This is a genomic window from Catellatospora aurea (genome assembly GCF_042663325.1).
Classification (GTDB): domain Bacteria; phylum Actinomycetota; class Actinomycetes; order Mycobacteriales; family Micromonosporaceae; genus Catellatospora; species Catellatospora aurea.
Window position 1 is genome coordinate 1 of record NZ_JBHTAC010000059.1, and the last position, 47,750, is coordinate 47,750.

The following is a 47,750-nucleotide window of genomic DNA, read 5'->3' on the forward strand; positions in this document are numbered from 1 at the left end:
GTTGCGGCGGGGGGTGGGGCGTCAGGTGAGGAGGACGCGGAGGAGGAGGGCGGCTTCGGGGTCGATGAGGGTGCGCATGTCGATGAGGGCCTGGTCGGCGCCGCCGGCGACGCCCATGAACTTGCGCAGGTGCTGCAGGCGGCCGCGGGCCTCCTGGGCGGCGTGGTCGTCACGGTCGGCCAGGCGCTGCAGGCCCGCTTCGACCCGGGCCACGCCGCGGACCACGACCAGGGCCGGGTGGTCGGGCAGGGTGACCCGGTCGAAGCTGACGCCGCGAAAGTCGACGTCGTCGAACGCGGTCACGCCGCGCATGTCGACGTCCTGCATCGGGTTGGGGCCAAGGTCGCGCTCGGGTTCCAGGACCCGGCCGTCGAAGACGACCTCGCGCAGCACCCCGGCGAACCGGCAGCGGACCAGGCTGGCCTGCCAGAAGTTGGTGCATTCGAGCTGGGCGTGGGCGAAGTCGACGTCGGTGAACGAGGCGACGCCGCAGCCGAGCCGGGACAGGTCGGCGTGCCGGAAGTCGACGTCGCGCAGCCGGTTGCCGCGCCCGGCGTACCAGCCGCCGACCGACGAGCGGGCCAGGTCCGCGGCGAGGAACGAGGTGTCGCTGACGTCGGTGGCCCACATCCGCAGCCCGACGCAGTGCGCGCCGTCGAACAGGCTGTTGTCGATGACGCAGCCGAACAGCCGCAGCCGCGGCAGGTGCGCGCCGCGCAGGTCGAGGTCGACCAGACGGGCTCGCTGGAACTCCAGCGTCGCCGCGACGTCGGAGAACTCGAAGGTGAACGACATCCCGCCGGACTGGCGGGTGGTGCTGTCCGGTTCGGCGGCGCGGTGCTCGGGCGCGCCGAGACCGCGCAGGTCCCAGCGGCCGTCGATGCGGTCCAGGGCCAGGCCGTCGAGGCGTTCGCCCGCCCGCAACCGGCGGATGACCTCGGCCTGCAACTCCGGCCCGCCGGGCCCGAGCCAGCGCTCGACGAGCGCCTCATCGTTGAGCATGCGGGACCCCTCGCATCGACAACGCCGCATGACGAGCCGCTCGGGGCGCAGCTCAACGGGTCGTTGGCGATCAAAAGTAGGACGCCGTGCCCGGTTACTCAACAGGTAGCCGCCCGATATGTCATATATGTCCGACCGTGTTACCGAACCTTGACCTGACGTGCGATCTTCACCGCAGCAGCGGCAGCTCGTCACCGACGGTGACGCCGTTGAGCAGCGACCAGCCGAGCGGGGTGACCGAGTGCAGCATCGACGCTCCGACGCGCTGCGAGGCGATCAGGTTCGCGGCGCGCAGCGCCGTGGCGTGCTGGCTCGCGCTCGGCGCGGACACGTTCACCCGCCGGGCGAGCGCGCCGGTGCTCACCGGGCCCGCCGCGACCACTTCGAGCACCGCGGCCCGGGTCCGGCCCAGCAGCGCCGCCAGCGAGGCGTGCGAGGGGCCCGCCGGCTCGCCCCAGATCCGCGCCGCCTGCCGCACGTCGCGCACCGCGGGATAGACCAGCACCCGGGTCCGCTGATCCAGCGACGTGTCGCCTCCACCCCGGCCAGCGTGATCAGATCGACCGGCAGTTCGCCGCACGGGAACAGCCAGGCCGCCGTGTGCACCGCCCGCGGGGTCAGCCGTGCCTTCGCGTCGGCCCGCCACCGCCCGTAGAGGTGACCGGCGTCGCGGGCCGCCAGCGCGGGCGCGGCCAGCTGCGCCAGTGCCAGCGGACTGAGCCGGACGACCCGGACCCGGGAGAGGTCCTGCGCGGTGAAATGAATCCGCAGCATGGTCGTCTCCTCCCGGCGCTCGGGTGGGCGCGGACCGCGGCCGGCGTCGCGGCTGCGGCGTGTCCCGGCGCGCGGGATTGGCCTCCCCCGTTGCGGCCAAGCCCGCGAGGGTCGGGCGCCGCGGCGGGACCCCGGTGGCGCCCGACCGTGCGCCGGTTCCCCGCAGGGATGATGCTCGCCCGCGACGCCGCGGTCGAGGCTATTCGGCCACCGCCGAAACACGCTGCATACGGACGTGGGGACGCCGGCCGCGGCCGACGCCCCCACGCGGGCGGTACGGGATCAGCGCGCCTGGAGCGCGTCCAGCGCCACCGCCATCGCCACGACCAGGCGGCGGTCGATGGCCGGGTCGTGGATCTGGACGGTGTACTTGTCGCGCACCAGCGCGAACTTCTTCATGACCGAGAACACCGGCTGGCCGTCACGCACGAAGTCGAAGTGGTACGGCCAGAAGGTCAGGTCGGCGAAGCGGCGCAGCAGCGCGATGGCCAGGCTGCGCTCCTGGCCGGTGAAAAGCGCGCCACCGTTGGGCTCCACATGCCAGGTCGAACGCAGCAGCGACTTGGCGAAGTCCTTCTTGAACAGGCCGATCGGAGCGCCGTTCTCGTCGGTGACGTCGTAGGTCGCGCCGAGGTCGATCACGCTGCGGGCCTTGAACGCGGCGAACACGCCGGTCTTGCTGTCGTCGCGGTACAGGGTGACCTGCTCCTTGAAGGCCATGCGCTTCTGCTCGACGAACGCCAGCTGCGCGCCGGGGGTGCCGTCGGGCTGCACCGAGGTGACCTCGTACCGGTTGATCATCATGGTGAAGCGCTGCTTGATGAACAGCGTCTGCTGCGCTTGCAGGGTGGCCAGATCCACGAGGGGGGTCCTTCGTCCGGGGGTGAACGCGAAACATGAACTGTCCGCGAGGCGACAGTGTGCCATGAGATCGCCAGGTCGGCTGACCAGCCGGGTACGCCGTCAGCCGTGCTCCACCGGCAGCTCCTTCCGGCCGTCCGGGGTGACCGCGACGATCTTCGTGATGTCCGCGAAGTCGTACGACTCCTGACCTGCCCCGGTCAGCAGATACCACTCCCCGTCGACCTGCGCCTCGCGCACCACCCCGCCCGGGAAGTGCACCTCGACCCGGGTCACGCCCACCGGCGCGCGCCCGAAGGTGTACGCCGCCGCAGGGTCGGACCCGTACGCCGACGAGGCGTTGCTCAGCCGGCCCGGCGGGAACGACGGCCGCATCGCCGTAGTCAGGTCGGACGCGCCGACCTGCACCGAGTGCTGCTCCTCGCCCAGCCAGCAGGCCATGCTGCCGCTGTCGTCGGCGTACACCAGCAGCCGCAGCCGTCCCGGCACCGGCTCCACCTCGAAACGCAGCGGCGGCAGCTCCGTCAGGCCCTCCTGGGCCAGCTCCGGCGCGGCGAAGTCCGCGCAGCGCCCCCGCGCCGTGGTCGCGCTGCTGCTGGGCCGGGGCGGCTTGCCCGTCGGCGCGGCCGACTCCGACGGCACCGCCGGCTGCACGGGCCGCGCCACGCCGCCGAGCAGCACCCAGGCCGCGCCGAGAACGGCCACGGTGACCAGGACAGCCACTGCACCCGTCGCCACCATCAGCAGCGGAAACACGCGCCGCGCCCGTACGCCGGTCACCCGGGCCAGCGGGACGGCCAGAAACGTGTCCCGGTGCGCCTCGCGGATCAGGTCGGCCAGCCGCTCGTCGTCGAGTTCCGTCATCACAACTCCTCCCGGACCAGCGAGCCGTCGCCCGTCGCGGCGGCGAGTCGGAAACGCAGGGTCGCCAGCGCACGATGCAGGTGGACGTGCACGGTGGCCGCGCCGATGCGCAACGTGCGGCCGGTCTCCTCGGCCGACAGATCGGCCAGCAGCCGCAGCGCCACCACCTCGCGCTGCCGGGTGGGCAGCGCCATGACCAGGGCACGCAGCCGCGCGTCGAGCCCGCCCGGAGCGCGGTCGGCGACCCCGCCGACGTCCGGCGGGTCGCCCGGCAGCTCCCGGCGCAGCCGCCGCCACCACGACCGCTGCTCGTTCAGCGCGGTGCGCAGCACCCACGCCGTCGGGTTCGGATGCGCCCGCACCACGTCCCAGCGGGCGTACGCCCTCGTGAACGCCTCCGCGACGGCGTCCTCGGCACCGGGCTGCCCGCGCGTGGCGACCAGGAGCGCCCGGTAGACGGCGTCCTTGCGCGCCGCGTAGAACTCGCCGAAATCGTCCATCGACACCACCTGTGGCCGGGGGTAAGGAACTCTCGCATGTACTACGCGCAGTGCCCTGCCCGGCCTTTACGGCCTCCTTGGACCTCGCCGCAGGGCAGCGCGAACCGGAACCGGATGCGACACTGGCCCGCTGAGATCAGCGCGAGGGGAGCCGGGTGCACGAGCAGATCCTGCGCGGAGTGGCGTTGAACGCCGGAGCGCCCGCCGACGTCCTGCTGCGTCTGCTGGCCGTCGAAGCGCAGTCCTGCTGGGAAGCCCTGTGCACCGAACGCGACCTGCCCGCTGAGCTGCTCGACGCCGTCCTGACCCACCCGGACCGCCAGGTGCGCCGGCACATCGGCCGCAATCCCCACCTCGACCCGGCACAGCGGGCGCGGCTGCTCGACCACCCCGACCCGAAGACCGCCATCGCGCTGATCCGCGAACCCCTGCGGTGGCCACCCGGGACGAGCCCGCGGCCACTGCCTGACGCCGTGCTCCGGCGGATGCTCGCCGCACCACCGGAGATCCTGTCGTCGGCCGAGCTGCTCGACGAGTTGGTCTTCACCCACTCCGCCAAGCGGGCGTGCGCGGTGGCGGCCGCCCATCCGCTGCCCGAGATCCGCGCCGCCGCCTGCGGCTACCGCCGTGCACTGTCCGACGAGCAGTGGCACGCCTTGGAGAACGATCCCGACCCGCAGGTGCGTGCGGCCATCACCAGGGTAACCGCGTACGACACGAAGGTGATCGAACCCGCCGACATGCCCCCGCACCGGGGGCACTACCACTCGCTGCTGCTGCAGACCCGGCGGCTGTCCCGGGCGGTGCTCGACCAGCTGACAGCCGGGAACGACCCGAGTGACCTGTCCTTCCTGTCGTTCAACCCGTATCTGCCGCCGGACGTGGTGGAGCTCCTGGTGTCCCATCCCGAGGAGAGCCTGCGGGGCGCGGCGGCCCGCCGGGACGACCTCACCGCCGACCAGCTGGCGCGGCTGGCCGCCGACCCGGTGCAGACGGTGCGCATCGCGGTGTCCACGCACCCGGGTCTCGGCGAGCCCGAACGGGCCGCGATCATCGTCGACTGCTGGCCACGCGATTCCTTCAACCGGATCAAACCCGGACCTCTGACGGAGCCCGCGGTCGCCATCGCGCACGCGTACTCGGTGAACCCGCTGCTGCGCCGCAGTGCCGCGCGCGAACCCGGGCTGCCGCAGGCGGTCGCGGCCCGGCTGGCCGAAGATCCCGATCAGGGGGTACGCGTGCGGCTGGCGCTCTGCCACCCGGCTCCGCCGCCTGCCCTGCTGCTGCGCTGCTACCTGGAGTACGACGGGCCGGACCGGTGGCACCTGACGACGCTGCCCGGCTTCCCGGTCGCCGGGCTGACCCGATTCGCCCGCGACCCGGACCCGGCCGTGCGGCTGCTGGCGCTGCTCGGCCCTGAGGTGCCCGAAGACCTGGTCGACGCTCTGCTGTCCGACCCGGACGACCAGGTCGCGACTGCCGCGATCGTCCACCCGCGACTACCCGCCCACCGCTTGCGCGAACTGCTCGGCACGGACCGGGCACCGCTTGCGGCCGCGAATCCCGCGCTCGACGCCGCGACCCTGCACGAGCTGCTCGACGGGGCGGGTGTGCCCCGTCGCTGAGCCGGCCCGCGCGCGGCCGTCGTGCCGCACGCGGGCCGGTGGCATCGGTCAGCCGCGACGCCACTTCTGGTTGGCGCAGCCGGTGCAGTCCCAGGTCTGCAGCGGGGTGCCGGTGCCGCCCCAGGCGGTGACGTCCACGCACTTGTTGGCCTGCGGGTTCACCAGGTCGCCCGCGCCGGTGAGCACGAACTGCTGGGCGGGGTTGCCACTGCACCCGACGATCTGGATCGCCGCGCCGGCCGCGGTCGAACCCCAGGCGACGTCCATGCACAGGCCGTTGACGGTGCGGATGGTGCCGTCACCGGGGAAGGTCCAGTTCTGCGCGTTGGTGCCGTTGCAGTCCCACAGCTGCAGGCGCTGGCCGTCGACGAAGTTCGAGTTCGGCACGTCGATGCACTTGTCCTGCCAGCCGATGATGCGGCTGGTCGAACCGCCGCCCCCGGTGGTGGTGAGGGTGAGCCCGTACGCGCCGAGGATCTCGTTGACGGGCTGGTAGAAGGTGGTGCCGCCGGTGGAGCAGTTGCCCGAGCCGCCGGAGGTGACGCCCTGGGCCTGGTTGCCGCTCAGCCACGCGCCGCCGGAGTCGCCGCCCTCGGCGCAGGCTGTGGTCTGGGTGAGGCCGTACACGGTCCGGCCGCCGGAGTAGTTGACGGTGACGTTCTTGGCCTGGATGACGCCGCAGCGCCAGCCGGTGGTGCGGCCGGAGCGGCAGATCGACGCGCCGATCGCGGCCTCCTGTGACCCGGCGACGGCGGCGTTGCCGCCCGCGTAGTTGTTGACCCAGGGCCGCGGGGTCCAGTTGGCGTTGGTGCGCACCCAGGCGTAGTCGTTGTTGGGGAACGACGACCCGGCGAAGGTGCCCTGGCTGACGTTGTTGTAGCCGAGCGTGGGGCTGCCCGCGCCGCCGCAGTGACCCGCGGTGACGAAGCCGCCGTTGTTGACCGAGAAGCCGATCGAGCACAGCGTGTTGCCGTTGATGACGTACTGGTCGCCGCCGCGGATGTCGTACAGCGGGCGCGGAGCCTGGCCGGTGACGATCCGCACGTCGGCGGCCGGTAGACCGCTCGCGGTGACGAAACGGCGCGCGGCGGCCTCGCTCGTCGCGCTGACGGTCACGGTGTTGGCGGCGACGTCGACGTACCAGCCGTGCACGTCGGAGCCGGCCGCACCGGCCTTGCGGTCCAATGCCGCCTTCGCGGTGTCGAGTTGCCGTTCGGTGCGTGCCACGCGTACGGGCAGCGCGCCCGCGGCGCGGGCCTGCTCGGCGGCGACCTCGTCGAGCACGCCGACCTTGAGCCGGCCGTCCTCGGGCGAGTACCACGCGCCGCCGAAGCGGCTGCCGAGCCTGGCGCGCACGGCGCGTTCGACGACGGGCGCGCCGGCTTCGTGCGCCTGGCGGATGCGGGCCTGGGCGGCGGTCAGGCCCAGGTCGCGTTGCAGTGCCTGCTCCATGCCGGGAGTGGGGTCGGTGGTCGGGGCGGCGGAGGCGGGTGCGGGGGCGATCAGCGCCACGGCGAGCACCGCCGCGCTGGTCAGCGCAGTGAGTCTCACGTCGAGTCCTTCGGGGGTGGGACGGTTCAGGGCGTGAGAGCGCTCTCAAGAAACAGACTTTACTGTGGACCCTTCCGAAGTCAATAGATGTCGATGAATTACTCTGCGTTCCGCACGCGCCACCCCGCGCGCAGAGATCGCCCGACTTGCCAGGCACACGGGCGAAAGCGCGGTCAAGATACGCACAGGTGCCCGGCAGGTCGGACGATCAAGCGAGCGGCCCGCGCGGCGGCGGGCGGCGGGCGGCGGGTCAGGGTTCGGGGAAGGATTCGCGGGCTAGGGCGAAAATCTCGTCGGGCGCGGCGGCGTCGTCGGCAGAGGTGACGGCGTCGGTGGCGGCCATCGCGATCGCCGCCAGGCGGCTCAGCTCCTCGGCGGGGACCTGCTCGCGCAGCGCGTCGAACTCTTCCTCCTCCTCCAGCTCACCGTGCTCGATCACGGCGTCGCGCAGGTTGGCCAGCTTGTCGGCGAAGTCGTCGTGCTCCAGGCCCAGCTCGTACAGCTCCGTCAGGTCCTGCTCGGCCTGGTCCTCCTCCTCGACCCGGGCGTCCACGACGGCGTCGCCATCGGCCAGCCGCGCCCGCGCCAGCGGGTGGACCAGCAACTGCTCGATGCTCTCGTGCACCGCGAGCAGGCGTACCAGCTCGGCGAACAGGTCCCGGCGGCGCGCGCCGCGCGCTCCCTCCAGCTCGTCGAACAGGTCGCCGAGCTGCTGATGCTGCACCAGCAGGATGTCGATCACGTCGCCGTGCTCGTCGGGCGGCATCGGCTCGGCCGCCGGGGGGACCCGCTTGGCCGGGCGCTGCGCCTTCGGCACCTTCGAGCCGGGCGCGCCGTCGTCGGGCGGCACCACGCTCTTCTTGCCCGTGGCGACCTTCGCCATGGGGCGGGCGCGCTGGTCGGAGTGCATAGTCTTGACCAGCTCGCGGACCAGCTCGTCCTTGTGCATGTGCGAGGTCCCGGGCACGCCCGCCTCGCGCAGCAGGGCGCGCAGCTCCTGCACCTTCATCCGGTACACGTCGCGCTCGGCGCGGCCGGGCCGCTCCTGCTGGGCGTCGCCGGGCGGCTGGTCGTCCGCCGGCTCGCGCTCGGACATCCCGCGTCACCTCACAAAGTCCGTTTCGTCACCATAGTGACCGACCTCAGGGACACCGCGGGCCGAAACGGCGGCATACCCGCCACGCGAGGTCCCGGGTGGCGACGGCCGCACCGCACCCGTGCCGCGCGGGTGGGCGGGGCTGCCGGAGTCCTCGCGATCCGCGAAGATGGGCGCATCCATCGACGGAGGTCGCCATGATCGATAGTGTCCGGCACGAAGGCTCGCCCGGGTTCCGTATCGCCATGGCCGCGATCGTGCTCGCGGCGGCCGGGGCGGCCGCAGCCGTCATGGCGGTGCCGGGGCGCGGCCTGTGGGCGGCCAACACCGGCACGCTGTACACGGCCCACCACAAGATCCTGGTGGGCCTGCTGGTGCTCTGCGGGCTACTTCTGACAGCCGGGCGGCAGCCGCGGTTCACCGGGGCGGTCGGAGTAGCGGGCGCGGTCACGGCGGCGCAGCTGTGCGCCATCGGGGTGTGGGCGGCCCGGCACTGGCGGCCGATGATCGGCATGAACGGCATCCCCGAGGCCAACCTCGGCCAGGTCCGCGCCCTGGCCCTGGTCATGGCCGCGAGCGCGGCTGCCGCGACGCTGGCCTGCCTGGCCGTCGTACGCCGCAGCGGCGTGTGGCGGCCCGCCGCCGTGGACGGTCCCTGGCGGCGCGGGCTGCTGCTCGCCGCGACGGTCGCCGTCGCCGTCCTGCCGGTGCTCGGCATCGTCGAGCGGGACTTCCTGACCATGAAGATCGCGACGCATGTCCTGCTGTACTCGCTGCCCTGGGCCCTCGCCGTGGCGGCCTGCGTCCGGCTGCACCGGCCCGCCGCCGCAGCCGCCGCGCTCGCCGTGGGCGTGAGCGCGCTCGCCCTCACCGGCGGGACCACCGTCCTCGCCGCCAAGTACGGCGAGATCTCCTACCTCCTGCCCGCGCTGGTCGCGTTCTCGGCCGTCGCCGCGGTCGCGGCCGGTGTCCTCGTGATCGCCCTCCGGGACGCCGACGAGCAGCTCCCGGCTGCGCTGCCCGAGCACGGCTAGCCGAGTCAGCCCGCGGCTAGCCGCCCAGGTCGCCGGTGCGGTGGTGGCGGCGGCAGAGCACCTGGTAGCGGACCTCGGCCTGGGCAGCGGCGGTGTCACCGATGACGACCTGCTCGCCCTCGCGGGCCACCGACCCGTCGACGACGCGGGCGTTGAGCAGGCCTTCCCGACCACACCAGCACAGCACCTCGACCTGCAGCCGGTTCACCTCGTCGGCCAGCTCGAACAGCCGCTGGGCCGCGGGGAACAGGTACGAGCGGAAGTCCGTCGCGAGACCGAAGGCGTACACGTCGACGTCGTAGGAGTCGACCAGGTCGGCCAGCTGCTCGATCTGTTCGACGGTGTAAAAGCACGCCTCGTCGCAGATCAGGTAGTCGATGCGGGCCCCGTCGCCCCACTCCTTGCACACCAGCGCGATGATGTCCAGGTCGTCGGTGACCTCGACGGCCGCATGGGCCAGCCCGATCCGCGTGGTCACCTGCGGACCCATGGACCGGTCGTTACGGGTCAGCACGAGGCCGCGGCGGCCCTGGCGGCCGTGGTTGTGGCCCATCTGCAGGGCCAGGGTCGACTTGCCGCAGTTCATCGGGCCCCAGAAGAACTTCAGGGCCGCGCCGTGGCGCAGTCGGCGGTCCCCGGCGTGCGGGAAGTACGCCGGGGCGATGGTGGGTTCGTCAACAGCGGTCACGGTGGGGCAGCCTAGTGGCTGCCCCACCGCAATCGGGAATCCATCTCTGCGATTCCGCTTGTCGCCGGCCGGGTCAGAGCTTCTCGGGGGGCGTGTTGCCGACCGCGGCGATGGCCCGCGCCATCGGCACCATCAGCAGCATGATGAACCCGGCGACGAAGAACACGATCAGCGAGATGATCGCGATCCGGTACGAGCCGGTCAGGTCGTACGCGAGGCCGAACAGCAGCGGCCCGAGCCAGCTGGTGCCCTTGTCGGAGATCTCGTAGAGGCCGAAGTACTCGCCCTCCTTGCCGCGCGGGATCAGCTGGCTGAACAGTGACCGGCTCAGCGCCTGGCTGCCGCCGAGCACGATGCCGATCGCGCCGCCGAGGATCACGAACGGGACCGCCTGGCCGTACGGCAGGAAGAACGCGGCGATGAGTATCGCCGTCCAGCCGACCAGGCTGCCGAGCACCGTCTTCCACGCGCCGTAGCGCTTGGCCAGCTTGCCGAGCAGCATCGCGCCCGCGAACGCCAGGAACTGCACCATCAGGATCGTCGGCATGAGCACGGTGTTGTCGAAGCCGAGCTGCTTGGAGCCGTACGTGCCCGCCATCGCGATGACGGTCTGGATGCCGTCGTTGTAGATGAGGAACGCGCCGAGGAAGAACAGCGTCAGCGGGAACGCCCGCATCTCCTTGAGCGTGTGCCCGAGCTGCTTGAAGCCGTCGATCAGCACCGAGCCGCGCGCGGTGCCCGCCGGGGACGGCCGGTCGCGCAGCCACAGCAGCGGCAGCGTGGTGAACGCCGCCCACCACACGCCCGCCGACACCAGCGACCAGCGGGCGATCTCGCCCTGGTTCTCCTCGCCGCCGATCAGCACCACGATCACGTTGAGCAGCAGCAGCAGGCCGCCGCCGAGGTAACCGAAGGCCCAGCCGCGGCTGGACACTCCGTCGCGCTCGTTCTCGTCCGAGATCTGCGGCAGGAACGAGTTGTAGACCACGATGCTGGCGCCGAAGGACAGGTTGGCGATGAAGAACAGCGCCGCGCCGAGCTGGTAGCGGTCGCCGGTCAGGAACACCAGGCCGCAGGTCGCGCCCGCGCCGATGTACGCGAAGACCGCGAGCCAGATCTTCTTGCGCGCCGCCCGGTCGGCGATCGCGCCGACCACCGGCAGCAGCAGCACCTGCAACAGCACCGACAGCGAGGTGGTGTACGCGAACAGCGAGCCCGCCTTGAACGACATGCCCAGCAGGTGCACGTCACCCGCGGCGTCGGCCCCGTTCTCGGCGATCGCGGTCAGGTAGGGCCCGAGGAACGCGGTGACGACCGTGGTGGAGAACGCCGAGTTCGCCCAGTCGTAGAAGTACCAGCCGACGCGCTCGCGTTTGGTGCTCTCGCCATAGCCCTCAGCAGGCGCGGGGGGTGCGCTGACATCAGCGGTCATGCGTGGTCCTTCCAAAGGCCCCGGTGCGTGAAAACTTCCCGTAACACGTCGATGCGATCGGTCATGATGCCATCCACACCGAGATCAAGTAACCCCTCCATCACGGCAGGATCGTCGACCGTCCACACGTGGACCTGGAGCCCCAGCGCGTGCGCGTGGTTCACGAACCGCCGGTCCACCAGGCGCACCGCGCCGAAGCGGATCGGCACCTGAGCAGCCACGACCGAGGGCGGCAGCGCGATGCGCCGGCCCAGCCGCGAGGACAGCCACAGCCGGGCCGTCTCCCGCTGCGCGAGCGAGGTGGCGTACGCCGGACCGGCCAGCGCCCGGGTCCGCTGCAGGCGGGCGTCGGAGAAGGAGGCCAGCAGCACCTGCTCGGGGGTGGCCCGGTCGTGCACCGCGGCGACCGTCGGCTCCACCGCCCCGTCGGACTTGATGTCGATGTTGAACCGGATCTCCGGCCAGGCGTCGAGGACTTCGTCGAGCCGCGGCACGGCGGCCGCCCCGGCGACGCGTACCGTCTGCAGGTCTTGCCAGGTCATCGAGGCGACCGCCTGCGGCTCGCCGGCGACGCGGCGCAGGTTCGCGTCGTGCAGCACCACGGCCACCCCGTCGCGGGTGGCGTGCACATCGGTCTCGACGTACCGGTAGCCGGCTTTCACCGCCCGGTCGAACGCGTCGGCGGTGTTCTCGTCGCCCTCCGCCGCGCCACCCCGATGGGCGAAGGCGAGCGGCGGCGCGGCGAGATACGGATGGGGGTGACCCTGCGGCGTCTCCATCTGGGAAAGCTTGCCACTGCCGGGTGCGGATGGATGGCCCGCGTACTGACCGCTCGCCAACAACGGGCGACATCGGTGAGAATGTCCGCACCACCGCGTCGAAACAAATCGATCTTTTCCAGGAACGCAGATGTTCTGAAGGGGTGCTCAGGTGGCCGACGACGACCCAGTGGACTGGCTGCGACAGCTGTCCCCGGTCCAGCGTGCGCTGCTGGACCGGCTGGCTGACGGCGCGACGATAGCCGCGGCCGCCGCCGCGGAGTACCTGTCGCTGCGCACGGCCAACCGCCGTATCGCCGACCTACGCCAGGAGCTGGGCCTGGCCACCACCCGCGAACTGGTGGCCGCCTACCGCTCACGCCGGGGTTGACGCCGCTCAGCGCGCGGTGCGCGGCCTCGCACGGCGGGTCTCGGTGGGGCGGGACGGGTCGGTGAAGCGGGGCGCGTCGGGCTCGTCGGCGCGCAGCGGGACCAGCTCGGCCGCGATCGCGTCGATGATGCGGTCGGCGATCCGCTGCGCCGCGCCCGGCCGCGCCTCGTCGATGCCGGACAGGTCGACCGGCGGGCCGACGTGGACCCGCACCCGCGGCCGGTGTCTCAGCGACTGCCAGATCATCGGCCACATGCCGGTGGGCGCGGCGTACGGGATGACCTCGTGGCTGCCCCAGATCGCGATCGGCACGACCGGTGCGCCGGTGGCCAGCACCAGGCGGCCGACGCCGGTGCGGCCGCGCTCGGGCCACATGCCGGGGTCCAGGCCGATCCGGCCCTCCGGGTAGATCATCAGCGGTGCGCCGCCGTTGAGCGCGGTGACGCTGTCGGTGACGGCGTTGCCGGCGGTAGGCTCGCCCCGGTCCACCTGGATGTGGCCCTGCCAGCGCATCAGCGGCCCGATCACCGGGGTGCGGAACAGCCCCGCGTTCGCCATGATCCGCGGGTGTACGCCCAGCCTGCGGAACGCCGCCGCGACCGCGACCGGGTCGAACGGGCTGATGTGGTTGGCCGCGAGGATCAGCGGGCGGCCGCGTAGTGCCGCGGGGATGTCCCCGGTGACCTCCATGCGGGTCAGCAGCCGCACCGCGCCCTCGGCGAGCAGCATCGCGAAGCGCAGCAGCGGAGGCGGGGACCAGTCGGTCGAGGGGCTCACGGTCCACGATCCTGCCATGCGCCGTCCACGGCCCGGGGAGTTGTTCGACGCAGGGTCCGCAAAGTCGGCTTCCCGGGCCACCACCTGTGCTTATCGTCAGCGGAAGGGATGATTTCGGAACGGGGATTCCACGCCATGGACGCGACGGACCTGGCTCGCTGGCAGTTCGGCATCACCACCGTGTACCACTTCCTCTTCGTCCCGATCACGATCGGCCTGTCGTTCCTCGTCGCGGGGCTGCAGACGGCCTGGTCGCGGACCGGGGACGAGAAGTGGCTGAAGCTGACGAAGTTCTACGGCAAGCTGCTGCTGATCAATTTCGCGATGGGCGTGGTGACGGGCATCGTGCAGGAGTTCCAGTTCGGCATGAACTGGAGCGTGTACTCCCGCTTCGTCGGCGACATCTTCGGCGCGCCCCTGGCGATGGAGGCGCTGCTGGCGTTCTTCCTGGAGTCGACGTTCCTCGGGCTGTGGATCTTCGGCTGGGAGCGGCTGCCCAAGAAGATCCATCTGGCCTGCATCTGGATCGTCGCGGTCGGCACGGTGCTCAGCGCCGCGTTCATCCTGGCGGCGAACTCGTGGATGCAGAACCCGGTCGGTTTCAAGCTCAACCCCGAGCGCGGGCGGGCGGAGCTGACCGACTTCGGCGCGGTGCTGACCAACAAGGTCGCCCTGATCACGATCCCGCACACGATCGCGGGCGCGTTCCTGACCGCGGGCGCGCTGGTCGCCGCCGTGGCCATGTGGCACCTGGTGCGCCGCCCGGGGCGGGACACGGCCGCGTTCCGCAGCGCGGTGAAGCTCGGCTCGTGGACCACGCTGGTGGCGATGGCGCTGCTGTTCATCACCGGCGACGTCCAGGGCAAGATCATGACCGAGGTGCAGCCGATGAAGATGGCCGCCGCCGAGGCCCTCTACAACACCGAGCAGCCCGCCCCGTTCTCCCTGTTCACCATCGGCACGCTGGACGGCAGCCGGCCGGTCTGGTCGCTGGACGTGCCGCGGGTGCTGTCGCTCCTGGCCACCGGCACCTTCGACGGCCGAGTCCAGGGCGTCAACGACCTGCAGGCCGAGTACACGGCACGGTTCGGGCCCGGTGACTACGCGCCCAACATCCCGGTCACCTACTGGTCGTTCCGCCTCATGATCGGCTTCGGGGTGCTGGCGGCGCTGTTCGCGCTGTGGGCGCTGTGGGCCATCCGCAAGGGCCGCTCGCCCGCGCCCGAACGGCGAAGCACCCGGTTCCTGATGTGGGGCATGATCGCGCTGCCGCTGATGCCGCTGGCCGCCAACTCCTTCGGCTGGATCTTCACCGAGATGGGCCGCCAGCCGTGGATCGTGTTCGGTCAGATGAAGACCGCGGTGGCGGCCTCGCCCGCCGCCTCGTCCGGCGACGTGATCACCTCGCTGGTCGTGTACACGCTGCTCTACGGCGCGCTCGCCGTCGTCGAGGTCGGCCTGCTGCTGCACTACGCCCGTGCCGGGCTGCCCGACGTCACCCCGCCGCCCCCGGCCGAGTCCGACGAGGACCGGCCGCTGGCGTTCGCGTACTAGGAGGACGCCGTGGAGCTGTCGACCGTCTGGTTCATGCTGATCGCGCTGCTGTTCATCGGCTACTTCGTGCTGGAGGGCTTCGACTTCGGCGTCGGCATGCTGCTGCCCGTGCTCGGCCGCGACGAGCGCGAGCGCCGCGTGATGATCAACACGATCGGGCCGGTCTGGGACGGCAACGAGGTCTGGCTGCTCACCGCGGGCGGCGCGATGTTCGCCGCGTTCCCCGAGTGGTACGCCTCGCTGTTCTCCGGTTTCTACCTGCCGCTGCTGCTGATCCTGCTGGCGCTGATCCTGCGCGGGGTGGCGTTCGAGTATCGCGGCAAGCGCCCCGCCGCCTCGTGGAAGCGGCGCTGGGACCGGTGCATCGTGTTCGGCTCGGCGGTGCCGGCGTTCCTGTGGGGCGTCGCGTTCGCCAACATCGTGCGCGGCGTGCCGCTCAACGCCGAGCACGACTACACCGGCAGCCTGTTCACCCTGCTCAACCTGTACGCCGTCCTCGGCGGCCTGACCACGCTCGCACTGTTCCTGACCCACGGCGCGGTGTTCATCGCGCTGAAGACGGTCGGCGGCATCCGGCATCGGGCCAACCTGCTGGCCGAGCGCCTGGGCGTGTTCGCCGTGATCGCCGCGGCGCTGTTCCTCGGCGTGACCCTGCTGCGCCGGGCCACCCCGGCGGCCGTGGTGCTGGCCGTGCTCGCCGCGCTGTGCCTGGTCGGCGGCCTGGTCGCGAACCGGATGCCGTCGCGCACCGATCCGGCGGGCCGCCGCGAGGGCTGGGCGTTCGCGGGCACCGCCGCGGCGATCGCGCTGGCCGTGGCGTCGCTGTTCGCCGACCTGTACCCGTTCGTGCTGCCGTCGACGGTCGACCCGCTGACCAACAGCCTGACCGTGGACAACGCGTCGTCCACGCCGTACACCCTGAAGATCATGACCTGGGTCGCGGTGGTGTTCACCCCGCTGGTGCTGCTCTACCAGGGCTGGACGTACTGGGTGTTCCGCAAGCGCATCGGCACGAGCCACATCCCCGAGGAGGCGGCCCCGGTGCTCGCCTCCGGCGGCCGAGGGCCCTCTTGATCGTCGGACTTGCCCGGCACGTGTGCGTATCTTGAACGCACTTTCGCCACTTGCCTGGCAAGTCCGACGATCAAGGGCGCAGTCCCGCACGCTATGGGCACGCACACAGAAGCGGGGTGGCCGTGATGGCCACCCCGCGTCGACGGAATCTCAGGCGCCCGCCGCGCCCAGCTCGGCTAACTTGGCCTCGAGCTCGGCCAGCTCGGCGCGCAGCTTCAGCGCGTGCGCCTCGGCCTCGGCCCGCTCGGCGGCCAGGATGTGCTCCACGGCCTCCTGCACCCCGGGCACGTCGAGCATCGACACCATCTTCAGCGCCTCCTGCGCCTTGATGATGTAGGGCTTGGCGAGCGCCTTGGTGCCCTGGACCGCGCCGACCGTCCACTCGCCCTCGGTGTAGGCCAGCGTCACGGTCAGCCCGGCCGGCGGCTTGACCTTGGGGCCCTTGCCGGCGGCGGGCTTGCGCGGGGCGGGCGCCACGGCGGGGGTCTCCGGTTCGGACACCTCGGGATTCACGGACACTGGTCGCTCCTGACGGACGGGCTTCTCACGGATGATCATGAACTCGGGCTCGGGCGGGGCGACGGGCTCCGGCACCGGCTCGGGCGTGGGCTTGCGGCCCGTGGCGCCCTTGGGCGGGATGCTGAGATCGCCGGGGGCGAACGGCAGCACGTCGCTGCCGAACTTCACCATGATCCACTCATCGTGGGTATCGGGGTCGTCGAGCTGCACGACCTGCCCCAGCTGGCCCGCGATCTGGCCGGCCGCCTCGGTGAACATGACCCGGGGCCGCTTGCCGGACGCAAGCGTCTCCTGGATCTGCGTCAACTCCTGAGTCGACAGTCCCGCCATAACCGCGCTCCCACACCCTCGCCGAACACATGTTTGATACGCATGTTCTATCAGAGCCCACCGACAACAGCGGAACTGACACCATGCGGAAAGTGGGGACATCTTCGCAGCACCGGCCCGCCCCGCGCACCGGGTGTGTCGGCGGTGACAGTGTCACGGTCTGTCACGGTCGCGCGACGGTTGTTCTAATGGACCGATGGGGATCATCATCGTGACCGGCGGCAGCCGCGGCATCGGCGCTGCCACCTGCGTGAAGCTCGCCGCGGCGGGACATGACGTCGTGGTCGGCTACCGCGGGAACGCCGACGCGGCGGCCGAGGTCGTGGCGAAGGTGGCCGCGGCGGGACGGCGCGCGATCGCGGTGCGCATCGACGTGTCCGACGGCACACAGGTGCGCGAGCTGTTCGACCGTACGCAGGCCGAGCTGGGCACGCCCACGGGCCTGGTCAACAACGCCGCGGTGAGCAGCGCCATCGGGCCGTTCACCGAGCTGTCCGAAGCCGACCTGCGCCGCGTGGTCGAGGTCAACGTCATCGGCGCGATCCTCTGCGCGCAGGAGGCGGCCCGCCGGATGGGCCCCGGCGGCGCGATCGTCAACGTCTCCTCGGTCGCCGCCACGCTGGGCAGCCCCGGCGAGTACGTGCACTACGCCGCCTCGAAGGCCGCGGTGGAGACGCTGACCGTGGGCCTGTCCAAGGAACTCGGCCCGGCCGGGATCAGGGTGAACACGGTCTCCCCCGGCGTGATCCACACCGGATTCCACGCCGGCAGCGGCGAGCCCGGCCGCGCGGACCGGCTCGGACCGGCCGCCCCGCTCGGCCGCTCCGGGCAGCCCGAGGAGGTCGCGAACGCCATCGTCTGGCTGCTGAGCGACGAGGCCTCGTACACCACCGGCGCGACCCTCAAGGTCTCCGGCGGCCGCTGACCCTCCACGACTCAGCCGACCCGACACGGCGGCGGCCCGACACGGCACGACACGGCGGCGGCCCGGCCCGGCTGGGCCAGCCGTGGCGCGGCGCGGCGCGGCGCCGCGCTTGATCCACCGACTTGCCAGGCACCTGGGCGAATGGCCTCTCAAGATACGCACAGGTGCCCGGCAAGTCGAACGGTCATGGTGCGGTCCGCGCCCACGCCGGCAACGTGAGCAAGAGCCACGCGAACAAGGGCCACGCGGCAAAGGCAGTTGACGGCATCACGCGCATGCTAGATAGTGATGCTCTCCATTATCCGCCACTCCCAGCGAGGCCCTCATGTCCCACGCCACCCTGCTCACCGCGGGCATCCTGCTCATCACCGTGTCGACCATCGTCTTCGGCGGGCTGTCGCTGCTGATGAGCATCGTCAAGCGAATCCCCGGCTACCTCGACAACCCGGTCCGGCGCGCACTGTGGACCGCCGGGCACGCCCACGCCGGCGTGCTGGTGATCTTCGCCCTGGTCGCCCTGCCCTACCTCGACCAGACCGGCTACAGCGCCGGCACGCAGACCCTGGTCCGCGCCCTGCTGGTGGCCCCGCCGATCGTGATGTCGCTGGGCTTCTTCCTGTCCGTCGTGCGCCCGAGCGACACCAAGCCGAACAAGCTCATCTGGCTCGTGCCCCTGGGCGGAGCATCCCTGGCGGCGGGCACGCTGACCCTCGGCCTCGGCCTCGTCTGACCCGACCCCGGGCAGAAGAACATGAGAGGACGGCTACCGTCCCCTCATGTTCTTCGACGGCATGCCCGGCTCCTGGGAACCGGTGCCCCTGGCCCAGGCGGCGCAGCGCTACGACCTCGGCGAGGCCAGCTACGACAGCGTCCACCTGGCGGACCTGTTCGGCGACGAGCCGGAGCACTTCTACGTCCATACCGGCAACCTCGTGGTCGACGGGCCGCTGGCCCTGGGCAACCTGCCCGGCGAGGACGACGACACCGTGTACGTCGTCGACGGCGACCTCACCGTGCACGGCCCGGTCGGCTTCCGCAACCTCGACGTCTACACGTCGCTGTACGTCACCGGCACCGTCACCGCGCAGGACCTGGTCTGCCTGTGGGACAGCTGTCTGTTCGTCGGCGGCTCGCTGCACGTCGGCGGCCTGCTGGCGACCTCGCTGACCGACGCCGGCCACCTCGTCGTGAAGGACCGGCTGACCTGCCCGGTCTGGCTCGACGGCCGCGGCCGCGGCGCGATCTACGTCGACCCGGAGCCGGGAACCCGCTTCCTCGGCGACGCCGACCACCCGCTGCGCCCCGCCGACACCCCCGCCGAGAACGTCGCCGCGGCGCTCCGCCCCGAGTTCCTGGAGAAGGGCCACGTCGACGTGGACGAGATCCACCGCGCCGTGCTGTCGGGCCGACCCGTGCTGCGCTGAGGTCGGCTGGTCAGGGGTGGTCGTGGGGGTCGGGCAGCCCCGGTGCCACGATCACGGGCTCGGCGAGCGGGTGCGCGGAGCGGGGCAGGATCACCCGTACCACCAGGCCGCCGCCGGGGCGGGGCACGGCGACCGCGTCGCCCCGGTGGGCCTGGGCGACCGCGCGCACGATGGACAGTCCGAGGCCGCTGCCGCGTGAGGAGCCGACCCGGTCGGTGAGCCGCCGGAACGGCTCGAACAGCGTCGGCACCTCGTACGCCGAGATGACCGCGCCGGTGTTGCTCACCACGATCTCGGCATGGCGGGGCCGGGCGATGGTCTGCACCCGCACCCAGCCGCCTTCGACGTTGTACCGCGTCGCGTTGTCGATCAGGTTGCGGATCAGCTGCTCCAGCAGGATCGGGTCGCCGGTCACCGGAGCCGGGGCCAGGTCGCGGCCGATCTGCACGGACAGCCGCCCGGCCAGGGCCTCGGTCGTGTCGGCGGCGATGCCGGCCAGCTCCGCGATGTCGACCAGGCGGCGCTCGGTCACCGCGTCCTCCGCGCGGGCGAGCGTCAGCAGGGCGTCGATGAGCCGCTCGTGGCGCTGGTTGACGGCGAGCAGGTTCTGGCCGAGCTGGTGCACCTGCGGCGGGCTGTCCGGGCGGCTCATCGCCACCTCGACCAGGGTGCGGTTCAGCGCGATCGGGGTCTTCAGCTCGTGCGCGGCATTGGCGATGAACCGGCCCTGGCCCGCGAAGGCCTCGTCGAGGCGGTCGAGCATGCTGTCGAAGGAGTCGGCGAGGCTCTTCACCTCGCCGGGTGGGGCGTCCAGGTCGATGCGCTTGTGCAGGGTGCGCCCGGCGATGCGGTGCGCGGTCGCGGTGATCATGCTGAGCGGGCGCAGCAGCCGCCCGGCCACGAACCAGCCCGCGGCCGTGGCCAGCACCCACATCGCCAGCAGCGTCAGGCCGCCCTTGAACAGCAGGTTGGCCTGCATCGAGTCCATGATCGTCTGCTTGGAGGCCTCGATGGAGCCGGGGTTGATCGTCCCGGCGCTGGTGTAGTCGAACGGAGCGCCGTCGCGGTACTTGTCGGCCAGCAGGATGCCCATGCTGTACTCCATGGCGTTGTCGACCAGGATCAGCACGCCGGCCAGCACCGAGCCCCCCGCCAGGGCGAACACGAGGCTGAACACGACGGTCAGGCGTACCCGCAGATTGCCCCGCCACTCGCCCATCAGCGGATCCGGTAGCCGACGGCGGTGACCGTCTCGATCGGCTGCGGCTCGCCGAGCTTGCGGCGCAGGCCGCTGATGGTGACCCGGACGATGGTGGTGAACGGGTCCATGTTCTCGTCCCAGACCTTCTCCAGCAGCGTCTCTGCCGACACCACCGCGCCCTCGGCCCGCAGCAGCTCCTCGAGCACCGCGAACTCCCGGCGGGACAGGCTCACGTAGCGGCCGTCGCGGTAGGTCTCGCGGTGGTGCGGGTCGAGCCGGATCCCGGCCCGCTCCAGCACCGGCGGCGTCGCCGGGCGGGCCCGGCGGCCCAGCGCCCGCACCCGGGCCACCAGCTCGGCGAACGCGAACGGCTTGGGCAGGTAGTCGTCGGCGCCGAGGCTCAGCCCGGCGACCCGCTCGGCGACCGTCACCGAGACGGTGAGCATCAACACCCGCACGTCCAGGCCCTGCGCCACGACCTGGCGGCACACCTCGTCGCCGTGCACGCGCGGCAGATCCCGGTCCAGGATCATCACGTCGTACGCGTTGACCGAGAGCTTCTCCAGCGCCGCCGCCCCGTCGTAGGCGACGTCCACGGCGATGGCCTCCTGCCGCAGCCCCTCGGCGACGGCCTCGGCCATCAGCTCCTCGTCCTCCACGACCAGGACCCGCACCCCGCCACCTCCTCGACGAACCGACCGCCAAGTATGCACGGCCGGTGTTAGCGCAGTGTTAGTGAAATCCCTCTCGGCACCCTCACACCCCCTGCTGTTGGCTACCCACCGTGACTGGAGAGCTGGCTGAGGCGGTCGTCGACCTCACGGCGATCGAGGGCAACGTCGGACGGATCGCCGGGGCCACGACCGCCGCGGTGATGGCCGTGGTGAAGGCGGACGGGTTCGGCCACGGCGCGGTGCCGGTGGCGCGGGCCGCGCTGGCCGGCGGCGCGACCTGGCTCGGGGTGACCAGCGCGGCCGAGGCCCTGGAGCTGCGCGGCGCGGGGCTGGCCGCGCCGGTGCTGAGCTGGCTGCACAGCCCTCGCACCGATTTCGCCGCGCTGGCCGCCGCCGACGTCGACGTGTCCGTGGCCGCCCCGGAGCTGCTCGACGCGGTCGCCGCCGCGGCCCGCGCCACCGGCCGCCCGGCCCAGGTCCACCTCAAGATCGACACGGGTATGTCACGGCACGGTGCGACCGCCGCGGGCTGGCCGGAACTGGTCGCCTGGGCGCGCAAGTACCAGCGTGAGGGCGTGCTCGCCGTGCGCGGCGTGTGGTCGCACCTGGCCACCGCCGACTCCTCGCCCTACGGCGTGACCGCGCAGACGGCCGCGTTCACCGAGGCGGTGGCGTACGCCCGCGACGCCGGGCTGGAGCCCGAACTGCTGCACCTGGCGAACTCGGCGGCCGTGTTCACCGCCCCGCACACCCACTTCGACCTGGTCCGCGCCGGCATCGCGGTGTACGGGGTCGAGCCCGTGCCCGGTCGCGCCTTCGGGCTGCGCCCGGCGCTCACCCTGCGTACCGAAGTGATCATGACCAAGCGGGTGCCGGCCGGCACCGGGGTCTCCTACCAGCACACCCACGTCACCGAGCGGCCCACCACGCTCGCGCTGATCCCGCTCGGCTTCGCCGACGGCATCCCGCGCGGCGTCGACGGCCGGGCACAGGTCCTGCTTGGGGGGCGGCGATTGCCGATCATCGGCCGCGTCGCCATGGACCAGTGCGTCATCGACGCGGGCGACTCCGACGTCCGCATCGGCGACCCGGTCACCGTGCTTGGCCCCGGCCACACCGGCGAACCCACCGCCGCCGACTGGGCTGCGTGGGCAACCACCAACCCGCACGAAATCCTCACCGGCATCGGCACCCGCGTGCCCCGCCGCCACGAAAGGAAGGGCACCTTCACATCGCACGTCCGTGTAGAAGGTGCCCTTCCTTTCCGCACCATGGAAGGAAGCGTTCGATGAGACTTGGCGTCATTTACGGGGGGCGTAGCGGGGAGCACGAGGTTTCGTGCAAGAGCGCGCGGAGCATCCTCGCGCACCTGGACCGGGGTCGGTACGACATCACCGAGGTGGTCATCGGTCGCGAAGGGGCCTGGCACGTCGACGGCATCCCGGTGAGCATGGGCGACGCGCTGCGCACACTGGGCCGGGTCGACGTGGTCTTCCCCGCGCTGCACGGCCCCTACGGCGAGGACGGCACGGTGCAGTCGCTGCTGGAGATGGTCGGCGTGCCGTACGTCGGCAGCGGCGTGCTGGCCAGCGCGACCGGCATGGACAAGGAGTTCACCAAGAAGATCCTCGCCGCCGACGGGCTGCGGGTGGCCGACGGTGTGGTGCTGCGGCCCGGCCAGGACGACGTGTCCCCGGCCGACCGCGAGCGTCTGGGGCTACCCGTCTTCGTCAAGCCGGCCCGGGCCGGGTCGAGCATCGGGGTCACCCGCGTCGACGACTGGGCGCAACTGCCCGCGGCGCTGGCCGCGGCCCGCGCGTGCGACGGCAAGGTGCTCGTCGAGGCGGGCGTCGCCGGGCGCGAGGTGGACGTGGCGGTGCTCGAACACCCGGACGGCACGCTGCAGGCCGGGCCGCCGCTGGAGATCAGGGTCGCCGACGGGCACGGCTTCTTCGACTACGACGCCAAGTACACCGCCGGTGAGGTGGTGTTCGACATCCCGGCCCGGCTCGACCCGTGGGTCGTCGCGCTGCTGCAGTGCCGGGCGCTGCAGGCCTTCGCCGCGCTGGAGTGCCGGGGGCTGCTGCGGGTGGACTTCTTCCTGCCCGAGGGCGGTGGCGAACCGGTCCTCAACGAGGTCAACACGTTCCCGGGGTTCACCTCCGCGTCGCAGTACCCGCGGATCTGGCAGGCCGCCGGAATCTCCTACCCGGAGCTGCTGGACACCCTGGTGAACACCGCGGCCGCGTCGGCGGCCCGCTCCCTGACCGCCCTGGCCGGGCGGCGCTGAGACGCCGCGGAGCCCGGTGACTGGGGTAGTGCCGGGTTCCGCGGACACCTCGCGCCGGCCTGGGGAACGCCGGCCGCCCGAACCTGGCGGCTTAGGCGGCACGGCCTCCCCGGGCCGGCGCACCACCGCTCAGGAGTGCAGCACCTCGGCGAGGAAGGCGTCGACCCGCGCCTCGACCTCGTCCCCGGGCACACACGCCAGGTCGGCGCACATGTAGGTGCCGACGCTGTCGCCCCGGCGTCCCGCGTCGCCCTTGCGGCGGGCGGTGAACAGGGTCACCTCGTCGGACGGGCGTACCGCCTGGCACAGCAGGCACATCGCGGCCCGCCGCCGCGACATCACCGAGTCGGCGGCCCGCAGCAGCAGCCCCACCGGCCGGCCGTCGCGCCAGCGCAGCAGGTAGCCGCGCTGCTCCAGCTTGCCGTCCCGCCAGCCGAGGAAGGTCCGCCCCGCCCAGTCGAGGTCCGCGAAGTCCTTCGGCAGGGTCATCGCCGACGCGTCGCCCCGCGAGCAGTTCGCCATGGCCCGCCTGATCTGCGGTTCTGTCATCGGTTCCACCCGGCGCACGGTACGCGCGGCCCGTCGGCGCGAGCCACCCGTTTTCCGCGGTGACCGGCGGCACCCGGGCCGCACCCGTGCGGGGTATCCACCCCCGCGCCCGATATCCTGGGCAGATGATCAAGGCAGTGGTGTTCGATGTGGGCGAGACGCTGATCGACGAGACCCGCATCTGGAGCCGCTGGGCCGACCGCCTCGGCGTGCCCCGCTTCGCCATGCTCGGGCTGCTCGGCGGCATGGCCGCCATGGACCGCCCGCACGGCGACGCGTTCGCGCTGCTGCGCCCCGGCCTCGACGTGGACGCCGAGATGGCCGCCTGGGCCGCCGACGACCCCGACGGGCTGCGGGAGAACTTCGACGAGGCCGACCTCTATCCCGACGTGCGCCCGGCCTTCGCCGAGCTGCGCCGCCGCGGCCTCGCCGTGATCATCGCCGGCAATCAGCCGCCGCAGGCCAAGGCCGCCCTGGAACGGATGGACCTGCCCGTCGACGCGATCTACACGTCGGCCGAGTGGGGCATCGAGAAGCCGCACCCGAGCTTCTTCGCCAAGGTCGCCGAAGTCGCCGAGCTGGCCCCGGCGGCGATCTGCTACGTCGGCGACCGGGTCGACAACGACGTGCTGCCCTCCACCCGCGCGGGCATGAAACCGGTCCTGGTGCGCCGCGGCCCGTGGGGCTACCTCGGCTCGGAGAAGCCCGAGGCGGCCCGCCACGCGACCATCGTCGACGGCCTGGAAACCCTGCCCGACCTGCTGCGACCCGCCTGATCGGGTGCTGATTCGCCAACCGCCTGCGCCTGCCGTCCACGCTCCTTAGCGTGGAGGTGATCCGTCGAGGAGGAGCGATGCCCAAGAACAACCAGTCCCGCCGGCACCCGCGCCAGGACAAGCCGCGTGTCGAGCAGGATCAGCCCGGAACGCCGCACGCCGAGCACGACCACATGCCCGGCGAGCACGCGGCCTGGGCGTCCGAGCACGCGCAGGAGCAGTCGCGCCAGCGCGCCATGGCGGCGCGGGAGAAGGCCACCCGGACGCAGATGTCGGTCGGCCAGTCCGGTGTGATGCGCCTGAAGAAGGGCAACCAGCCCCGCGGCGGCCGCTGACGGGTCCGGCAGACCCGGCCCCAGGGCCGTGACCTGCTGCTACCGTTGACCGAATGGAAGGCTGTGATACCAGGCCGGGCCGACGCCCGGCCTGCGCGTACCGGCTGTCACTCCAGGCGGGCCCCAGGTGATCGATGGTGGGCGACCACTGGATACAGCTGGTTCTGGTAGCCGTACTGATCGTGTTGAACGCGCTGTTCGCCGGCAGCGAGATGGCGCTGGTCTCCCTGCGTGAAGGCCAGCTGCGCCGGATGGAGCAGCAGGGTGGCGGCGCCGCGGCCGCCGCGGCACTGGCCCGGGACCCGAACCGGTTCCTCGCCACCATTCAGATCGGCATCACCCTGGCCGGGTTCCTGGCCTCGGCGACCGCCGCCATCGCCCTGGCCGAGGTGCTGCAACCCGCCCTGGGTTTCCTCGGGGCCGCCGCCCGGCCGGTCGCCGTCGTCGCCGTGACCCTGGTGCTGACGTTCCTCACCCTGGTCTTCGGCGAACTCGCGCCCAAACGCGTCGCCATGCAGCACGCCGAGCGGTGGGCACGCGTGGCGGGCCGCCCGCTGACCGTGCTCGCGTCCATCTCCCGGCCGTTCGTCTGGGTGCTGAGCAAAGCAACCGACCTGGGCGTACGCCTCATGGGCGGTGACCCGCACCGGCACCGCGGCGACGAGATCACGCCTGCGGAGGTGCGCGACATGGTCAGCGTGCACCGCGGCTTCACCGCCGAGCAGCGGCTGATCATCGCCGGGGCCGTGGAGATCACCGAGCGGGTGCTGCGCGAGGTGCTGGTCCCGCGCCGCAACGTGTTCACCCTCGACGCCGACATGCCCGTCGAGGTGGCACGCAAGGAGCTCGCCGGCTCGGGGTTCTCCCGCGCCCCGGTCGTCCGGCGGCGCAACCTCGACGACACGCTCGGCATCGTCCACCTGCGGGACCTGCTCGCCGACGACGCGGCCGGCCTGGCCGACATCGCCCGCCCGGCCCTGCTGCTGCCCGACTCCCTGCACGCCGCCGACGCGCTGCGCCGGTTCAAGCTCGAACACCAGCAGTTCGCGCTGGTCGTCGACGAGCACGGAGCGGTCGACGGCATCGTGACGTTGGAGGACCTGCTGGAGGAGGTCGTCGGCGAGATCTACGACGAGACCGACCGGGACGTGATGGCCGTGCAGCAGGGCGACGACGGCGACATGCTGCTGCCCGGCACGTTCCCGATCCACGACCTGCCCGACATCGGGGTCAACCTGGGCGAGCGGCCCGGCGGCGACTACATCACCATCGCGGGGCTGGTCATCGCGATGCTGGGGCACGTGCCGACCCGGACCGGCGAGATCGTGCACCTCGACGGGTGGACGGCGCAGGTGACCTCGGTGGACCGGCACGCCATCACGGAGATCCGGCTGCGCCCCTGCGGCGGCCCGGCGGGCGACGCGCTCTGCCCGCCGAAGCCGCGCACCGGGTGACCCCCGGACCGGCCCTGCGCGGCGGCGGCTCGGACTACGCGGGCGAGAGCAGGGTGTCGAACACGGTCGTGAAGAAGTTGTCGAAGGCCGCTGGCGAGCGGTCGGTGCGTGCCCTGATCAGCGTGCCCTCCCAGGCGTTGACCAGGAAGCCGGCGGTGGTGGCGGGGTCGAGGCCGGCACGGACCGCTCCAGTGCGCTGGGCTTCGGTCAGGGTCGCCGCGACCAGCGCCGTCCACGCGTCGAGGCTGCCGCCGACGGCGTCGCGCACGGCGTCGATGTGGTCGGCGATCTCGGCGCCGAAGTTGCCGTAGAGGCAGCCGCGCCCGTACCCGTGCCGGATTACGTCGTCGCGCAGGAACGTGAAGTGCGCCCGGAGCCGGTCGAGCGGCGGGACGCCGGTGTCGGCGAGGTCCTGCAGGCGACGGCTTTCGCCGTAGCGTTCGAGCACCACCACGGCGAGGTCTTCCTTGCTGCCGAAGTGGTTGTAGAACGAACCCTTGGGCACCCCGGCGGCGTCGGTGATGTCCTTGACCGCCGCGGCGTGGTAGCCGCGGCTGTGGAACTGGTCGAGCCCGGCCGCCACGATCTCCTCGCGCATGCTCTTCCTGCCCATCACGCAGCACCTCCGTCCTGAATATGACCGGTCGTCTCGCCATCGTCAAGCCCTCCCCGACGTGATCCAGCGCTCGTTGCCGCGACTTAAGACGACCGGTCATATTTAAGCCGCATCCGGGTCGACGACCGGCCCGACGATCCCCGCCACGGAGGCAGCGCAGTGAACGACCTGACCGACTTCGTCATCGAGGCCCACGGCGGCCTCGACCGCTACCGCCGGTTCACCTCGGCGACGGCCCACTTCCGCACCGGTGGGGCGCTGTGGCCGGTGAAAGGCCGGCCGGGGATCCTCGCCGAGACCGAAGTGCGCGTCGACCTGCGGGAGCAGCACGCCTCCCACCGCCCCTTCCCGGCGCCCGGCCTGCGCACCTCGTTCACCGCGCAGCGGGTGGCCATCGAGAGCGACACCGGCGAGGTGCAGGCCGAACGGCTCGACCCGCGCGCCGCCTTCGCCGGCCACACCCTGCACACCCCCTGGGACGACCTGCACGTCGCCTACTTCGCCGGTTACGCCATGTGGACCTACCTGACGGCCCCGTTCTCGTTCGCCTCGCCGGGCTTCCGGACCGAGCAGCTGTCCTCGGTGCAGGAGGGCGGGCAGACCTGGCAGCGCCTCAAGGTCACCTTCCCGGACCACGTCGCCACCCACTGCCGGGAGCAGACGTTCCACTTCGACGAGTCCGGGCTGCTGCGCCGGCACGACTACACGGCCGAGGTCATCAACGCCGGTCCGGCCGCCCACTACTGCTCCGATTACCGCGAGTTCGACGGGATCATGGTGCCGACCCGGCGACGCGTCCACCCGGTCGGCGCGGACGGCACGGTGGACCGCGATCTCGAACTCGTCACCATCGACATCGACGAGGTCTCGTTCACCTGATCCGCACGCCGGGTCCGGTCAGCACGGTGGGCGAGGACCGGCTCAGCCGAGGTATGGGGTGTCGCGGTCGGCGAGGTGGTGGCGCAGGCGCAGCCGGGTCGACTCGTGGATCGGCAGCGTGTCGAACTCGGCCGGATCGACGTAACGCAGCTCGGTGGACTCCTCGCTGCGCGACAGCGCGCCACCGACGACCCGGGCACGGAACACGAGGCTGAACTGCTGACGCACCTCGCCGTCGGCGTACGCGATGACGTGCCCTGGGTCGGTGTAGACCCCGACCAGACCGGTGATCGCGACGTCGAGCCCGGTCTCCTCGCGGACCTCGCGGATCACGCACTGTTCGAGGGTCTCGCCGATCTCCATGGTGCCGCCGGGCAGCGACCAGTTGCCCGAATCGGCCCGCCGCTGCAGCAGCACCCGCCCCCGCTCGTCGACGATGACGGCGACCCCGCCGGGCACGATGCGGGTGGCCGTGGGCGCGTCCGGGTCGTGGAAGTGGTCGCGGCGAGTGCTCATGTCGCAGGCCCTAGGCCGGCGAAGACGACGGCCAGGGTGCGAGCCTGCAACCGCTCGTCCCATCCGCCGGTCACCGCGCCCTGGCAGACCGCGCCGAGCAGCGCCATCACCTCGGGCAGGTGTACGTCGCGGCGGACCGTGCCCGCGTCCTGCGCCGAGGTCAGCAGCCCGTCCACGGAGCGTTCCAGCATGCCGACCGCGTCGGGGATGCTCAGCTCCGTGCCCGCCTCGGCGAGCAGGTCGAGCACGGTCTTCTGCCGTGCCGCCTGGGCGACCAGCGTGGTGAAGAAGGCGAACAGCGCCGTGCCCGGCGGGCGGTCGCGCCGCAGCATCTCCACATCGGAGACCAGCCGGGCCAGCAGGCCCTTCATGATCTCGCGGAGCAGGTCGGCCTTGGTCGGGAAGTGCCGGAACACGGTGCCGATGGCGACACCGGCCCGGTTGGCGACCTCCTCGGTGGACGCGGCCGGTCCGCGCTCGGAGAACACCTGCTCCGCGGCTTGCAGGATGCGGTTGCGGTTGCGCAGCGCGTCCGCACGCATCGGCTTGTCGTCAGGCGGCACGGCTCTCCCCTTGAAAAGATGAGTTGCCACTCACTATCGTACGAAGTCGAGTCATCGCTCATCTTAGCCGGAGGTGTCCCATGTCCACACCCCACGAAGCGTTCGATCGGTTGCGCCGGCAGTGGTTCGTGTCCGACGGGCCCATCCTGGACCCGGAGTTGTTCACCGAGGACGTCGTCCTCGAGATGCCGTTCGCGGCGCCCGGCCACCCTGACCGGATCGAGGGCCGGGCGGCGTTCGTCGCGTTCGCCGAGGCCGGACGAGCCGCGCTGCCGGTGCGCTTCGACCGCTGCCAGGTCACCGCAATGCACGAGACCGCCGACCCGGACGTCATCGTCGTGGAGTACGAACTCGGCGGCACCGTCACGACAACCGGCAGGCAAGCGTCCGCGCCGTTCGTCGGCGTGCTGCGCGCCCGCGACGGGCGCATCGCACACTGGCGGGAGTACCAGCACACGCTCGCCATCGCCGAGGCCCTCTCCGCAGCCTGAACAGCGCCCTACCCCGGCAGCTGGCCGGTCGCGCAGTAGCTGCCGAGCACGTCGATCGCGACATCCATGGAGATCGCCGCGCTCGGCGGATACACGGGTCGCCCGGCGTCGGAGAGGACAACCGGTGCCGTACGCGGCCCCTCCGGTCCGGTGATCACCACGTACGCCGGGGTGCCGTCGACCGGTGCCGTCACGAGCAGACTCTGCTCGCCACCGAGGCTGATCCGCACCGGCACACCGGACTGCGGCACGAATTCGGCGGACCGCGGCAGCACGACCGTGCTCAGGTGCAGGCGGCGCACCTGGGCACGAAGTTGCTCGGCGGTGCTCATCTCGCAGCTCCGGGCTCCCTCATCCCACGTCAGCAGCCCGAGAACGACCGGCACCGGGCCGGCCACCGGCGACCGCTCCGGCTTCCTCGCGGACGCCTGGATCGGACGCGGCCGCGCTCGCGAGTCGCCCTCGAACCAGCGGATGATGACCCAGAAGACCGCCGAGAACAGGACAGTCCACAGCGACAACAGCAGCAACACCCCGCTTCCACTGATCCGAGTGGTCGGGAGCACCTTGGCCATGACCACGAAGCCGAACGCGAACCCGGCGATCACCACCACGATCAGACCGAACGGCCAGAACTGCTGCCAGCGGCTACGCCACCGTTCCGCAGCGGAGCCGAACTGCAGCTTCGCCCTGGACGGCTTACCGTCGGCATCCGGCCAGTAAAAAACCCAAAGCCACGCGACGACGCTCACCCCGACGGTCGCGTCCTTGGCCACGGCCAGCCAGGGCACATCGAACCAGGCGGCCGGGGCGGCCAATGCCGATACCAGCAGAAGCAAGATGACAAGGAGCACCAGGAGCACCGGATCGGTCAGAACCAGTTTGGCCGCCTTGCCGAACGAAAACTCCGCACCGGGCCTCGGCTGTCCGGAACCCTCCGCGCCGCCGTAGACGGCCTCCCGTTCGACGTGAAGCCGCCCCGCCTCCCTCATGACGACGCGCAGCAGGTAGAACTGAACTGCCATGGACGCCGTGGTAACCGCGAAGGTAGGAACATTGCCGTCCTCCGGAACCAGCGCAATGCTGGCCAGTACCACCAGAACGTTCACCGAGATCGCCGCCAGCAACGGGTGCTGCCCGAACCATCTCCACAGCCGACTCATCACCGCACGCCCCCGCGTCTGTCGATCATCGGCCAGACCGTAGCGGATCCACGCCAGGCGGTGGGGTCAGCGCATTTCGTGCTGCGCACCCGCGAGCTCACTGGCGGGAGTGCCGGCACACCCTCGCCGTCGCCGAGGCGCTCGGCGCATCCTGAACAGGGCCTACCCCGCATCGCCGGCAGGCCGGACATCCGGTGCCACGTCATCCGTTGCGGTGACGGCACCCGGCAGCTCGCCGGTCGCGCAGTATCTGCGGAGGATCTCCATGGCAAGGTCGAAGGGCAGGTAGGCGTGGGACGGGTAGGTGTGAACCTGCGGGTCGGCGAAGGCCTTCGCCAGGCCTGACATCGTGACGACTCTCGACAGAGCCGGGTCGTCGGGGTCGGTCAGCAGGACGGTCCTCTCCTCGCCGAGACTGATCCGCACGGTCATGCCCGACTCGGGCGTGAAGTCGGCGGTCCTGGGCACGGTGACCGTGCTCAGATGCAGCCGCAGCAGTTCGGCGTGCAACTGCGCCGAACTGCGCACCACACGGTCTCTGCTGCCTTCATCCCACGTCAGGAGACCGCCGCCGCGATCTTCGTACACCGGCCGCGCGCCCCACAGCGGGACCGGCTCGAGCCGTGGCACCGGCAACGACGGGTGCTCGGGCTTCGCTCGCTTCGGAGCGGTGGGCGCGGCCGCCTGAGGCGGTGCCGGGTGCGGACCCGCGGCCTTCGGGCCGGTCGCCTCCCTCCACAGCCGGGCGATGACGTCGCTCTTCGGGTCGGTCGCGCTCGTCCGCAGCCGGGCGATGATGACGCGGAGAGCGACGTACCACACGACCAGCCAGAGTGCCCACCCGGTCACCAGCGCCGCCCGGTCCGTCCCGACGGAAGGCACCAGTTGCTCGATGAGCAGCAAGCCCAACGGCAGAGCAGCGAATGCGGCCGCCAACAGCGTGAACGGCCGAGTCCGCGCTCGGCGGTGACGACGTCGCTGCGCGGCAGATCCGGACTCCGGCTCCGCTTCGATCAGCAGCAGGAGGTGCGGGAGTCCCCCGATGAGGGCGATGTTCAGCAAGAAAGTCATCATCGAGTACAGGCCGCTGGTCACGGCGAGCCCAAGCCGGTCGAACCAGGCAGTCGGGACAGCGAGCGCGAACACCGCGAAGGCCAGGTGCAGCAGCAGAAGCACCGTGTACGGACCGAGCCTGAACTCCCTGAGCGCTGACTTGACGGCAGGAACCACATCCCACACCGGCGAACCGTCGCGGAGCGGGTCACCTTCTAGCGCGGCCTGCCGCTCTGCGCTGCGGGCAACCATCCGAGCACTGATCGCCTGGTAAACGGCGAGCGGCACCGTCAAGAACGCCATCGCGAAGACGCCTCGTGGCAGGTTGCCGTCCTCCGGCACCAGCCAGCCAATGGCGAAGGTGCCTCCCCCGTACAGCGCCACAAGCAACAGAATCGAGAAGTACGCGCTGAACGATGACCGGTTCCGGTTGATGGAACCGGCCCTCGACTTCCACAACCGACTCACGCCTTGACGCCCCCGTCATGTCGATGATCACGCAGACAGTAGCGGGACGCGCCAAGCGGTGGGCGTCGAAGAGCTGCTCGGTCGAGCCGGCGGCGAAGCAGCCCACCGTTCCTGTCAGGTGCTCGTCACAGCCATTCGATCCGCCAATGCGAAGTACTGAACAGGGTCCGCAGCTCCGCCATGTCCTTGGCCCAGTGGTCGCCGCCGGCGGAGGGATTCTCGATGTCGTCCACCAAGAACACGTAGTAGCCGCGCGTGTGCTCGGCGTCGAACTGGACGCACAGAAAGAATCCCTCGTCCTCACCGGCCACGATCCGGCCGTGCCGGTCGAGGTGGATGTCGGTCGTCGGCACGGTCAGAGCAGTTTCTGCTTCTTCAGGTAGCCGACCAGCTCGTCGTACGCGCCGCCCTCGTTGGCGAACATCGCCACGTTGCGGGCGGTGGTGAACCACGGCCCGGTGGACGGGCGCACCTCGCGCAGCGCCGCCTCGAAGTCGCGCTGCTCGATCATCCGCAGGTCGCCGCTGGTGATGGAGTCGTGCATGGCGAACTCGGTGGCGGTCTCGCACAGATGCGCCAGGTCCGCGCCGGAGAACTGCTCCGTGGACCCGGCCAGTTTCTTCAGGTCGATGCCTGCGATGGGCCGCTGCCGCAGGTGGTACTCGATGATCGAGCGCCGGGCGGCAGCGTCCGGCGGCGCGACCAGCACGGTGCGGTCCAGGCGGCCGGGGCGGCGCAGCGCCGGGTCGACGTCCCAGGGGGCGTTGGTCGCGGCGAGCACGAACACGCCCTCGTTGGCCCCCTCCATGCCGTCGAGTTCAGCCAGCAGCTGGTTGCCGAGGGTACGCATCGCCGAGGACTTCATCTGGCTGCGCTTGTGCCCGAGCGCGTCGACCTCGTCGAGGAAGATCACGCACGGGGCGTTGCGCCGGGCGGTCTCGAAGATCTCGTGCAGGTTGCGCTCGGACTCGCCGATCCACATGTTCAGCACGTCGACCAGCGAGATCGTGGTGAACTTGGCACCCATCTCCCCGGCGACCGCGCGGGCCAGGAACGTCTTGCCGCAGCCGGGCGGGCCGTAGAGCAGCAGGCCGCCGCGCAGGCTCTTACCGTACAGCTCGCGTAGCTTCTTGTTCTTCATCGGCGCGAGGAACGACAGCTCCAGGCGCTTCTTCACGTCGGTCATGCCGCCGACGTCGGCCAGGCGCACGTCGCTGCTCTCGACGTCGAAGACCCGGTCGCCGTCGCCCTTGACGGCCTCGGGCTCGTCGTCGGCGGAGGCGAAGCGCAGCGGCACCGAGTCGGCGAACTGCGCCTCCAACGCCAGCCAGTTCAGCTCGCCGCCCGGCGCGGCGGGCTGCGGGGCCTCGGCGGCCGGCTCGGCCTGCCCCGGTTGTTCGGGCTGCGGAGCCTGCGGCGTCTGCGCCGCGGGCTTCGCCGGCGCGGGGCCGCCGAGGGCGCGGGCCATCAGCGCCTGGGCCTGCTCGTGCTGCGGCTGCAACGCCAGCACCGCCGCGAGCTGAGCGATCGCCTCGCCCGACCGGTCCGCGGCGACCAGCAGCTCGGCGACGTGCAGCCGCAGCGGCAGGTCGTCGGGGCGGGCGGCGACGGCCGCAAGCAGACTTTCGATCAGCGAGGAGCTCATGGCGTGCCATTATGCTGGCTCGTCGCAGCTCGCGGTGCCCCCTACCCGCCGGTTCGGATCGGCCGGAACAGCGGCCCCCGCAGCTGCGGTGAAGTCACTATGCTGTGCCGACCCGGCCACGCGCCGACGTGACACCCCACCCCGAGGACCGCATGAACGACGACCTGTTCCGCCCGACGATCACCGCCGCGCCCGTGGCGGCCGGCGATCCCCCGTGGCGGCCCTCCTCGATCGTCTACCCGGCGTTCCTCGGCGGCCCGCTGGCCGTGGCGGTGCTCGGGGTGCTCAACGCGCGCCGGCTGTCGCTGGGCGTCAACCAGCAGCTGGCCGTCGCCGCCGCCGGGCTCGCCGCCGTCGCGGCGCGACTGGCCCTGACGGCTCTGCTCGGGCAGACCCAGGCCCGGATCCTGGGCACCGTCTTCGGGCTGCTGGTCTGGGGCGTCGTCAGCATGACCCAGAAGAAGGCATTCCGGGCGTACGAGTACGGCAACGGTGAACCGGCGAGCCTGATCGGCGCCGGCCTGGCCGCCGTCATCGGCTGCGGCCTGCTGGAGAACATCCTGATCGCGGTGGTGGTGGACTGATGACCGAGCACGCCCACGCCCCGGCGCTGCTGCGCGCTCATGCCCTGCTGGCCGCCGACCGGCCCGAGGACGCGCTGCGCGAGCTCGCGGTGCTGCCCGAGTCCGACGCCGGGTCGGCGCTCGTGTTCGAACTGCGCGCGGCGGCGCTGCTCCAGCTCGAACGCTGGGGCGAGGCGCGCGACGCGGCCCGGGCGGGCCTGGCCGCGGGCGGCCCCGACCCGGACCTGCTCTGCCGGCTCGGCCTCGCCGAGCACCGGCTCGGCCGGCCCGAGACCGCCGAGCGGGCGCTGCTCGACGGGCTGGCGATCGCGCCGGAGGACGTCAGCCTGCTGTGCGTGTACGCCCGGCTGTGCCTGGAGCACGGCCAGCTCGACAAGGCCCGCCGCCTGGTGGAACTGGCCGCGGCGCAGGACTCCGACGCGCCGATCGTGTTCTCGACCCGGGTCCAGCTCGCCCACGCGAGCGGCGACGACGTGCTCGCCCAGCGGATCAGCCGCGAGTTCGTCGCCGCCCACCCCGAGAACGCGCAGGCGCACGCCCTGCTCGGCGGCACCAGCGCGGCCCGGGGGCAGGTCCGGTCGGCGTACTCGGGGCTGCGCCAGGCGGTCGCGAACGATCCGACCGACCGCGACTTCGCGCGGGCCGCGTACGAGGCCCGGATCGGGCTGCACCCGCTGCTGGTGCCGCTGCGCCCGTTCACCCGGTTCGGGCCGGTCAAGACGTGGATCGCCGCGATCGTCGTCATCTACGGCCTGCGCAGCCTCGGGCTGCCGACGCTGTCGGCGGTGGCCGCTGTGGTGTGGTTCGTGCTGTGCGTGTACTCGTGGATGGTGCCGCCGCTGCTGCGCCGCTGGCTGATGCGCCGGTGGCGCTGACCGCCGTGCGTCTTCTCGACGACGAGGCCCTGGAGCGGTCCTCGGTGGTGGCGAACAACGCCATGAACCGCGAACGCGGGCTCGACGGCGTCAACAGCTACGCCCGTGACCTGGGCCTGCATCCGCTGGACCGGCTCCGGCCGCGGCTGGCCGAGCACGGCGCGGCGGCGTGGCTGGACCTGTGCTGCGGCCAGGGCCGGGCCCTGGTCGAGGCCGCCGGTCAGGCGCCGGACGGGCTGGAGATCGTCGGCGTGGATCTGGTGGGCCACTTCGACCAGCGGGCGTACGCGCTGAACGGCGGCCTCACCCTGGTCACCGCCTCGATCGCGCAGTGGCAACCGGACCGCGCCTTCGACCTGATCACGTGCGTGCACGGGCTGCACTACGTCGGGGACAAGCTCGGCGTGCTCGCCCGCGCGCTGACCTGGCTGTCCCCCGGCGGCACGTTCGCCGCGCACCTGGACCTGGCGAGCATCCGGCTGGCCGACGGCGCACCGGCGGCCCGGCTGGTGCGCCGCCTGCTGCGCGAGGCCGGGGTCGCCTACGACGCCCGCCGCCGCATCGTCACCCGCACCGGCCCGACCGTGCTGGACCTGCCGCTGGAGTACGCCGGAGCCGACGACCAGGCGGGCCCGAACTACACCGGCCAGCCCGCCGTCGACTCCTACTACCGCCCGCTGCGCACCGGCACCCGACCCGACCCGGTGCCCGTGCCACGCAGGTCCGTCGTGGTCGACGACCAAGGCGTGCGCGTCGGGCACGGCACCTGGACCTTCGAAGCCGATTGGGACGAGCTCAGCAGCGCCGCGCTGTCCCGGATCGTGTTCACGCCCGCCGACGTTGATCATCTCGAACTCGACATCGACGTGACCTGGGGCGAGTTCACCACCGTCTCCTCCGACGCGGACGGGTTCACCGAAGCGGTCGCCGAGTTCGCGCGCCGCTGGGGCCGCCCCGCCCCCGACCTCACCACGCTCGACCCGGCCGACGGCCACATCGTCGTCTGGCAGCGGCCCGACGAGTAGGGCCACCGGCTCGTCATTGGCGCTACGCCGCGCCGCACCCGCTGGTCTAGGGTCGTCACATGCGGATCAGGATCGTCGACGCGTTCACCGACCGGCCTTTCGGCGGCAACCCGGCCGGGGTCGTCGTGCTGGCCACGGACACGTTCCCGGACGAGGCGTGGATGCAGCGCGTCGCCGCGGAGATGAACCTGGCCGAGACCGCGTTCGCGCATCCGCGTGGCGGGCAGGACTGGGCGCTGCGCTGGTTCACGCCGCTGTGCGAGGTGAACCTGTGCGGCCACGCCACCCTGGCCATGGCCCACGCCCTGGTCGAGGACAAGCTGATCGGCGACCTGGTCGCGTTCGACAGCCGCAGCGGGGTGCTGACGGCCGCCGTCGCCGGCGACGGCGCCATCACCCTGGACTTCCCGGTCTCGCCGCTGACGCCCGCCGAGCCGGTCGGGGTCGCCGAGGCGCTGGGCGCGCCGGTGCTCGCCGCGTGGGAGACCGGCCCGGCGCTGGGCGACCTGCTGGTCGAGGTCGCCGACGAGCAGACCGTCCGCGACCTGCGGCCGGACCTCGCCAAGGTCGCCGCGCTGGCCACCCGCGGTGTGATCGTCACGGCGGCCGCCGCCGACCCGTCGTCCGGGTACGACTTCGTGTCGCGGTTCTTCGGCCCGGCCGTCGGCGTCCCGGAGGACCCGGTGACCGGCAGCGCCCACACCGCGCTGTCGCCGCTGTGGGCCGGGCGGCTCGGCCGCGACGACCTGGTCGGTCTGCAGGCCTCGGCCCGCTCCGGGCTGGTCCGCACCGCCCTGCGCGGCGACCGCGTCGAACTGACCGGCCGCGCCGTCACCGTCCTCGACGGCACCCTGCACGCCTGATCAGTCCACCGCCCAGATCATCGGCTCTTCGAGTACCGTGCGGGCGCCGACCACGTCCCGAGTCATCAGTGGCACGTCCTCGGACAGCACCAGCAGGCACGAGTGCGCAAGGCTGAGCCGACCGGCGCGCTTCGCGATGGTCCCGACCATGAACCCGTCCTGTGGCCGACACTCGACGATGTCGACGGTCGGTAGGTCCAGAAGCACATCCAGCAGGTCGGCGGCATCGCTGCCGGCACGCTGGTAGGCCTCGGCGACGCACAGCACCGACGTCATCATGCTGCGGTTGAGGTCTGCGCAGAAGGACAGCTGGTAAGCGACCTGGGGATCGGTGCCCTCCGCATAGGCGAGCAGCGCGCCTGTGTCGAGAACGCGGATCGCCGGGGTCACCGCTCCCGCCGCGCCAGTTCGGCCAGACGCGCGTCGAGCCGACGCCGCCGTTCCGGATCCGAGCGCCGTGCGTCTGCTTCAGCAACCGAACGCGCGATCCGCTCGTACTCCTCGCGCGGGACCTCCTCGACACCGACTGCGGCGAGCGCCTTCCGCGTCGCGTCCAGCCGTTGTCTCATCCGCACAGCCTCTGCGATGTATCCGGAGGCATTGCCGTGGGCCCGCACCGCCTCGGCGAGGTCGTCCGGCAGGCTGATGGTGAACTTGGCGGTCATACCAGAAAGGCTATATTGGTATGACCGCATCGGCAATCATCCAGCCGTACGCAGGCGGGCCTTGTTGAGGATCTTCTCTGGCAGCGCGTCGGCCGCCAGCAGGCTCGGCAGCAGTTCGGGCTCCAGGGTCAACGCGCGGAACGTCAGCGCCACCGTCACGTCGTGGTCGGGCCGGTGCAGCACCGTCACCGGGTCGCCTTCCTTCACCCGGCCCGGGACGATCACGCGCAGGTACGCCCCCGGCAGGGCGCGTTGGGTGAACGTCTTGATCCAGCCCTGCTCGCGCATCTGGTCGGCGAACGTCCGGCACGGGATGCGCGGCAGCGACACCTCCAGCACCGCCTCGTCGCCGACCTGCCACCGCTCGCCGATGCGCGCCCCGTTGACGTCGACGCCGGACGTGGTCAGGTTCTCCCCGAACATGCCACCGGCGATGTCGCGGCCCAGTTCGGCCGCCCAGCCGTCGAGGTCCTCCCGGGCGTACGCGTACACGGCCTGGTCGTCGCCGCCGTGGTGGCGCCGGTCGCAGATCTCGTCGCCGACCACACCGCTGCCCAGCCCGCCGTCCTTGGGCCCCGGCGCCCGCAGCTCGACGGATCCGGCCACCGGGTGCTTGTCGATCGCGGTGACGCCGACGTCGGCGGCGTCGCAGTGCTCGGCTTTGCCCAGGTTGACGGAGAGTACGGTGCCCATCCGGCCAGCCTAGCCGTCCTCACCTGGACGGCCACCGAGTATCCTCCCCGCCATGATCCGCCCCGCTGTGCCGGCCGACGTCCCGGTGCTCATCGACCTGATCCGCGAGCTGGCCGAGTACGAGAAGGCCCCGCAGGAGGCCAAGGCGACCCCGGCGCAGCTGCACGAGGCGCTGTTCGGTCCGCACCCGGCCGCGTTCGCGCACGTGGCCGTCGACGACGAGTCCGGCGAGCCGGTCGGCATGGCGATGTGGTTCCTGAACTTCTCCACCTGGCACGGCGTGCACGGCATCTACCTGGAGGACCTGTACGTGCGCCCGGCGGCCCGAGGTAAGGGTCACGGCAAGGCGCTGCTGCGCGAGCTGGCCCGCATCTGCCGCGAGCGCGGCTACACCCGCCTGCAATGGTGGGTTCTGAACTGGAACACCCCCGCGATCGACTTCTACCGGTCGATCGGCGCGAAGCCGATGAACGACTGGACCGTGTACCGGGTCACCGACGACGCCCTGGCCGCGCTCGCGGCCTAGGTTTCGGCGAGGGGGCATGCATGCCCCGGCCTCAATCGGCGACGTAGACGCCCCGGCCCGGCGCGCCGATGACAACGCCCCGATCGCGGAGCAGCGCTATCGCCTTCGCGATCGTCGAGAACCCCACCGAGTACAACTCGCCGAGCTGGTTGTAGCTGGGCAGCTTCGCGCCCGGCGGGTACTCGCCACTCTTGATCCGTTCGGACAGGTCTTCGGCGATCTGGGCATAGGTCATCGGTATAGGCATGGTGTCTCCCCTGGCTGGCACCCCGATACAACCACGCTCCCCAATTCACCCGCCACACACCGTTGCCCCTATGTGACCTATACGCATAGGCTACCGAGGTAGCTCTCCCCTGGCTGGCGCTTCGGGAGAGCTGCCCAAGCCCCGGCGGACGCACCCTGCCGGGGTCATCGGCACCCCCGCCGTACGCGACAGGAGACTCCGTGCCGCGGGGGCATACGTGGAGGCGTGATGAGCAGGCAGACCCTCACCGACACCGAGCCCCCGGCCCGCATGGGCCGATGAGGACACGCAAGAGTGGACTCTCGCGGAGCGGCTGCGGTACGACATCGTGAGATTCAACGACGCGCACACCTGGCGCGTGCCGACGGACGACGACCTACGCGCCATCGCCGACTTCCTCCGCCTCGATCCCGACGCATGACAAGCCCGACGTTCTGGGTAGCCGCCAACGGCAGCGCAGTGCGCATGGGCGACACGGTGGCGCTGGCCGACGGAAACGGTGTCGTCGTCGCCACCACCGAGATGGGTTGGCCGATCGTCGAGGTGACCGCCGGGCAACGCCTGGGCAAGCGCGTCTGCGTTCGTCCGTCCGACGTCCTCTCCCTCATCGCACACACGACGGGAAATCCTCGCGCTACCGGTGAGCAAGCACGCGTCACGACGACATCCGATACGCACAGCCGACGCCTGGGTCACGCCGTCACCCGTGCGACCCGCACCCGCTGACCTGGTGTTCGACCCGGTGCCGCAGGTACTCGTCGGAGCTGGTGCGGGCGATGCGGATCGCCTCGACGACCAGCGGGCGCAGCTCGGCCGGGTAGGCGTCGGCGGCCAGCGGCAGCATCGGCAGGATGCGGCGGCGGGCGTCGAGGTCGGAGTCGGCGAGGAACACCCGCAGCGCGGTGTGCCGCCAGACGACGGCGAGGTCGGCGCACCGGTCGTCGTCGGGCTGCTGCGGCATGGCGGTGTAGTCGTCGTCGCCGAATCCGAGCTCGCGGGCCCAGTACCACGCGCCCGCCGCACCGGCCCGCTCGGCGCTGGTGCCGTGTGCGAGCAGTTCGATGAGCGCGTGCTGCACGCGGCGCATGCCGTAGGCGGCCAGCATGGGCTTGACGAAGGTCCGGTTGCCGCTCGGGTTCGGGTCGTGAATCGCCGCCCGCAGCAGCGCCTCGAACCATGCGGGCTCGGCCGGGCGGGCGATGAACACCTGGCGCAGCGCCTCCCGCGCCCGGGTCTCCGGTGCGCACCACGACGGTTCGTCCGGCGGCCGTGCACCGGTCAACACGATCAGGTCGCGCAGGCACTGTGCGAACTCCTGCTCGCCGCCGGCCGGGCCCGGCAGCGCCGCGAAGGATCGCGCCTGATGGGTGCTCGTGTGCTCTACCGCTGGCATGTCGAGAAGTGTCCACCCCGCTGCCGCACTCCCGTGTGTGGACGGTGACCAGGGTGTTTGACTGACGGCGGCCGATACCGAAGGCTGGCGGCCATGCTTGATCCGGGGTTGACGCTCGGCGGCCGGTACACGTTGCAGGTGCTGATCGCGCGCGGCGGCATGGGTGAGGTGTGGCGCGCCGAGGACACGGTGCTGGGCCGCCGCGTCGCGGTGAAGGTGCTGCTGCCGAACCTGGCCGTCGATCCCGGGTTCGCGGCTCGGTTCCGGGCCGAGGCGCAGGCGATGGCGGCGCTCAGCGACCCGGGCATCGTCGAGATCTACGACTACGGCCAGGCGGACGGCATCGCGTACCTGGTGATGCAGTTCGTGGAGGGCGAGTCGCTGCTGTCGCTGGTGCGCCGGACCGGCCCGCTGGAGCCCGCGCGGGCGATGCGGCTGCTGGCCCGGGCCGCGGACGCGATCCACGCCGCGCACCTGCAGGGCATCGTGCACCGGGACGTGAAACCGGCGAACCTGCTGCTGCGCCCGGACGGGCGGCTGGCGCTGACCGATTTCGGCATCGCCCGGATCGTCGCCGCCGACCGGCTCACCGCCGCGGGCGAGATCTTCGGCACCGCGTCCTATCTGGCCCCGGAGCAGGTGACCGGTGCCGACATCGGTCCGGCTACCGACGTGTACGCCCTCGGGGTGGTCGCCTACGAGATGCTGACGCAGCGCCGTCCGTTCGCCGGGGACACCCCGCTCGCGGTGGCGTTGCAGCATGTCAACGAGCCGCCGCCGGAGCTGCCGGACGGCATCCCGGAGCCGGTCCGGGCGGTCGTCATGCGGGCGCTGGCGAAAGATCCGGCCGACCGGTGGCCGAGCGCGGCGGCCCTGTCCGCGGCTGCCTCGGCGGCCGCCACCGAACCGGCGGGTGGTGTGGCGGTCGGGGCACGCCCTGATCTGCCGCGTGCTGAGCCGGGGGAGGCGGCGGGCACCCGGCGGCGGCCCGTGCTGATCGGCACCGCGGCTGTGCTGTCGCTGGTGGCGCTCGTCGCCTTCGTTCTGTCCCGGGGTGGGGCCGAGGAGTCTCCGGCGCAGGGCCCCGCGACGTCCCCCTCGGTGGCGGTGTCCGGTTCCGCGGTCCCGGCGACCACCCAGGCGGCGACGCCGGTTGCGGGCACCACGCCGACGCACCGTGCGTCGCCCGCGGCGCCTGGCGGGACCGAGCCGTCGGACGCCCCGGTCGACCCACCCGAGCCCGCCGAGACGGCGAACCCGGCCGGATCGCCCAGCCCGCAGTCCACGAACCGCACTGTGCCCGGCATGTTCAGTTGGCGGGAGGCCGAGGTGAAGGAGGCCATGGAGCGGCTCGGGCTGGTGGCGAACATCGAGTACCGGTCGACGCTCGACCAGTGCCACGTCCTGGACCAGTCCCCGCCGGGCGGCACCGTCGTCGCCGCAGGCTCCACCGTCGACGTGGTGATCGGCAAACCGACCGGCATCTGCAAGGTCACCTGACCGAACCGGACCCGATTACGCGGATCTAGAAGCTTTATAGTCGCCCCAACGACCATAAAGCTTCTAGATCCGGCCGAGGAGCGCTGCGGCCTCAGTGGGTCGCCGTGGCGAAGGCCCGCCGGGCCGCGATCCGCACCGACACGGCCCCGACCAGCAGCGCCCCGGCGGCCACGTGCAGCAGCCTCACCCCGGTCGCCGCGGGAAGCCCGGAACCGGGCAGCGACGGCACCGTGGCCAGTCCCGCCAGCGCCGCTAGCGCCACCGCCGTCCAGAAGATCCGCGGCCGGGTGCGGAACCGCTCCGCACCGCCACTGACGGCGAGCCCGGTACTGACAGCGAGCCCGGTACTGACAGCGAGCTCCGCACTGATGGCGGGACCGGTGCTGTCAACGGGTCCAGTGCCGATGGTGGGACCGGTGCTGTCGGCGGGACCTGCGTCGGCCTCTGTGCCGCTCGCGGCGGCCGTGCCGCCGGCGGCGGCATGATCGTGTCCGGATCGCCGGGCGGCGCGGGCCGCGACGGTGAGGACGAGGGCCGCGCCGAGGACGGTGCCGGCCAGGTCGGACACCGTCCACCAGGCGATCGGGCTGACGTCGGCCCAGCGCACGCCGAACACGACATGGATCCAGCCGTCGGTGTGGGTGAGCAGGTCCCAGCCGACGTGACTCGCGGCCCCGAGCAGGCACGATGCCACAGTGATCCACCAGCGGTGCCGGTGGTCGCCGAGTTCGGCGTACGCCCGCCAGGTGAGACGCCGGTTTTCGGGCAGGTGGGCGGCGATCGTGCCGATCGTGCGCCGGGTGACCCAGGTGTAGGCCAGCGCGACCGGCAGGCACCACCACAGCAGCGCGTGCCAGGCGTGGGTGTCGGCGAACAGCCGCCCGTCGGCGTCCAGCGCCAGGTAGGCGACGTCGGGCGCGACCGCCCCGGCGGCCAGTGCCACGCCGTCGAACCAGCGCGGCCGCCACAGTTTCAGCGGCAGCACCGGCGCCAGGTGCGAGGGGAACGTCAGCGGCACCGCGGGAGCATAGCCCCAGGTGAGCCGATGACCTGCACGGCCTCGACCGGGTGGCCGCGTGTGTAGCGGGCCGGCGGCGCGGGTAGACGGGCGGCATGACGAAGGATGTGGTGGCACCGCCTGGCGGGGTGATGACGGACGAGGTCGGCACCATCACCGGTGAACTGACCCTGGAGCCGAAGGTCGGCAAGGACGGCACGGTCACGCTGCGGGCACAGTACAAAGGCGCCGAGGAGTGGTACACCGTCACCGGCGCGCAGATCGAGGTCCCCGACCCGGGCAACGGCGCGGCCGTCGACCGCGCCGCCCAGGACCTGCTCGCCCGCTTCGTCCCCTGACGAAGGACGCACCGGTGGGGTGCGGGCCGGGCGAGATAGTGTGGCGATCATGCGCTATCGGGCACTGGGAAAGTCAGGGCTGGTCGTCTCGGCGGTCGGGCTGGGCTGCAACAACTTCGGGTGGCGGCTCGACTTGGACGGCACGCGTGCCGTGGTCGACGCCGCGATCGACGCGGGCATCACGTTCTTCGACACCGCGGACATCTACGGCCGGGCGACCGCGATCGGGGCGTCGGAGTCGATGCTGGGCGAGGTCCTCAAGGGACGCCGTGACCAGGTCGTGCTGGCGACCAAGTTCGGCCACCAGGGCGCGGACATGGGCTACGGCCCGGCCGCCGGGGCCAAGGGCGGGCGGGCGTACATCCGCCGGGCGGTCGAGGAGTCGCTGCGGCGGCTGAAGACCGACCACATCGACCTGTACCAGCTGCACACCCCGGACCCTGTGACGCCGCTGGCGGAGACCCTGGCGGCGCTGCACGAGCTGGTCGTCGAGGGCAAGGTCCGCTACATCGGCAGCTCGCAGTTCGCGGGCTGGCAGATCGCCGACGCCGCGCGGCTGGCCGAGATCATGGGCGTGACGCCGTTCGTCAGCGCGCAGAACCACTGGTCGATGCTGGAGCGCGGCAGCGAGCTCGAGGTCGTGCCCGCCGCACGGCACTTCGGGCTGGGTGTGCTGCCGTTCTTCCCCCTCGCGAACGGCCTGCTGACCGGCAAGGTGCGCCGCGGGCAGGACGCGCCGTCGGACAGCCGGCTGGCCAAGGACCAGGCCGGGTTCATCACCGACGAGCGGCTCGACACCGTCGAGGCGCTCGCGGGCTGGGCCGAGGCCAACGGCCACGAGCTGGGCAAGGTCGCGATCGGCTGGCTGGCGGCGCAGCCGGGCTGCGGGTCGGTCATCGCCGGGGCGACCAGCCCCGCGCAGGTCGCCGCGAACGCGGCCGCCGCCGACTGGGAGCCGACCGCGGCGGAGCTCGCCGAGCTGGACAAGCTCGCACCGCTGCCGACGCTGTGACGGAGAGGGGGAGGTCCGTGGCCGAGGTCGAGGTCGTCGAGGTGCCCGAGAGCAGCCGGTACGAGGCCCGCGAGGGCGGCCGCCTGCTGGGCGTGCTGACGTACCACCGCAAGCCGGGGTCGATCGTGTTCGACCACACCGGGGTCGAGCCGGAGGCCCGCGGGCGCGGCATCGGCGCGATGCTGTGCGCGGCGGCACTGGCCGGCGCGGCCGCCGACGACGTGCACGTGGTGCCCCAGTGCTCGTTCGTGCGCCGCTGGGTCGAGGACAACCCGCAGTACCTGCCGCTGATCGAGCGGGCGTAAATCACTGGCAGCCCAGTGGGGCCGGCCGTTAGGCTGGCCCCACTATGGAGCTGTGACATCACCGACCGGCCTGTGACCTGAGGCGACGACGACCCGACCGCTCACGCGGGGGCCGTCGCGGATGCCCGGCAGGCTTCGAAATCGAGATCCCCTCGGTGGTGTCCATGCCTGCGCAAACCCTCATCGCGACCGACCTTGTCAAGATCTTCGGCGACCGTCGAGTGCTCGACGGCGTCAGCCTCACCGTGTCCGCCGGCCGCCGCGTCGGCCTGGTCGGCGAGAACGGCGCGGGCAAGTCCACGCTGCTGCGCCTGCTCGCCGGGGCCGACACCCCCGACTCCGGCACGGTCACCCGCCCCGACGACCTCGGGCTGCTGCACCAGGAACTGCCGTACTCCCCCGGCGACACCGTCGGCGGCGTGCTCGCCGAGGCGCTGAAGGAGAGCCGCGAGCTGCTTGCCCTGCTCGACGAGCTGGCCCGCGACCTGGGCGACACCGACCGGCTGGACGCCTACGGCCACGCCCTGGCCCGCGCGGAGCAGCTCGGCGTCTGGGACGCCGAGCGCCGCGCCGAACTGGTCATGCACGGCCTCGGCCTGGCCGGCCTCGCCCGCGAACGCACCCTGGGCACCCTGTCCGGCGGGCAGCGCTCCCGGGTAGCCCTGGCCGCCCTGCTGGTACGCCGGCCCGCCGCGCTGCTGCTCGACGAGCCCACCAACCATCTCGACGACGAGGCCGTGGCGTTCGTGGAACAGCAGCTGCGGCAACTGCCCGGCGCGGTCGTGGTCGCCAGCCACGACCGGGTCTTCCTCGACGAGGTCTGCACCGACATCGTCGACCTCGACCCCAGCGACGACTCCCCCGGCGGCCTGGTCCGCTACGGCGGCGCGTACACCGAGTACGTGCAGGCCAAACGGGAGCGGCGGGCCCGCTGGGAGCGCGCATACGCCGACCGGCAGGACGAACTCGCGGCGCTGCGGCTGTCTGCGGCAACCACGGCCCGGCAGGTCGCGCCCGGACGGCCGCCACGCGACGCCGACAAGATGGGCTACAAGTTCCACGGGGCCCGGGTCCAGTCGCAGGTGTCACGGCGGGTCCGCAACGCCGAGCAGCGCCTGGCCGTGCTCGAACGCGATCCGATCCGCAGACCGCCCGCGCTGCTGCAGTTCCAGGCGCCCGCACTGACCTCCGCCGGGGCGGGCGAGGACGCCGCGCTGACGCTGCGCGACGTGCACGTGCCGGGCCGGCTCGCCCTGGACCGGCTCGACCTGCCCGCCGACGGGCGGCTGCTGATCACCGGACCCAACGGGGCGGGCAAGTCCACGCTGCTGTCGGTGCTCGCCGGGCAACTGCGGCCCGCGCAGGGCAGCGTCACCCGCCGCCGCGGGCTTCGGGTCGGCTTGCTCGCCCAGGACGACCGCTTCGACGACCCGGCGGCCACCCCGCGCGCGCTGTACGACCGCTGCCACGCCGAGACACCGCTGGTGGAGCTGGGCCTGGTCGCCCCGCGCGACCTGGACCGGCCCGTCGGCGCGCTCAGCGTCGGCCAGCGCCGCCGGGTCGCGCTCGCCCTGCTCATCGCCGACCCGCCGCACCTGCTGCTGCTCGACGAGCCGACCAACCACCTGTCCCCCGCCCTGGCCGACGAACTCGAGGACGCGCTCGGCCGGGCGCCCGGCGCGATCGTCGTCGCCAGCCACGACCGGTGGCTGCGCCGGCACTGGGCCGGGGCGCGACTGGACCTCGTCTGCTAGGAAGGTGTGAGCGCAGGTCGAGTGGACCCGCACCCCAGAGGAGATGCAGTTCAGTGGTTTTCAAGAAGATGCTCGCCGCGTTCGGCGTCGGCGGACCGTCGGTGGACACCGTGCTCGCGACCCCCGTCGTACAGCCTGGGGGCACGCTCAGCGGCACCGTGCACATCAAGGGCGGCGACCATGACACGCTGATCGAATACGTCTCCGTCGGCCTGGTCACCCGGGTCGAGGTGGAAGGCCACGACAGCGAGTACGACGCGACCGTGGAGTTCCACCGGGTCCACCTGACCGGCTCGTTCACGCTGGCGGCGGGCGCGCAGCAGTCGCTGCCGTTCTCGTTCGACGTGCCCTGGGAGACCCCGGTCACCCGGTTCTACGGCACGCCGCTGCACGGGATGACGATGGGGGTGCGCACCGAGCTGTCGGTGGCCAAGGCCGTGGACAAGACCGACCTCGACCCGGTCGGCGTCGAGCCGCTGCCGCTGCAGGCCGCCGTCATGGAGGCGTTCAGCCGGCTCGGCTTCCACTTCACCCGCGCCGACCTGGAGCGCGGCCGCATCCACGGGGTGCACCAGACGCTGCCGTTCTACCAGGAGATCGAGTTCCACCCGTCGCACGCGTACGCGGGCCGGATGCGCCAGCTGGAGCTGACCTTCGTGACCAGCCCGCAGGGCATGGACGTGGTGCTCGAGTTCGACAAGCGCGGCTTCCTCGGCTCGCACGACACGTTCAGCCGCCACCACGTCAGCCACGCCGACGCGGCCACCACCGACTGGCCCACCGTCGTCGACGGCTGGATCCGCGGGGCGCTGGACCGCCACGGCTCGGGCCACGGCGGCTACGGCCACGGCGGCGGCGGGCACGGCTTCCATGGCGGGCACGGCGGCCACCAGAGCCACCGCGGCCACGGCATGGGCGGCGTCGCCGCCGGCGCGGCCGCGGGCTTCCTCGGCGGCATGGTCGCCGGCGAGGTGGCCGAAGAGGTCTTCGACATGGACATGGACTTCGGCTTCGGCGACGAGTAACCCCCCACCCGCCTCCGGCGGCCGCCCCACCCGGCGGCCGCAACTCTTAAAAAGTCGCGGCCTCAGGGCAGCCCG

The 47,750-nt window shown here is 72.0% G+C and carries 55 protein-coding genes; 27 read left to right on the forward strand and 28 right to left on the reverse strand.

Features of this window, described 5'->3' with window-relative positions:
- Window positions 1–21 precede the first annotated feature (21 nt).
- The 5 genes from ACFQO7_RS34170 to ACFQO7_RS34190 all read right to left on the reverse strand — a co-directional run bounded on the left by ACFQO7_RS34170 (window position 22) and on the right by ACFQO7_RS34190 (window position 4,001).
- The gene (locus ACFQO7_RS34170; protein WP_376810260.1) at window positions 22–1,002 is read right to left on the reverse strand and encodes a pentapeptide repeat-containing protein; all 981 of its coding nucleotides are present in this window, start codon (window positions 1,000–1,002) and stop codon (window positions 22–24) included.
- Window positions 1,003–1,171: 169 nt separating this feature from the next.
- Window positions 1,172–1,507: an ArsR/SmtB family transcription factor gene (locus tag ACFQO7_RS34175; RefSeq protein ID WP_376810261.1), complete on the reverse strand. Its 336-nt coding sequence runs from the start codon at window positions 1,505–1,507 to the stop codon at window positions 1,172–1,174.
- Window positions 1,508–2,058: 551 nt separating this feature from the next.
- Window positions 2,059–2,580 (reverse strand): LURP-one-related family protein, encoded by a 522-nt coding sequence (locus ACFQO7_RS34180; protein WP_376810308.1) that lies wholly within the window; start codon window positions 2,578–2,580, stop codon window positions 2,059–2,061.
- 159 nt (window positions 2,581–2,739) lie between these two features.
- Entirely contained in the window at window positions 2,740–3,501 is a 762-nt protein-coding gene (locus tag ACFQO7_RS34185) for a hypothetical protein (RefSeq protein ID WP_376810262.1), read from the reverse strand.
- Window positions 3,501–4,001, reverse strand: a complete 501-nt coding sequence (locus ACFQO7_RS34190) for a sigma factor-like helix-turn-helix DNA-binding protein (RefSeq protein WP_376810263.1) — start codon at window positions 3,999–4,001, stop codon at window positions 3,501–3,503. The genes ACFQO7_RS34185 and ACFQO7_RS34190 overlap by 1 nt, the downstream gene beginning before the upstream one ends.
- Window positions 4,002–4,156: 155 nt before the next feature.
- Here ACFQO7_RS34190 and ACFQO7_RS34195 point away from each other — a divergent pair, with 155 nt between their 5' ends.
- On the forward strand, window positions 4,157–5,626 hold the full coding sequence (locus ACFQO7_RS34195; protein ID WP_376810264.1) for a hypothetical protein: 1,470 nt from the start codon (window positions 4,157–4,159) through the stop codon (window positions 5,624–5,626).
- Between the two features lie 48 nt (window positions 5,627–5,674).
- On the opposite strand, the gene ACFQO7_RS34200 is transcribed toward ACFQO7_RS34195, so the two are convergent.
- Together ACFQO7_RS34200 and ACFQO7_RS34205 are read right to left on the reverse strand one after the other, a co-directional pair.
- A complete protein-coding gene (locus tag ACFQO7_RS34200) occupies window positions 5,675–7,177 on the reverse strand; it encodes a ricin-type beta-trefoil lectin domain protein (RefSeq protein WP_376810265.1) in 1,503 nt (500 codons plus the stop codon).
- Between the two features lie 250 nt (window positions 7,178–7,427).
- Entirely contained in the window at window positions 7,428–8,273 is an 846-nt protein-coding gene (locus tag ACFQO7_RS34205) for a hemerythrin domain-containing protein (RefSeq protein ID WP_376810266.1), read from the reverse strand.
- A gap of 197 nt (window positions 8,274–8,470) precedes the next feature.
- Between ACFQO7_RS34205 and ACFQO7_RS34210 the strand changes: the two genes are divergently transcribed.
- Complete coding sequence (locus ACFQO7_RS34210) at window positions 8,471–9,307, forward strand: hypothetical protein (RefSeq protein ID WP_376810267.1); 837 nt, start codon at window positions 8,471–8,473, stop codon at window positions 9,305–9,307.
- Window positions 9,308–9,323: 16 nt separating this feature from the next.
- Here ACFQO7_RS34210 and ACFQO7_RS34215 read toward each other — a convergent pair whose 3' ends face one another.
- The 3 genes from ACFQO7_RS34215 to ACFQO7_RS34225 all read right to left on the reverse strand — a co-directional run bounded on the left by ACFQO7_RS34215 (window position 9,324) and on the right by ACFQO7_RS34225 (window position 12,206).
- Window positions 9,324–9,971, reverse strand: coding sequence for a thymidine kinase (locus tag ACFQO7_RS34215; protein ID WP_376810309.1), 648 nt, complete (start codon window positions 9,969–9,971; stop codon window positions 9,324–9,326).
- A 97-nt stretch (window positions 9,972–10,068) separates the two neighbouring features.
- Window positions 10,069–11,427, reverse strand: coding sequence for an MFS transporter (locus tag ACFQO7_RS34220; protein WP_376810268.1), 1,359 nt, complete (start codon window positions 11,425–11,427; stop codon window positions 10,069–10,071).
- Window positions 11,424–12,206, reverse strand: coding sequence for a glycerophosphodiester phosphodiesterase (locus ACFQO7_RS34225; protein ID WP_376810269.1), 783 nt, complete (start codon window positions 12,204–12,206; stop codon window positions 11,424–11,426). The genes ACFQO7_RS34220 and ACFQO7_RS34225 overlap by 4 nt, the downstream gene beginning before the upstream one ends.
- Before the next feature lie 151 nt (window positions 12,207–12,357).
- On the opposite strand from ACFQO7_RS34225, the gene ACFQO7_RS34230 reads away from it, so the two are divergent.
- A complete protein-coding gene (locus ACFQO7_RS34230; protein ID WP_230686784.1) occupies window positions 12,358–12,576 on the forward strand; it encodes a hypothetical protein in 219 nt (72 codons plus the stop codon).
- A 6-nt stretch (window positions 12,577–12,582) separates the two neighbouring features.
- Here the strand turns inward: ACFQO7_RS34230 and ACFQO7_RS34235 are convergent, their stop codons facing one another.
- Complete coding sequence (locus ACFQO7_RS34235) at window positions 12,583–13,371, reverse strand: lysophospholipid acyltransferase family protein (RefSeq protein WP_376810270.1); 789 nt, start codon at window positions 13,369–13,371, stop codon at window positions 12,583–12,585.
- A gap of 117 nt (window positions 13,372–13,488) precedes the next feature.
- Here ACFQO7_RS34235 and ACFQO7_RS34240 point away from each other — a divergent pair, with 117 nt between their 5' ends.
- Window positions 13,489–14,907: a cytochrome ubiquinol oxidase subunit I gene (locus ACFQO7_RS34240; RefSeq protein WP_376810271.1), complete on the forward strand. Its 1,419-nt coding sequence runs from the start codon at window positions 13,489–13,491 to the stop codon at window positions 14,905–14,907.
- A 9-nt stretch (window positions 14,908–14,916) separates the two neighbouring features.
- Window positions 14,917–15,981, forward strand: coding sequence for a cytochrome d ubiquinol oxidase subunit II (gene cydB, locus ACFQO7_RS34245; RefSeq protein ID WP_376810272.1), 1,065 nt, complete (start codon window positions 14,917–14,919; stop codon window positions 15,979–15,981).
- Window positions 15,982–16,131: 150 nt separating this feature from the next.
- On the opposite strand, the gene ACFQO7_RS34250 is transcribed toward cydB, so the two are convergent.
- Window positions 16,132–16,830, reverse strand: a complete 699-nt coding sequence (locus tag ACFQO7_RS34250) for a hypothetical protein (RefSeq protein WP_361052119.1) — start codon at window positions 16,828–16,830, stop codon at window positions 16,132–16,134.
- Window positions 16,831–17,026: 196 nt separating this feature from the next.
- On the opposite strand from ACFQO7_RS34250, the gene ACFQO7_RS34255 reads away from it, so the two are divergent.
- From ACFQO7_RS34255 to ACFQO7_RS34265, 3 genes are all read left to right on the forward strand, one after another.
- Window positions 17,027–17,755, forward strand: coding sequence for an SDR family oxidoreductase (locus ACFQO7_RS34255; protein ID WP_376810273.1), 729 nt, complete (start codon window positions 17,027–17,029; stop codon window positions 17,753–17,755).
- A gap of 325 nt (window positions 17,756–18,080) precedes the next feature.
- Complete coding sequence (locus ACFQO7_RS34260) at window positions 18,081–18,485, forward strand: hypothetical protein (RefSeq protein WP_376810274.1); 405 nt, start codon at window positions 18,081–18,083, stop codon at window positions 18,483–18,485.
- Between the two features lie 46 nt (window positions 18,486–18,531).
- Complete coding sequence (locus tag ACFQO7_RS34265; protein ID WP_376810275.1) at window positions 18,532–19,179, forward strand: hypothetical protein; 648 nt, start codon at window positions 18,532–18,534, stop codon at window positions 19,177–19,179.
- Between the two features lie 10 nt (window positions 19,180–19,189).
- Here ACFQO7_RS34265 and ACFQO7_RS34270 read toward each other — a convergent pair whose 3' ends face one another.
- Complete coding sequence (locus ACFQO7_RS34270) at window positions 19,190–20,398, reverse strand: sensor histidine kinase (RefSeq protein ID WP_376810276.1); 1,209 nt, start codon at window positions 20,396–20,398, stop codon at window positions 19,190–19,192.
- Window positions 20,398–21,054 carry a response regulator transcription factor gene (locus ACFQO7_RS34275; RefSeq protein WP_376810277.1) on the reverse strand — a complete coding sequence of 219 codons (657 nt, stop codon included), beginning with the start codon at window positions 21,052–21,054 and terminating at the stop codon, window positions 20,398–20,400. The genes ACFQO7_RS34270 and ACFQO7_RS34275 overlap by 1 nt, the downstream gene beginning before the upstream one ends.
- Window positions 21,055–21,164: 110 nt before the next feature.
- Here ACFQO7_RS34275 and alr point away from each other — a divergent pair, with 110 nt between their 5' ends.
- Together alr and ACFQO7_RS34285 are read left to right on the forward strand one after the other, a co-directional pair.
- Window positions 21,165–22,346 (forward strand): alanine racemase, encoded by a 1,182-nt coding sequence (gene alr / locus ACFQO7_RS34280; protein WP_376810278.1) that lies wholly within the window; start codon window positions 21,165–21,167, stop codon window positions 22,344–22,346.
- Window positions 22,343–23,344 carry a D-alanine--D-alanine ligase family protein gene (locus tag ACFQO7_RS34285; protein WP_376810279.1) on the forward strand — a complete coding sequence of 334 codons (1,002 nt, stop codon included), beginning with the start codon at window positions 22,343–22,345 and terminating at the stop codon, window positions 23,342–23,344. Before alr ends, ACFQO7_RS34285 begins: the two co-directional genes overlap by 4 nt.
- Window positions 23,345–23,473: 129 nt before the next feature.
- On the opposite strand, the gene ACFQO7_RS34290 is transcribed toward ACFQO7_RS34285, so the two are convergent.
- Window positions 23,474–23,893 carry an FBP domain-containing protein gene (locus ACFQO7_RS34290; protein ID WP_361052099.1) on the reverse strand — a complete coding sequence of 140 codons (420 nt, stop codon included), beginning with the start codon at window positions 23,891–23,893 and terminating at the stop codon, window positions 23,474–23,476.
- A gap of 125 nt (window positions 23,894–24,018) precedes the next feature.
- Here ACFQO7_RS34290 and ACFQO7_RS34295 point away from each other — a divergent pair, with 125 nt between their 5' ends.
- The 3 genes from ACFQO7_RS34295 to ACFQO7_RS34305 all read left to right on the forward strand — a co-directional run bounded on the left by ACFQO7_RS34295 (window position 24,019) and on the right by ACFQO7_RS34305 (window position 26,458).
- Entirely contained in the window at window positions 24,019–24,669 is a 651-nt protein-coding gene (locus tag ACFQO7_RS34295) for an HAD family hydrolase (protein WP_376810280.1), read from the forward strand.
- A gap of 77 nt (window positions 24,670–24,746) precedes the next feature.
- Window positions 24,747–25,004: a hypothetical protein gene (locus ACFQO7_RS34300; RefSeq protein WP_203690644.1), complete on the forward strand. Its 258-nt coding sequence runs from the start codon at window positions 24,747–24,749 to the stop codon at window positions 25,002–25,004.
- 137 nt (window positions 25,005–25,141) lie between these two features.
- Window positions 25,142–26,458 (forward strand): hemolysin family protein, encoded by a 1,317-nt coding sequence (locus tag ACFQO7_RS34305; protein ID WP_376810310.1) that lies wholly within the window; start codon window positions 25,142–25,144, stop codon window positions 26,456–26,458.
- Between the two features lie 34 nt (window positions 26,459–26,492).
- Here the strand turns inward: ACFQO7_RS34305 and ACFQO7_RS34310 are convergent, their stop codons facing one another.
- On the reverse strand, window positions 26,493–27,071 hold the full coding sequence (locus ACFQO7_RS34310) for a TetR/AcrR family transcriptional regulator (protein WP_376810281.1): 579 nt from the start codon (window positions 27,069–27,071) through the stop codon (window positions 26,493–26,495).
- A gap of 162 nt (window positions 27,072–27,233) precedes the next feature.
- On the opposite strand from ACFQO7_RS34310, the gene ACFQO7_RS34315 reads away from it, so the two are divergent.
- Window positions 27,234–27,953 carry a hypothetical protein gene (locus ACFQO7_RS34315; RefSeq protein ID WP_376810282.1) on the forward strand — a complete coding sequence of 240 codons (720 nt, stop codon included), beginning with the start codon at window positions 27,234–27,236 and terminating at the stop codon, window positions 27,951–27,953.
- A 42-nt stretch (window positions 27,954–27,995) separates the two neighbouring features.
- Here the strand turns inward: ACFQO7_RS34315 and ACFQO7_RS34320 are convergent, their stop codons facing one another.
- The gene (locus ACFQO7_RS34320; protein WP_376810283.1) at window positions 27,996–28,469 is read right to left on the reverse strand and encodes an NUDIX domain-containing protein; all 474 of its coding nucleotides are present in this window, start codon (window positions 28,467–28,469) and stop codon (window positions 27,996–27,998) included.
- Complete coding sequence (locus ACFQO7_RS34325; RefSeq protein ID WP_376810284.1) at window positions 28,466–29,032, reverse strand: TetR/AcrR family transcriptional regulator; 567 nt, start codon at window positions 29,030–29,032, stop codon at window positions 28,466–28,468. The genes ACFQO7_RS34320 and ACFQO7_RS34325 overlap by 4 nt, the downstream gene beginning before the upstream one ends.
- Window positions 29,033–29,112: 80 nt before the next feature.
- Between ACFQO7_RS34325 and ACFQO7_RS34330 the strand changes: the two genes are divergently transcribed.
- Window positions 29,113–29,523, forward strand: a complete 411-nt coding sequence (locus ACFQO7_RS34330) for a nuclear transport factor 2 family protein (protein ID WP_376810285.1) — start codon at window positions 29,113–29,115, stop codon at window positions 29,521–29,523.
- Window positions 29,524–29,531: 8 nt separating this feature from the next.
- Here the strand turns inward: ACFQO7_RS34330 and ACFQO7_RS34335 are convergent, their stop codons facing one another.
- From ACFQO7_RS34335 to ACFQO7_RS34350, 4 genes are all read right to left on the reverse strand, one after another.
- Complete coding sequence (locus ACFQO7_RS34335; RefSeq protein ID WP_376810286.1) at window positions 29,532–30,650, reverse strand: Imm1 family immunity protein; 1,119 nt, start codon at window positions 30,648–30,650, stop codon at window positions 29,532–29,534.
- A 198-nt stretch (window positions 30,651–30,848) separates the two neighbouring features.
- Complete coding sequence (locus tag ACFQO7_RS34340; RefSeq protein WP_376810287.1) at window positions 30,849–32,207, reverse strand: Imm1 family immunity protein; 1,359 nt, start codon at window positions 32,205–32,207, stop codon at window positions 30,849–30,851.
- A 125-nt stretch (window positions 32,208–32,332) separates the two neighbouring features.
- Window positions 32,333–32,560, reverse strand: coding sequence for a hypothetical protein (locus tag ACFQO7_RS34345; RefSeq protein ID WP_376810288.1), 228 nt, complete (start codon window positions 32,558–32,560; stop codon window positions 32,333–32,335).
- A gap of 2 nt (window positions 32,561–32,562) precedes the next feature.
- The gene (locus ACFQO7_RS34350) at window positions 32,563–33,852 is read right to left on the reverse strand and encodes an AAA family ATPase (RefSeq protein WP_376810289.1); all 1,290 of its coding nucleotides are present in this window, start codon (window positions 33,850–33,852) and stop codon (window positions 32,563–32,565) included.
- Between the two features lie 152 nt (window positions 33,853–34,004).
- Here ACFQO7_RS34350 and ACFQO7_RS34355 point away from each other — a divergent pair, with 152 nt between their 5' ends.
- Genes ACFQO7_RS34355 through ACFQO7_RS34370 form a run of 4 tightly spaced genes read left to right on the forward strand, consistent with a single transcriptional unit; the run spans window position 34,005 to window position 37,199 of the window.
- A complete protein-coding gene (locus tag ACFQO7_RS34355) occupies window positions 34,005–34,436 on the forward strand; it encodes a hypothetical protein (RefSeq protein ID WP_376810290.1) in 432 nt (143 codons plus the stop codon).
- Window positions 34,436–35,311 carry a tetratricopeptide repeat protein gene (locus ACFQO7_RS34360; protein WP_376810291.1) on the forward strand — a complete coding sequence of 292 codons (876 nt, stop codon included), beginning with the start codon at window positions 34,436–34,438 and terminating at the stop codon, window positions 35,309–35,311. The genes ACFQO7_RS34355 and ACFQO7_RS34360 overlap by 1 nt, the downstream gene beginning before the upstream one ends.
- Entirely contained in the window at window positions 35,302–36,336 is a 1,035-nt protein-coding gene (locus tag ACFQO7_RS34365; protein WP_376810292.1) for a class I SAM-dependent methyltransferase, read from the forward strand. The genes ACFQO7_RS34360 and ACFQO7_RS34365 overlap by 10 nt, the downstream gene beginning before the upstream one ends.
- 59 nt (window positions 36,337–36,395) lie before the next feature.
- Complete coding sequence (locus ACFQO7_RS34370) at window positions 36,396–37,199, forward strand: PhzF family phenazine biosynthesis protein (RefSeq protein ID WP_376810293.1); 804 nt, start codon at window positions 36,396–36,398, stop codon at window positions 37,197–37,199.
- On the opposite strand, the gene ACFQO7_RS34375 is transcribed toward ACFQO7_RS34370, so the two are convergent.
- The 3 genes from ACFQO7_RS34375 to ACFQO7_RS34385 are packed head-to-tail and all read right to left on the reverse strand — an operon-like array spanning window position 37,200 to window position 38,557.
- Window positions 37,200–37,589: a hypothetical protein gene (locus ACFQO7_RS34375; protein ID WP_376810294.1), complete on the reverse strand. Its 390-nt coding sequence runs from the start codon at window positions 37,587–37,589 to the stop codon at window positions 37,200–37,202.
- The gene (locus ACFQO7_RS34380; RefSeq protein ID WP_376810295.1) at window positions 37,586–37,864 is read right to left on the reverse strand and encodes a hypothetical protein; all 279 of its coding nucleotides are present in this window, start codon (window positions 37,862–37,864) and stop codon (window positions 37,586–37,588) included. The genes ACFQO7_RS34375 and ACFQO7_RS34380 overlap by 4 nt, the downstream gene beginning before the upstream one ends.
- A 36-nt stretch (window positions 37,865–37,900) precedes the next feature.
- Window positions 37,901–38,557, reverse strand: coding sequence for an MOSC domain-containing protein (locus ACFQO7_RS34385; protein ID WP_376810296.1), 657 nt, complete (start codon window positions 38,555–38,557; stop codon window positions 37,901–37,903).
- Window positions 38,558–38,609: 52 nt separating this feature from the next.
- On the opposite strand from ACFQO7_RS34385, the gene ACFQO7_RS34390 reads away from it, so the two are divergent.
- The gene (locus ACFQO7_RS34390; protein ID WP_376810297.1) at window positions 38,610–39,083 is read left to right on the forward strand and encodes a GNAT family N-acetyltransferase; all 474 of its coding nucleotides are present in this window, start codon (window positions 38,610–38,612) and stop codon (window positions 39,081–39,083) included.
- Window positions 39,084–39,114: 31 nt separating this feature from the next.
- On the opposite strand, the gene ACFQO7_RS34395 is transcribed toward ACFQO7_RS34390, so the two are convergent.
- A complete protein-coding gene (locus tag ACFQO7_RS34395; protein ID WP_376810298.1) occupies window positions 39,115–39,330 on the reverse strand; it encodes a winged helix-turn-helix domain-containing protein in 216 nt (71 codons plus the stop codon).
- 465 nt (window positions 39,331–39,795) lie between these two features.
- Here ACFQO7_RS34395 and ACFQO7_RS34400 point away from each other — a divergent pair, with 465 nt between their 5' ends.
- Window positions 39,796–40,056: a hypothetical protein gene (locus ACFQO7_RS34400; protein WP_376810299.1), complete on the forward strand. Its 261-nt coding sequence runs from the start codon at window positions 39,796–39,798 to the stop codon at window positions 40,054–40,056.
- Here the strand turns inward: ACFQO7_RS34400 and ACFQO7_RS34405 are convergent.
- A complete protein-coding gene (locus tag ACFQO7_RS34405) occupies window positions 40,031–40,723 on the reverse strand; it encodes a hypothetical protein (protein ID WP_376810300.1) in 693 nt (230 codons plus the stop codon). The two genes, ACFQO7_RS34400 and ACFQO7_RS34405, sit on opposite strands and share 26 nt — an antisense overlap.
- Window positions 40,724–40,816: 93 nt before the next feature.
- Here ACFQO7_RS34405 and ACFQO7_RS34410 point away from each other — a divergent pair, with 93 nt between their 5' ends.
- Complete coding sequence (locus tag ACFQO7_RS34410) at window positions 40,817–42,223, forward strand: protein kinase domain-containing protein (protein WP_376810301.1); 1,407 nt, start codon at window positions 40,817–40,819, stop codon at window positions 42,221–42,223.
- Window positions 42,224–42,314: 91 nt separating this feature from the next.
- On the opposite strand, the gene ACFQO7_RS34415 is transcribed toward ACFQO7_RS34410, so the two are convergent.
- Window positions 42,315–43,241, reverse strand: a complete 927-nt coding sequence (locus ACFQO7_RS34415) for a DUF4184 family protein (protein ID WP_376810302.1) — start codon at window positions 43,239–43,241, stop codon at window positions 42,315–42,317.
- 95 nt (window positions 43,242–43,336) lie between these two features.
- On the opposite strand from ACFQO7_RS34415, the gene ACFQO7_RS34420 reads away from it, so the two are divergent.
- The 5 genes from ACFQO7_RS34420 to ACFQO7_RS34440 all read left to right on the forward strand — a co-directional run bounded on the left by ACFQO7_RS34420 (window position 43,337) and on the right by ACFQO7_RS34440 (window position 47,675).
- Window positions 43,337–43,579, forward strand: coding sequence for a hypothetical protein (locus ACFQO7_RS34420; RefSeq protein ID WP_376810303.1), 243 nt, complete (start codon window positions 43,337–43,339; stop codon window positions 43,577–43,579).
- A gap of 49 nt (window positions 43,580–43,628) precedes the next feature.
- Window positions 43,629–44,591 carry an aldo/keto reductase gene (locus ACFQO7_RS34425; RefSeq protein ID WP_376810304.1) on the forward strand — a complete coding sequence of 321 codons (963 nt, stop codon included), beginning with the start codon at window positions 43,629–43,631 and terminating at the stop codon, window positions 44,589–44,591.
- A gap of 17 nt (window positions 44,592–44,608) precedes the next feature.
- Window positions 44,609–44,896: a GNAT family N-acetyltransferase gene (locus ACFQO7_RS34430; RefSeq protein WP_376810305.1), complete on the forward strand. Its 288-nt coding sequence runs from the start codon at window positions 44,609–44,611 to the stop codon at window positions 44,894–44,896.
- 164 nt (window positions 44,897–45,060) lie between these two features.
- Window positions 45,061–46,650: an ABC-F family ATP-binding cassette domain-containing protein gene (locus tag ACFQO7_RS34435; protein ID WP_376810306.1), complete on the forward strand. Its 1,590-nt coding sequence runs from the start codon at window positions 45,061–45,063 to the stop codon at window positions 46,648–46,650.
- Window positions 46,651–46,703: 53 nt separating this feature from the next.
- Window positions 46,704–47,675 (forward strand): sporulation protein, encoded by a 972-nt coding sequence (locus tag ACFQO7_RS34440; RefSeq protein WP_376810307.1) that lies wholly within the window; start codon window positions 46,704–46,706, stop codon window positions 47,673–47,675.
- The last annotated feature ends 75 nt before the right edge of the window (window positions 47,676–47,750 follow it).

What these genes read in the sequence shown, in the direction of transcription:
- ACFQO7_RS34170 (WP_376810260.1), bottom strand. Translation starts at nt 1,002, where the DNA reads ATGCTCAACGATGAGGCGCTCGTCGAGCGCTGGCTCGGGCCCGGCGGG.
- ACFQO7_RS34180 (WP_376810308.1), bottom strand. Translation starts at nt 2,580, where the DNA reads ATGATGATCAACCGGTACGAGGTCACCTCGGTGCAGCCCGACGGCACC.
- ACFQO7_RS34185 (WP_376810262.1), bottom strand. Translation starts at nt 3,501, where the DNA reads ATGACGGAACTCGACGACGAGCGGCTGGCCGACCTGATCCGCGAGGCG.
- ACFQO7_RS34190 (WP_376810263.1), bottom strand. Translation starts at nt 4,001, where the DNA reads ATGGACGATTTCGGCGAGTTCTACGCGGCGCGCAAGGACGCCGTCTAC.
- ACFQO7_RS34205 (WP_376810266.1), bottom strand. Translation starts at nt 8,273, where the DNA reads ATGTCCGAGCGCGAGCCGGCGGACGACCAGCCGCCCGGCGACGCCCAG.
- ACFQO7_RS34210 (WP_376810267.1), top strand. Translation starts at nt 8,471, where the DNA reads ATGATCGATAGTGTCCGGCACGAAGGCTCGCCCGGGTTCCGTATCGCC.
- ACFQO7_RS34220 (WP_376810268.1), bottom strand. Translation starts at nt 11,427, where the DNA reads ATGACCGCTGATGTCAGCGCACCCCCCGCGCCTGCTGAGGGCTATGGC.
- ACFQO7_RS34225 (WP_376810269.1), bottom strand. Translation starts at nt 12,206, where the DNA reads ATGGAGACGCCGCAGGGTCACCCCCATCCGTATCTCGCCGCGCCGCCG.
- ACFQO7_RS34235 (WP_376810270.1), bottom strand. Translation starts at nt 13,371, where the DNA reads ATGGCAGGATCGTGGACCGTGAGCCCCTCGACCGACTGGTCCCCGCCT.
- ACFQO7_RS34240 (WP_376810271.1), top strand. Translation starts at nt 13,489, where the DNA reads ATGGACGCGACGGACCTGGCTCGCTGGCAGTTCGGCATCACCACCGTG.
- ACFQO7_RS34250 (WP_361052119.1), bottom strand. Translation starts at nt 16,830, where the DNA reads ATGGCGGGACTGTCGACTCAGGAGTTGACGCAGATCCAGGAGACGCTT.
- ACFQO7_RS34255 (WP_376810273.1), top strand. Translation starts at nt 17,027, where the DNA reads ATGGGGATCATCATCGTGACCGGCGGCAGCCGCGGCATCGGCGCTGCC.
- ACFQO7_RS34260 (WP_376810274.1), top strand. Translation starts at nt 18,081, where the DNA reads ATGTCCCACGCCACCCTGCTCACCGCGGGCATCCTGCTCATCACCGTG.
- ACFQO7_RS34265 (WP_376810275.1), top strand. Translation starts at nt 18,532, where the DNA reads ATGTTCTTCGACGGCATGCCCGGCTCCTGGGAACCGGTGCCCCTGGCC.
- ACFQO7_RS34270 (WP_376810276.1), bottom strand. Translation starts at nt 20,398, where the DNA reads ATGGGCGAGTGGCGGGGCAATCTGCGGGTACGCCTGACCGTCGTGTTC.
- ACFQO7_RS34285 (WP_376810279.1), top strand. Translation starts at nt 22,343, where the DNA reads ATGAGACTTGGCGTCATTTACGGGGGGCGTAGCGGGGAGCACGAGGTT.
- ACFQO7_RS34290 (WP_361052099.1), bottom strand. Translation starts at nt 23,893, where the DNA reads ATGACAGAACCGCAGATCAGGCGGGCCATGGCGAACTGCTCGCGGGGC.
- ACFQO7_RS34295 (WP_376810280.1), top strand. Translation starts at nt 24,019, where the DNA reads ATGATCAAGGCAGTGGTGTTCGATGTGGGCGAGACGCTGATCGACGAG.
- ACFQO7_RS34300 (WP_203690644.1), top strand. Translation starts at nt 24,747, where the DNA reads ATGCCCAAGAACAACCAGTCCCGCCGGCACCCGCGCCAGGACAAGCCG.
- ACFQO7_RS34310 (WP_376810281.1), bottom strand. Translation starts at nt 27,071, where the DNA reads ATGGGCAGGAAGAGCATGCGCGAGGAGATCGTGGCGGCCGGGCTCGAC.
- ACFQO7_RS34320 (WP_376810283.1), bottom strand. Translation starts at nt 28,469, where the DNA reads ATGAGCACTCGCCGCGACCACTTCCACGACCCGGACGCGCCCACGGCC.
- ACFQO7_RS34330 (WP_376810285.1), top strand. Translation starts at nt 29,113, where the DNA reads ATGTCCACACCCCACGAAGCGTTCGATCGGTTGCGCCGGCAGTGGTTC.
- ACFQO7_RS34350 (WP_376810289.1), bottom strand. Translation starts at nt 33,852, where the DNA reads ATGAGCTCCTCGCTGATCGAAAGTCTGCTTGCGGCCGTCGCCGCCCGC.
- ACFQO7_RS34355 (WP_376810290.1), top strand. Translation starts at nt 34,005, where the DNA reads ATGAACGACGACCTGTTCCGCCCGACGATCACCGCCGCGCCCGTGGCG.
- ACFQO7_RS34360 (WP_376810291.1), top strand. Translation starts at nt 34,436, where the DNA reads ATGACCGAGCACGCCCACGCCCCGGCGCTGCTGCGCGCTCATGCCCTG.
- ACFQO7_RS34370 (WP_376810293.1), top strand. Translation starts at nt 36,396, where the DNA reads ATGCGGATCAGGATCGTCGACGCGTTCACCGACCGGCCTTTCGGCGGC.
- ACFQO7_RS34380 (WP_376810295.1), bottom strand. Translation starts at nt 37,864, where the DNA reads ATGACCGCCAAGTTCACCATCAGCCTGCCGGACGACCTCGCCGAGGCG.
- ACFQO7_RS34385 (WP_376810296.1), bottom strand. Translation starts at nt 38,557, where the DNA reads ATGGGCACCGTACTCTCCGTCAACCTGGGCAAAGCCGAGCACTGCGAC.
- ACFQO7_RS34390 (WP_376810297.1), top strand. Translation starts at nt 38,610, where the DNA reads ATGATCCGCCCCGCTGTGCCGGCCGACGTCCCGGTGCTCATCGACCTG.
- ACFQO7_RS34395 (WP_376810298.1), bottom strand. Translation starts at nt 39,330, where the DNA reads ATGCCTATACCGATGACCTATGCCCAGATCGCCGAAGACCTGTCCGAA.
- ACFQO7_RS34400 (WP_376810299.1), top strand. Translation starts at nt 39,796, where the DNA reads ATGGGCGACACGGTGGCGCTGGCCGACGGAAACGGTGTCGTCGTCGCC.
- ACFQO7_RS34405 (WP_376810300.1), bottom strand. Translation starts at nt 40,723, where the DNA reads ATGCCAGCGGTAGAGCACACGAGCACCCATCAGGCGCGATCCTTCGCG.
- ACFQO7_RS34410 (WP_376810301.1), top strand. Translation starts at nt 40,817, where the DNA reads ATGCTTGATCCGGGGTTGACGCTCGGCGGCCGGTACACGTTGCAGGTG.
- ACFQO7_RS34420 (WP_376810303.1), top strand. Translation starts at nt 43,337, where the DNA reads ATGACGAAGGATGTGGTGGCACCGCCTGGCGGGGTGATGACGGACGAG.
- ACFQO7_RS34425 (WP_376810304.1), top strand. Translation starts at nt 43,629, where the DNA reads ATGCGCTATCGGGCACTGGGAAAGTCAGGGCTGGTCGTCTCGGCGGTC.
- ACFQO7_RS34435 (WP_376810306.1), top strand. Translation starts at nt 45,061, where the DNA reads ATGCCTGCGCAAACCCTCATCGCGACCGACCTTGTCAAGATCTTCGGC.